The sequence below is a fragment of the Paenibacillus agaridevorans genome (genome assembly GCF_018604145.1).
GTDB classification, from domain to species: Bacteria; Bacillota; Bacilli; order Paenibacillales; family Paenibacillaceae; genus Pristimantibacillus; species Pristimantibacillus agaridevorans.
Map to the genome: position 1 here is coordinate 5,693,500 of NZ_CP075889.1, position 57,671 is coordinate 5,751,170.

At 51.3% G+C, this 57,671-nt stretch carries 29 protein-coding genes (2 of these 29 only partly in view); 6 read left to right on the forward strand and 23 right to left on the reverse strand.

From position 1 onward, the window contains the following. The 6 genes from KJW29_RS22910 to KJW29_RS22935 form a co-directional block, all read right to left on the reverse strand. Positions 1-124: the beginning of an SDR family NAD(P)-dependent oxidoreductase gene (locus KJW29_RS22910; RefSeq protein ID WP_214626347.1), read on the reverse strand. It extends 641 nt beyond the left edge of the window; the window shows 124 of its 765 coding nt (coding positions 1-124); it begins with the start codon at positions 122-124; the stop codon falls past the left edge of the window. Between the two features lie 32 nt (positions 125-156). Beyond that, positions 157-1,659, reverse strand: a complete 1,503-nt coding sequence (locus KJW29_RS22915) for a M81 family metallopeptidase (RefSeq protein WP_214626348.1) — start codon at positions 1,657-1,659, stop codon at positions 157-159. Between the two features lie 12 nt (positions 1,660-1,671). After that, positions 1,672-3,429, reverse strand: coding sequence for a dihydroxy-acid dehydratase (ilvD, locus tag KJW29_RS22920; protein ID WP_214626349.1), 1,758 nt, complete (start codon positions 3,427-3,429; stop codon positions 1,672-1,674). 119 nt (positions 3,430-3,548) lie between these two features. Next, positions 3,549-5,987 (reverse strand): S-layer homology domain-containing protein, encoded by a 2,439-nt coding sequence (locus tag KJW29_RS22925; RefSeq protein WP_214626350.1) that lies wholly within the window; start codon positions 5,985-5,987, stop codon positions 3,549-3,551. A 63-nt stretch (positions 5,988-6,050) separates the two neighbouring features. Further along, positions 6,051-6,227 (reverse strand): twin-arginine translocase TatA/TatE family subunit, encoded by a 177-nt coding sequence (locus KJW29_RS22930; protein ID WP_214626351.1) that lies wholly within the window; start codon positions 6,225-6,227, stop codon positions 6,051-6,053. A 90-nt stretch (positions 6,228-6,317) separates the two neighbouring features. Then, complete coding sequence (locus tag KJW29_RS22935) at positions 6,318-8,006, reverse strand: glycosyl hydrolase family 28-related protein (protein ID WP_214626352.1); 1,689 nt, start codon at positions 8,004-8,006, stop codon at positions 6,318-6,320. A gap of 287 nt (positions 8,007-8,293) precedes the next feature. On the opposite strand from KJW29_RS22935, the gene tatA reads away from it, so the two are divergent. From tatA to KJW29_RS22955, 4 genes are all read left to right on the forward strand, one after another. Then, on the forward strand, positions 8,294-8,530 hold the full coding sequence (gene tatA, locus KJW29_RS22940; protein ID WP_214626353.1) for a twin-arginine translocase TatA/TatE family subunit: 237 nt from the start codon (positions 8,294-8,296) through the stop codon (positions 8,528-8,530). Beyond that, complete coding sequence (gene tatC / locus KJW29_RS22945) at positions 8,527-9,312, forward strand: twin-arginine translocase subunit TatC (RefSeq protein WP_214626354.1); 786 nt, start codon at positions 8,527-8,529, stop codon at positions 9,310-9,312. The genes tatA and tatC overlap by 4 nt, the downstream gene beginning before the upstream one ends. Before the next feature lie 305 nt (positions 9,313-9,617). Next, positions 9,618-11,216: a response regulator gene (locus tag KJW29_RS22950; protein WP_246608885.1), complete on the forward strand. Its 1,599-nt coding sequence runs from the start codon at positions 9,618-9,620 to the stop codon at positions 11,214-11,216. A gap of 19 nt (positions 11,217-11,235) precedes the next feature. Then, positions 11,236-13,014 carry a cache domain-containing sensor histidine kinase gene (locus tag KJW29_RS22955; RefSeq protein WP_214626356.1) on the forward strand — a complete coding sequence of 593 codons (1,779 nt, stop codon included), beginning with the start codon at positions 11,236-11,238 and terminating at the stop codon, positions 13,012-13,014. Positions 13,015-13,070: 56 nt separating this feature from the next. Here the strand turns inward: KJW29_RS22955 and KJW29_RS22960 are convergent, their stop codons facing one another. From KJW29_RS22960 to KJW29_RS22990, 7 genes are all read right to left on the reverse strand, one after another. Further along, on the reverse strand, positions 13,071-14,690 hold the full coding sequence (locus tag KJW29_RS22960; protein ID WP_214626357.1) for a type 2 periplasmic-binding domain-containing protein: 1,620 nt from the start codon (positions 14,688-14,690) through the stop codon (positions 13,071-13,073). Positions 14,691-14,733: 43 nt separating this feature from the next. Beyond that, positions 14,734-15,624: a carbohydrate ABC transporter permease gene (locus KJW29_RS22965; RefSeq protein WP_108991174.1), complete on the reverse strand. Its 891-nt coding sequence runs from the start codon at positions 15,622-15,624 to the stop codon at positions 14,734-14,736. 18 nt (positions 15,625-15,642) lie between these two features. Continuing rightward, positions 15,643-16,590 carry an ABC transporter permease gene (locus KJW29_RS22970; protein WP_214626358.1) on the reverse strand — a complete coding sequence of 316 codons (948 nt, stop codon included), beginning with the start codon at positions 16,588-16,590 and terminating at the stop codon, positions 15,643-15,645. A 257-nt stretch (positions 16,591-16,847) separates the two neighbouring features. Beyond that, positions 16,848-21,869 carry an S-layer homology domain-containing protein gene (locus KJW29_RS22975; RefSeq protein WP_214626359.1) on the reverse strand — a complete coding sequence of 1,674 codons (5,022 nt, stop codon included), beginning with the start codon at positions 21,867-21,869 and terminating at the stop codon, positions 16,848-16,850. Between the two features lie 609 nt (positions 21,870-22,478). Then, positions 22,479-25,163, reverse strand: coding sequence for an alpha-mannosidase (locus tag KJW29_RS22980; protein WP_214626360.1), 2,685 nt, complete (start codon positions 25,161-25,163; stop codon positions 22,479-22,481). A gap of 33 nt (positions 25,164-25,196) precedes the next feature. Then, positions 25,197-27,929 (reverse strand): alpha-mannosidase, encoded by a 2,733-nt coding sequence (locus KJW29_RS22985; RefSeq protein WP_214626361.1) that lies wholly within the window; start codon positions 27,927-27,929, stop codon positions 25,197-25,199. Further along, positions 27,926-29,680 carry a GxGYxYP domain-containing protein gene (locus tag KJW29_RS22990; RefSeq protein WP_214626362.1) on the reverse strand — a complete coding sequence of 585 codons (1,755 nt, stop codon included), beginning with the start codon at positions 29,678-29,680 and terminating at the stop codon, positions 27,926-27,928. Before KJW29_RS22990 ends, KJW29_RS22985 begins: the two co-directional genes overlap by 4 nt. Positions 29,681-30,171: 491 nt before the next feature. Here KJW29_RS22990 and KJW29_RS22995 point away from each other — a divergent pair, with 491 nt between their 5' ends. Both KJW29_RS22995 and KJW29_RS23000 read left to right on the forward strand, forming a co-directional pair. Beyond that, a complete protein-coding gene (locus KJW29_RS22995) occupies positions 30,172-31,161 on the forward strand; it encodes a Gfo/Idh/MocA family protein (protein ID WP_214626363.1) in 990 nt (329 codons plus the stop codon). A 33-nt stretch (positions 31,162-31,194) separates the two neighbouring features. Next, the gene (locus KJW29_RS23000) at positions 31,195-35,019 is read left to right on the forward strand and encodes a malectin domain-containing carbohydrate-binding protein (RefSeq protein ID WP_214626364.1); all 3,825 of its coding nucleotides are present in this window, start codon (positions 31,195-31,197) and stop codon (positions 35,017-35,019) included. A 129-nt stretch (positions 35,020-35,148) separates the two neighbouring features. Here the strand turns inward: KJW29_RS23000 and KJW29_RS23005 are convergent, their stop codons facing one another. From KJW29_RS23005 to KJW29_RS23050, 10 genes are all read right to left on the reverse strand, one after another. Further along, positions 35,149-35,868 carry a sulfite exporter TauE/SafE family protein gene (locus tag KJW29_RS23005; protein WP_214626365.1) on the reverse strand — a complete coding sequence of 240 codons (720 nt, stop codon included), beginning with the start codon at positions 35,866-35,868 and terminating at the stop codon, positions 35,149-35,151. Between the two features lie 93 nt (positions 35,869-35,961). Next, positions 35,962-43,257, reverse strand: a complete 7,296-nt coding sequence (locus KJW29_RS23010) for an S-layer homology domain-containing protein (RefSeq protein ID WP_214626366.1) — start codon at positions 43,255-43,257, stop codon at positions 35,962-35,964. Between the two features lie 322 nt (positions 43,258-43,579). Continuing rightward, the gene (locus tag KJW29_RS23015) at positions 43,580-45,157 is read right to left on the reverse strand and encodes a response regulator (RefSeq protein WP_214626367.1); all 1,578 of its coding nucleotides are present in this window, start codon (positions 45,155-45,157) and stop codon (positions 43,580-43,582) included. Further along, complete coding sequence (locus tag KJW29_RS23020; protein ID WP_214626368.1) at positions 45,154-46,914, reverse strand: sensor histidine kinase; 1,761 nt, start codon at positions 46,912-46,914, stop codon at positions 45,154-45,156. The genes KJW29_RS23015 and KJW29_RS23020 overlap by 4 nt, the downstream gene beginning before the upstream one ends. A 115-nt stretch (positions 46,915-47,029) precedes the next feature. Further along, positions 47,030-48,391, reverse strand: coding sequence for an ABC transporter substrate-binding protein (locus KJW29_RS23025; RefSeq protein WP_214626369.1), 1,362 nt, complete (start codon positions 48,389-48,391; stop codon positions 47,030-47,032). Between the two features lie 108 nt (positions 48,392-48,499). Next, positions 48,500-49,330: a carbohydrate ABC transporter permease gene (locus KJW29_RS23030; RefSeq protein ID WP_087567404.1), complete on the reverse strand. Its 831-nt coding sequence runs from the start codon at positions 49,328-49,330 to the stop codon at positions 48,500-48,502. Between the two features lie 15 nt (positions 49,331-49,345). Further along, positions 49,346-50,287, reverse strand: coding sequence for a carbohydrate ABC transporter permease (locus tag KJW29_RS23035; RefSeq protein ID WP_214626370.1), 942 nt, complete (start codon positions 50,285-50,287; stop codon positions 49,346-49,348). A gap of 234 nt (positions 50,288-50,521) precedes the next feature. Continuing rightward, positions 50,522-55,000, reverse strand: a complete 4,479-nt coding sequence (locus KJW29_RS23040) for an S-layer homology domain-containing protein (RefSeq protein ID WP_214626371.1) — start codon at positions 54,998-55,000, stop codon at positions 50,522-50,524. 90 nt (positions 55,001-55,090) lie between these two features. Then, complete coding sequence (locus KJW29_RS23045) at positions 55,091-56,140, reverse strand: hypothetical protein (protein WP_214626372.1); 1,050 nt, start codon at positions 56,138-56,140, stop codon at positions 55,091-55,093. 1,346 nt (positions 56,141-57,486) lie between these two features. After that, positions 57,487-57,671 carry the 3' end of a DMT family transporter gene (locus KJW29_RS23050; RefSeq protein ID WP_214626373.1) on the reverse strand. The gene runs 718 nt beyond the window's last position, so the window shows 185 of its 903 coding nt (coding positions 719-903); the start codon falls outside the window, past its right edge; its stop codon occupies positions 57,487-57,489.

Below are 57,671 nucleotides of genomic sequence, written 5' to 3' on the forward strand. Positions count from 1 at the left end.
TTTCCGGATTGCCTATATAATTGACAACTACCTTGGCCCCCTCGCGGCCAAAAGCCAGACATACTTCTCGACCAATCCCGGTAGCGCCGCCCGTAACCAAGGCGACCTTATGCCGTAAACGCATAATCACTCCATCCTCCCCTTTGCTGCAAGCAGCTATACGATGTAATCCAGACATTCATCCAAAGGAAATAAGGGTCTTGGCGCCTTTTTGAACGCCAGCTCCAATAAATTCGCAGTGCTTGCTCCAGGCGTATCAACAATGTAAATACCGCCATTCGCGATGCGTTCATATTCGGCTCGAAACTGCGAAGCTGATTTCACCAGGACGATATCGGCTTCCAGCGGTTCCAGACCAACACTTCTATACATAGCCGGATCACCGGTAAAGGTCGGATGCTCCATCAGCAGCAAATGTATGCTGCCTATGCGAATAACTGCACAATGGCCCATAAACGCCTTCATATTGGAGACCGTACCGCTGCCAAAAGTAAATGAACCCTCCGAGGAGACGTACTCCACCGTCCCTTGAATTTCGACAGGCTGCCCGTATTCGATACTCCTGGAGTGACCGACGCTTAATGTCACGCTTTGACCTGCGCCTTTGTCAGCAGCCAGCCTGGCTGCATGGCCATCAACCATACTTAACAGGCAAGTAAATTTCAATTCATCGCCGAATTGCAGAAGCTGACGCAACACGGCATTGCTGTCTCCAGGCGACCCGGCTCCAGGACTGTCTGCAGAGTCGGAAACAATAACGGGACCCGCGGGCTTCTGCTTTCTCATTGCCTCTATGATTTGTTCTACATGCCATAACTTCACTTGAAATTGTTGACGCCTGCTCCATAATAACGCCGCCAGCCGCTTGGCTTCCTTCTCTGCTTCCGCTGCATCCCTGCCTACAACGACAACCGTACAGCCAAGCTCGGCGACATCCAGCCACGGCTGAACAATCAGAAGCGAGGTCTCTAATGAAGCTCCGCTTCGCCGGCCTCTGTCTGCCTCCAACCACAACGTCTTCATGGGATCGACACTTGTTGTATGCGCTTCTGCCGGTAAAATCAATGGAATTTTCACATGATGCATGTGCGGCTTAATCGACTTGTCCATCATTGAAAACAACATATTGGCAGCTCTGTAGCCCGTATCGGCATAATCGGCATGAGGGAATGTTCGATAAGCAACAAGCGCATCCGCTTGATCCATGATCGTCTGAGTAACGTTTGCATGCGAATCAAGCGTAATAACGATTGGAACATCCGCACCTACCTGATTGCGAATCAGGGTGACAATTTCTCCATCGGCATCATCGCTGTCTTCGGCTACCCATGAACCATGCAAAGCAAATAAAACGCCATCGCATGCAGGCAAGCCATCCAATTGCTCAATCAGCAATTGCTTCAGCTTATCCAGATCGCTCCGCTTGATAGGTCCGGAAGAACACGCTTGGGTAAATAGGGTTGGAAGTATGGCGACATCGGATCGTTCCTTGGCGGCACGGAGAAATCCGCTCAATTCATTGTCTACGTTATTGTCGAACAATTGCTCTCCCGTTCTAAAATAGTAGTTATAAAAATCAGAGATGCCGCTTTTGCATGAACTAAACGTATTGCTTTCCTGAAGCATGCCTCCAACGACGATATTCAGCTTTCTTGCCAATACCATTCTCCCCTATTCGAAATAATTTGCATGATAGCTCGAGCATGAGCCTCCCTCTAACGCCGGTCTTGCGCCGCGTGTATATTGGCCCAACACGCCTTTATGCACAATAGTCGGAGGTGTCCAGTTTTCCAGACGCTTGCTGTAAATCTGTTCGATTTCAGCCGAAGTACGTTCTACGCCTTCCGTCCCAACTACATCGATTGTCCGGTTAGGTATATCTATTAAAATAATGTCATCGTTTTGAACAACGGCAATCGGGCCTCCCGAGAGCGCTTCGGGTCCCAGATACCCTACGCAAGGTCCGCGCGTAGCGCCGGAAAATCTCCCATCCGTCACCAATGATGTCGTGTGTGAAAGCAAAGGATCAGAAGCGATTAATTCAGAAATAAAAAACATCTCCGGCATACCGACAGCCTTGGGACCTTGATAACGAACAATAATGACATCACCCGGCACAATTTCCTTATTGATAAGCGCATCGACGGCAGAGCGTTCTGTGTCATAAACTTTCGCCCTCCCCTTATGCACCTGCATGTCTGCCGAAACCGCCGAGATTTTAATCGTTGCTTCTTTCGGCGCCAAATTGCCTTTCAACACGGCAAGCGATCCGTGAGGTTTAAGCGGTTTGGATATAGGATAAATAACATTTCGGCGATTTAGCTTGTAATTGGCCAAAAACATTTCTGCAAAACGAGGCATTTCGTTGTTTCGATATTCGTTTAAGTTTTCTCGTAATGTCCTTCCGGTTACAGTCAGCGCATCCAGATGCAAAAAGGATTCAAGCTCGAGCATCACCTGCGGTACGCCTCCCGCATACCAAAACAGCTCCGTCGGATAATGGCCGGCTGTCTTCGTATCAACAAGCACCGGAATTTGACGATGGAGGCGATCAAACTGCTGCGCATCGAGCTCAATCCCGATTTCTCTGGCGATCGCAATTAAATGCATAACCGCATTTAACGAGCCGCCAATAGCAGAATGGACCATAATCGCATTCTCGAAAGCTTCCTTCGTCAATATTTTGGAAGGCGTTATCCCTTCGTCCACCAGCCGCATAATTTGTTGACCGGCAGCGCGCGCCATGCGCCCGATCTCTGCATTTGTTGCAGGAATTAACGCTGACCAAGGCAACGCTAATCCTAAAGCCTCTGCCATTACTTGCATCGTAGCCGCGGTCCCCATATATTGACAAGCACCGCAGGTAGGGCAGCAAGCACGTTGAAAAGCTAAAAACTCTTCCTTGGTCATTTTGCCTTTATCTACTTCTACGCTCATATGCCATAGCTCCTCATTGGAGCGCATGCAAGGGCCCGCCCCCATAGCTCCGCCAGGCACATGAATAGCTGGTATGTCCAACCTGGCTATCGCCATCAAATGGGCCGGAACAGCCTTATCTCCAGCAGAGGATAGAACCATTGCGTCAAATGGGGTAGCCATGGCATGAATTTCGACCATGGAAGCAATCATATCCCGGGATGGAAGGGAGTACTTCATGCCTTGATGCGCTTGCGCGACTCCATCGCAAATGTCTGTTGTTGTATAGATAGCAGGCTTTCCGTCCATTTGAAATACGCCTTTTTCGATCTCGCTTACCAGCTGATTTAAGTGATAGGAGCTGGGATGACTAGCCCCATGCGTACTTTCAACCAATACCTGCACCTTATTTAAATCCTCGACTGTCCAATCCATCGACATTCGGAGAGCATCGCCTTCGAAGCTGATTTTTCGCACTTTTTGACTTTCTAACGACTCGATTTCTCTCTTCAACCTTAACAGCCTCTTTTCGCATATATAATCATACGTTTTTGGATCGGTATCACAGAAAAGAGAGTGCCCAAAGTTATCCATAATAACCTTGGGTGCCCTCTTTCGGATAAATCAGAACATCAATTGATAAAATTAGCGGTCTGAAGAAACCGTTTGATCGAGACAGTGGCTTGCGCCCTTGTTACTGTACCCTGAGGAACAAGACGGGTCTCTGTAACCCCTTTAAAAATATGGCTATGAACGATATCCGCCATAGCTGCAACTGCCCACTGGTTAATATCGGCATGATCTTCGAAGGCTTGCAAATCGAGCCTTCCTGGAGCGCCCGCTGTTTTATTGGCAAATTTCAAAGCATTTGACAACATAACCGCCATTTGCTCCCTCGTGATCGTTGCCTTCGGCCGGAATGAGCCATCCTCAAAGCCGCTGATGACAGACGCCCTGGATGCAGCGCCAACTGCTCCGGCAAACCAATCTGCTGCCGAAATATCACTGAACTTCTGGACATACGAATCATCTTCGACAAGTCCCAGCGCCCGTACGAGCAGGCTGACAAATTCAGCGCGCGTTACAGGATTGTCCGGGGCGAAGCTCGTTTGGGAAATTCCCTTTACAATTTGTTTGGATGCGAGTAATTCGACATCGGATTTCGACCAATGTCCCTGTAAATCAGTAAACGATTTCTTAGCATGAACAACCGCATACAAACTGTTCGTGTTTCGATGCATGGTTGCTTCCGTAATCCCGTTGGTCGTGTTGAACACGGAAGGAACGAAGGAAACGTTATAGGAAACCGGATCAATCGCAACTGCCGTGCTTCGGGATGCGTCAACGTTGCCTGCCAAATAGAGACTCCTTGCTACGTATGTGCTGCCAAAGTCGGAGATCGTGTAGCTGTTTTCGCCGGTCTCCACATAAAGCGTGAATTCAACGATGTCGCCAAGCAATGTGATGTCTGTTTCCGCGAGATGATCAACGATGCGTTTCGCATCGGGATCTGTAATGGTCCTCATCGAAACATAGACAACGGCCTTGTCCGTCTGTTCTTGTCCGAGTTTTTTCAGGAGAGAAACCAGAGGCGGCAAATGAACCGGCAAACGGTAATCGGCATTGTCAGCTTTAATTCTGATAAAGACATCAGAATCTAACCTGGCTGCATCAAGTATAGCCTTGGCTGGAATTCCCACCCGTCGAACCGGCTCGGTTCCGGTTACTTCAAACGTAACCGTTCGTTCGCCTTGCTCCTTGTCCGCCAGCATGTCGAACGCCTTGATCAACGGATCCGCATGAAGTATGGCCTCATACACAGAAGTCCCATTAGCATCCGGCGCAACACGGATCACAGCCGTTGAAGGGTCAAGCTTGAGCCCGCCAGGAACAGTCGTTATGCCATCCGAATCTGTCTCCGCGCCATTAGGAGGAGTCGTATTCCCCCCGCCTTCCGGATTTTCGGGCACTATGCGATTGGCACGATGAACGGTCAGCGAATTGCCATTAATATTTGCCACATACACATGGGCAGAGACCTGATCTACAGCGAGCGCAACAGGATTCTTGCCGCTTGTAATCTGCGTCGTCTCGTGAGTTGCTCCATCAATGAGCGTGACGGTATTGCTGCTGAAATTCGCTGCATAAACCTTGTTGCCATCCTCATAGACGGCAAGCGCTGCAGGACTTGAGCCGACAGCTACGGTCGAGGTGCTGTTGTTCGTGCCGTCAATAATCGTAACGTTCCCGCTTCGTTTATTGGCAACGTAAATTTTGTTGGTCGCTTGATTGACTGCAACGGCGCTCGGCGCAAGCCCGGACGCAACCGTTGTCGTATTCCCGGTTGCACCATCAATAACGGTGACGTTATGACCGAATAAATTCGCCACGTATATGCGATTTGTAGACGAATGGACTGCTATCGCGTTAGGACCCAACCCGACGGCTATCGTTTCAGTTGCAAGCGTGGTTCCATCAATGACGGTCACGTTGTCGCTGTCGATGTTTGCGACATATACCTTATTGGTCGTTTCATTAACAGCCAGCGCGAACGGACTGTCTCCGACTGCCACATCTTGTGTGTGAAGTGTCGTTCCATCGATTACGATTACATTCCCGCTTCCGGCATTTGCCACGTAAATCTTGTTGGTCACGGAATTGACTGCAACGGCAAAAGGCCGTTCCCCCACAGCTATAGTCGACGCAGCATGGGTCGCCCCGTCTATCACTGTCATGTCATCACTGTCCGCATTGACGACGTAAACCAGGTTAGTTACAAGATTTACAGCGAGTGCATAAGGAGTCGTACCGGTCGCAACGGTAGCCTCCGGGACGATTCCTGCATCCGTTTCTTTTATAATCGTTACTGTATCACTATCCGCATTCGCCACATAAACTCGTTTGGTCTGCGGATTGATCGCTACATCATGAGGCCCTCTCCCCGTTGATAGGCTCGATAAAGAGGCTGCCGCCTCCGCTCTTTGCCCTGCTGGAAACCCGGAGGCAAACAGCGCAATGGCAAGCATAACGACCCAGGCAGATCTTTTCGAAGGTTTTATAAAAGCTTTCATTTATCCACCGATCCTTTCCATGAATGATTGCTTAGTCAAGGGATCGCCTTGCCCCGCTCCATGTCAGGAACCTTTCTTATCGTCGGTGTTCAGATCCTCGATCAACGGCTTTGTTCCGGCTTTGAATTCTTGCAACGTCCGACCGACGGCGCGACCAAGTTCAGGCAGCTTTTTCGAGCCAAACAGCAGAATCCCCGCCAACACGATCAATGCAATTCCCGTAGGGCCGATCCCCAGCATAGCTCCCACCTCCTTATAATCAGGCTTCCCTTTTCCATTTAAGACCGTTGGACATGACACTTGGAGCAGATGCATAGTAAACCCGCAGTCTTACGCCAGCGAAACTGCCTGACCGTCGGTGTCGGACGTCGGTGTGCCATTCTTGAAGCGTAGAGAACCGTCAGCAGCAACCCACAGATGAGAGGTTTGATTGGATGCTGAATTTTTGAATTTGAGATGACCTTTGTCCCCGGCACCCACAATATGGATGCTGCCGTTCGTTAAAAAGCTGTCTCTTTGATCCTGGCCCTCCGCCATCGATTTCATTTTGGCTCCTGCAATTGAAGCTTCTCCCAGGGTCGTGCAGACGATTTGCGAATCATCCAGATAATCCAAGTTCGTTGTCAACCCATTGATATATAATTTCGATCCGTCAGTAACTTCGGCGAATTTGGCAGCCGCATTGCCTACGATTGGAATGTCTCCGCCGGTAAGAGTGAGATGAGAATTATTTTTTACGCTAACTACATAGTCGCCAACTGCTGTCCGATCTCCGTAATAGTTATAGGTCATAAAACCTACGATATTGACAGAACTTGATCCTATAGCAAGAAAAGGAGAAACGGATATGAGCGTACCGTTGGCTTCTTCCGCGCCGCAGCCGGTCAGAGTTAATCCAAAGCCGCGAAGCAGGTAAATCGCTTCCGGGAGGGGCCTGGCAGGGTGGTATCCGATATAGTCTGCTCCGCAGGCATTAAAATTGGAGTAGGAAAGGTTAATTTTCCACGCCCACTTGTCGCAGGCTCCCGCCCAACAAGAGCTGACAGTATGGCTTGTCCCCCCTCCGCCCGCCGCATCGTAGTCGCCGCACACAAAACCTTTGTTTACCCACCGCGACGATACCCGCTCCAGTGTGACCATCCAGGCGTTTGCCGTATAGTACCCCGTGTCGGCATGGCGATACTCCACGTTTTTTTGCGTAAGAAAACAAATCCGCGGAGCATAGAAGCAATAAGTTGAATCTGGGTACACGACTTCCGTATTAATCGTTTCACCACGTTTAGCCATTATGCCTTCGATATGAAGATATCTCACGTAGTCGTTATTTTCGGGCAGTGCAATGATAACCGCGTCGACATTATAGTTATCTACTGCGGCCCACATGGTTCTGGTGCCTAATGTTGCAGCTGTCGTTGTCGTTTTTACAATGATCGTGACTTCGGGCCCTTCGCCGACGAGCGAATCGCCTGTTTGCACAACAAGCGGAGCTGATGTCATATATTTTCCTTTTGGCAAAAAGACCGTGCCTTGTTTGGCATCAATCGCTTTTTGTATCGCGATCGTGTCGTCGCTGCTGCCGTCGCCTTTGGCGCCAAACCATTTTACATTGACCATGCCATCAAAGTTCCTTTCAAATCTCTCTCCGTAAGCCGAAACGAGCATCGTCCCTCCATTATCTGTCGAAACCGTGTCCGTTGCATTTAGACGGAACACTCCTTCTTGCCCCGGGTCTGTTACATAATACAAATCTTTGGCAGTTTGATTGTTCATTGCGCGCAATTCTGCAATCGTCAAGTAAACAACCAGCTTTTCCGACATTAAACTTTTAACCGTGTTGCGCTGATCGCCACTGTCGGCATGAGCTGTGGAAATCGTTCCGCCAATCAATCCCGAAGAAGCAATGGCAACGCCCGCCAAACCTATCGAAGCAAGCGCTTTTCTCCTGCTGATCAGCCCGTTTTTCCCTTCCTGATCTTTATCAGGATGATGCTGACCCATTCCTTCTGTTTCGTTGTACATAGCTCGTTCCTCCTTGTTAGTGAGAGATGGACGTTGATACATCGATATCATAGCTACAGTTTATAGTTCGGCATGCGCGCACTTCCATAACCATCTCTCTACTTTTATTTACCTTTATATACAATCTCACAAATCCCGCTATTCCCGCGGTATTCTATTGGATGGACGATTAGCCGGTATAAAAATGCATATAAAAGTTTAGGAATGCCTATAGTTTTGCAACTTTCCCGGATTGTATAGTAGAAATCAGATATAAGAATCCAACATTGAGAATGGAGGTTTTATTCATGTCCGGAATCGGTCCATCAGGTATCATACTGATTGTTCTTATCGCTCTGTTGCTATTTGGTCCCAGCAAACTTCCAGAATTGGGTAAAGCGTTCGGACGTACGCTGCGTGAATTCAAGAACGGAGCTAACGATTTGATAAATGAACCTAAAGAAAGCCAAGCAAGTCATGTGGGCGTCACATATGAAGATACAGGGCAATTGAAGAAGGAGCATAGCCAGGGGCGAATGGGATGAAAAAAAAGCTGGGCTCCCTTCAAGATGATGACTGGATGCCGTTGACGGAGCACTTGGGTGAGCTGCGCAAAAGAATTATTTATTGTTTAGTTGTATTTGCAATCGGGCTGATAGGCGGTTTGTTAGGGGCACAACCTATTTTTGACTATTTGGTTGCTGCCGCACCTACTTCTAATTTACATTTGAATGCGTTCTCACCGTGGGATGCGATCGGATTGTATATGAAGTTTGCCTTCGCGATTTCGTTTATTTTGGCTATTCCACATACCATGTTCCAACTGTGGGCCTTTGTACGTCCCGCACTCAAGAAACAGGAGCAAAAGGCAACTTTGCGATATGTGCCGTGGGCATTCGTCATGTTCCTGATTGGATTAGCATTTTCATATTTCGTTGTCTTCCCCATGGCGTTCCTTTTCACAGAAAAAGTGTCGAACAATATGGGCTTGGAGCAAACCTATGGCGTCATGCAGTATTTCTCTTTTTTATTTAATATCCTTCTGCCTGTTTCCTTATTATTTGAGTTACCGCTTATTATTCTTTTTTTAAGCCGAATTGGAATTTTAACACCCCATACCCTAAAAAAAGTACGTAAGATCGCATGGTTTATTCTGATCCTGGTTGCTGTTTCGGTCACCCCGCCGGATGTCATATCAGACATATTGGTGGCAGTGCCTCTCATCTTGTTGTATGAGTTCAGCGTATTGCTGTCAAAAATGGCTTACGGCAAACGTATAAAAGCTCAAGAAAAACAAGATTTCGGTCTGGAAGGTTATAGCAATTAAACATAATTGGAAAAAGAACCTGACGGCATCCTTGAAAAAGGACGCAGTCAGGTGTTTTGTTTTAAAGCAGACCGAACGATATTTTACGGTAAAGGAACGAGCCAGGACTATCAGTACGATGGCAAAATATTGCACGATGTTATAAGTATATATTAATTTTCTACACACTCTTTCAACTATTCTACAAAATCGGCTTATATTCCGCATAATACCTATACTCGCTATGTATAGCAGGCTTTCTAGCATGTATATTAATACTAAAGATATTCATGTTAGTCAGACAGGGGGTAATAACATTGCTTAAAGTGATTATAGCGGACGATGAACGAATACAAAGAGAAGGCATTGCCAAGCATGTGGATTGGCAAGCTTATGGGATGCAGATCGTTGGTCTTGCGAAGGATGGCGTACAAGCGCTGGAACTGATTGAGAAGAACGGTATCGATCTTCTCATTACCGATATCAAGATGCCAAAAATGCATGGATTGGAGCTGGCCGAACGGGCCCAGCAATTAAACCCCCAGGTTAAAATTTTGATCATTAGCGGGTATAACGACTTTGAATACGCAAGAGCCGCCATCGAATTGAAAGCGTATGCATTTTTATTAAAGCCGATTCTGTTCGACAAGCTATTTCAAGAGCTTGATAAAATACATGCGCTAATCGTTCAAGAACAACACAAACAGCAAACTCTCGTTTCCTTGAAAGAACAAATTCAGGAAAGCAAGCCGTTGCTTGCCGAGAAACTGTTTCAGCATATCCTGCACGGATTTTTAAGGGATGAGGAATTCATTCGCAATCGTATGGACACGCTGTCTTTGCCATTACCCTCAAATGGATATGATACCTTGCTATTGCAAATTGACGCTCCCCTGGATTCTCCAGAGACGGACGCCAAGAAACAATTAACCTATTTGCAATTTCTCGATCAAATCGCACGTTTCGCTGCCATCGAGCAGCAAGGGCAGGCCTTCCAAACAAAAGAAAACGAATTCGCAATCGTGCTTTATGCCTCAGAGCTTGACGGACCTTCTCCCGTTCCCGATGTGATCCGCGAGGTCAGGGAAAACCTGCTGCTTCCGTACAACGAAATGTTGACGATCAGTATTAGCAATCGGAAGGCCAGGCTAAGTCAATTGCATGAAGCTTACAAGGAATGCGAAGCAGCATCGAGACAAAAATTTTATCTCGGCAAAGGGAAAGATATCTACTACCTTGACAGTATGACCGAGCAAACATTCTCCGCCAATTATGACGTTTTCTACGAACAGTTGATCCAAGCGGTGGAGATTGGCAATGTCAATCAGGTAGAACAGACCATTGAAGAAATATGCAAGGAATTTACCCAAATGTCTTCCGGCTATAAGCCGTTTATTAAAGCTTTTTGCTTTAGAACGATGAGCGATTTGATCCGGATTATTCATGAATCCAATGAAAAAATAGAATCCGTGTTCGGCGAAGAGCATCGTCTATGGGATCGCATCTATTCTTTCGATACGCTTCCGGAAATTCACGAGTGGCTCAAGGAAACGGCCGTCTCCGCTTGCCGGCATCTTCACGCAAAGCGCACAAGGAAAAATACGAACATCATCGAAACCATCATTCAGAATCTCGAAACCCGTTATCACGAGCCCATTACGATCGACGAACTTGCGAAGCGCATCCACCTGACTCCCAACTACATTTCCAATATCTTCAAGGAATACGTTGGGGAGAGCATTATCGACTACCTGACGAAGGTGAGAATGAAACATGCCATTCGATTGCTGACGGACGAATCCGTTCGAATCTATGAGGTCGCCGAACAAACCGGTTATAACAGCACCTCTTATTTCAGCGTTGTCTTTAAGAACATGTACGGGATCAGCCCGAAAGAATATCGGGACCAATCTCTAAAATCGTAATTAATTGGAGCGAACACAGATGAAAATGCTTAACAACATAAAGCTTCGAAACAAGCTGCTCATCTGTTATGGCAGTTTGATGATCTTTGCCGTCAGCATGGTCGGTCTGCTAACCTATCAGAAAATCCAATCCTATATTTATAACCAATCAAGCAAATCATACAGTCAGACCCTGGATCAGGTCGTCATGAATATCGATTACAAGATGAACACGCATCAAGAGCTTCTTAGTCCGTATATTACCAATCATAAATTTATCGCCGCCTTAAATACAATCTACTATTCGCCTGCGGATTATACTTATCAATATTTTGACAATTTGCGCTCTATCTTTGAGTTGGAGCGCCGTTACCCTTCTATTAAAAATATTATTATTTATAAGAAAAACGATACCATGCCCGATATCGGCACTTACCCGGACAAACCAAGCATCTCCGACGCGGAGCATACCATCATCGATATTGCCTATGCCGAGCAAAGCGCTTGGTACCAGAAGCATTTCGCCAACTTGGACGAAACAGACCTGGCCGGCCTCATCGCATTATCCAACGCCTCGATCTGGACAGTCAACGACAATCGGTCGCTCATCTCGATTATCAAGCCGATCATGTACAACAACGACAAGCTCGTCGGCATTGTCGAGATGCAACTGAGGCTCAAGGATATCTTCCAGGATGGAATGTTCAGCGAACATTCACCCGAAGAACTCTTCTACATGGTGAACGACGATGGGGAGATCCGGTTCCAGAGCAATACCGAGCTGCCTCCGATCGCCGCTCCGTCCGGAAACCCGATGCTTAACAACGAAAGCTCCGGAAGCTGGCTGGCGGAAAGCGATCGCTCCAAAAAGCTGGTGTTGTATCAAACCAACCGTCATTCCGGCTGGAAATACGTGCTCGAGGTGCCTATGGACAGCCTGATGCTCAGCGCGCAATCCATCCGGAATTTCACGGTTGCGATTCTGATCGGCAGCATTTTGATCAGCATCCTGCTTACGCTTGCGATTTCCCGCGTACTGTCCCGCCGAATATCGCTGCTGGCGAAACATATGGATAGACAGGAGGACCTGACGCTGGAAATTGGTCCATCCGTGGACGGACGGGACGAGATCGGGATGCTGATGCGAAATTACAATCGCATGATCAAACGAATACGAGAGTTGATAGAAGAGTTAAGAACGAGCCAGCAATTGCAGAAAGAATCCGAAATCAAGTCGCTGCAAGCCCAGATTAATCCCCATTTCCTTTATAACACTTTAGCGACCATTAATTGGATGGCTGCAGATAACGAAACGAAAAAGATTATGGATATGGTCAACAATCTGGCGACTTTTTATCGGTTGTCCCTGAATTCGGGCAAGGAATATTTGCGGATCAACGAAGAAGTACGGCATGTGCAAACCTATGTCGAAATTCAGAAGATCAGACTGGAGGACATGATCAACGTCACCTTTGACATCGAGGATAAAATTTTAGCCTTTCACACCCTCAAGCTGATTCTCCAGCCATTTGTGGAAAATGCCATTTTGCATGGAGCCGAGCATAAAGACGGTACGACAAACATTGTGATCAAGGGGTATCTGTCTCATGAGGAACAATGCGTAATCTTCGAGATTATCGATGACGGAATCGGCATGAATATGCCGACCCACAACCAATATGTAAATCACGGCGGCTACGGCATCCACAATGTCAATGAAAAAATCAAACTTCAGCATGGCCATCAATACGGCGTCCGATTATTCAGCGAGCCGGGAGTCGGCACCCGGGTAGTGATTCGAATTCCCGTCCTCGAATGAAAAACAAAAAAGCGGAAGCGCAGGACTTGCCCGCGCTTCCGGCTTTTTGTTGTTTGCTACTTTTTCAAATATTCGTCGATCAGACGGAGCTTCTCGGCCGTAACCTCAGGAGCGCCGATTTTTTCGAAGTGGGCAAGCATTTCTTTCGTAATCTTGCGCGCTTCCTCTTCCGTTTTGGCAAATATGGCCTTGGCCTGCCACTTGTCGATTTCGGGCCACAGATTGCCCCAATGCTTATCCCATTCCGGACCCGTTCCGGCAGGGTTAAACAGATTGTCGTCAACCGTATAACCTTCCGCCCAGATCGTTTCGCCCATCCGGAATTCCTCCGTGCCCGCCTTCACTTCCATCGTCGGAATAACAGGATATTTCAGCAGATTGTAGAATATGAGGCCTTCGCTTGCTTGGAATACGCTGTCGCCTTTGTCAAGCTCGACTTTCACTTCCGGTTTCGCCTCGTACAAACCGTCTGCATTTTTGACATAATATTCGCCATCGACGCCATGGCTCAGGAAGAATGAACCTTCGTTCGTTGCGTTCCAATCCAGGAATTCCATGAAACGCTCCAGGTTGCGCTCATTCTCCGCGAATTTTTTGGAGATAACGATGCCCTCGAACATGCTGTAGGAGGTCGAAGCGTAGATCGGAAGCGGCAGTCCTTCTACGCGGATAGCGGGGCTTGGTACATAACGGTTGTTCGGATCGGATGCCTTCAGCACTCCATTGGCCGTATCCATCGGCACATGCGTCTGGAAGGTGATGCCGACGCGACCCGAGCTGAGCTTGGCTTGATATTGATCCGGCTGCTGCGTCAGGAACTCGCGGTCGAGCAATCCGTTATTGTACAGCTTATTCATGAAGACCATATATTCCTCGATGCCCGGATGGTTGAACCACCAGTGCAACGTTTTGTTATCCTCGGACAGATCGTACCAATTTTTAGTCCACGTATACATGAAGTTTTGTCTGCCCATATGATCCAAAGTAAGCGGAATAATCGGTTTTCCGTCCACATCCGGGATTTGTTCTTTAAACGCCATCAGCACGTTAAACAATTCGTCCGTTGTCTTGGGCGCTTCCATACCCACCTGCTTGAGCCAATCTTCTTTGACGAAGAAGCCGAGCACCTTCTCTGCAACATCAGGATGGCTTGCCGAGTTGCTTGGGATAATATTCATCTTTCCGTCTTTCTTATTTGCAAATACGGCGGCGTTATATTTGGGATCGCTATATTTTAGCAGGTTCGGATACTTGGCCAGCAGCTCGTCGGTTGAAATAGAAAGCCCTGCATCGGCCCATTTGTTGGCGATCGCGTTACTCAGCTCATTGGTTGCATACCGCACGACATCCGGGATTTCCCCTCCTGCAAGCAGCATGTTCATCTGATCGGGAACCTCGCCGTTAGCCAAGGAAAACCGGATATCTATATTTTTGTTTTCCAATAGCCATTGGTGCATCGGATTATTTTCTTTCGGCAAGACCGTGTCTCCCATGAGCAAAATGTTGACGACAAGCGGATCCTCCTTTACCTCCGGAGCTGCCGTAGAGCCCGACGATGCAGTCGGCGACGGGGACTGGCTGGCCGAACCGTTGTTGCCCTTGCTGCAGGCTATTAGAGAAGCAGCCATCAAACTGAAAACAAGCACAAACGAGAGTAACTTCCATGACTTTTTCACTGTAAAACCACCTTTTCTGTAATTTATATATTATCAAGATTCCTCAGCCTTTCAAAGAACCGATAATAACGCCTTTAACGAAATACTTTTGCAAAAACGGATACACGCACATAATCGGGATAACAACCACCATCAAAGTCGCCATTTTGATCGATTGCGCCGTGACCGTTCGTTTCGTGCTGCTGACCAGATCTACCATGCCGAAGGAATTACCCGGCGTGCCCGATCGATTAAGATCGAGAATTTTCATCAGCAGCGATTGCAACGGAATCAGATCCTGCTTGGTGACAAACAGCGTGGCCGTCATGTAGTCATTCCAATGCCCGACAGCCGCGAATAAACCCATTGTGGCGAAAATCGGAAGACTAAGCGGGAATACGATTCTCGTATACACCGTCAAGTCGTTGGCCCCGTCGATATGCGCCGATTCCTCCAGCTCCTTCGGCAGCGCCCTGAAAAACGAACGGAAGATGAATACGGAAGAAGCGCCGTATAAGGTAGGAATGACGTAGACCCAGAAGCTGTTGAGCAGATGCAGCGACTTGTACAACAAGTATGTCGGGATCAGACCGCCGCCGAAGAACAGCGTAATGATAATCATGATGTTGATGATCTTCCTGCCCCTCAGCCTGTCCTTGGACAAGCCGTAAGCCATCAAAGAGACAAGAAGAATGGAAAGCGTCGCCCCGATCAGCGTCCTGCCGATGGTAATGGTGTAGGCGTCCATAATATCGCTTCTGGCGAAGATCGCCTTGTAATTATCCAGCGTAAAGGCTCTGGGCCAAAAATGTATCCCCCCCTTGGAGGCATCGTAACCCTCGCTAAAGGACAATGCGGCGATGCGCCAAAACGGGTATATGAACAGAAACGAGAGCGCGGACAGAAACAGATAGTTGATCCATTGAAACACTTTTTCCCCTCTGGAAATAATCATGCCGGTGTCCCTCCTTTTTTAGAAAATGCCTTCTTCTCCTGTCTTCTTGATCAGGAAATTTAGCGTAAACAAGGCGATCATGCCGATCACGGACTTGAACACTCCGACAGCGGTCGCCATCTCGTATTGGGCTCTGAATATCCCCATCTTCATGACGTACGTATCGATGATTTCGGCTTTATCGAGCAGCATCGGGTTTTGCATGACATAGACTTGCTCGAAGCCTGCATCGAGAATTCCCGCCATATTGAGAATAAACAGCAGAATGATCGTTGGACGGATAGCAGGGAGTGTGATATGCCAGATTTGCTTGAAACGGTTGGCGCCGTCGATAACCGCCGATTCGTACAGCTCCGTATTGACGGACATAATGGATGCGAGATAAATGATCGTTCCGAAGCCGATTCCTTTCCAAACGTCTGACGCGACAATCATCCCCCAGATCAAGTCCGGATCGCCAAACCAGAAGATAGGCTCCTTGATCAACCCCAGAAAGACCAGCAGGTTATTGACAACCCCTCCATCCGTGCTAAACAATTCGTACCAGATGCCCGCCACAACGACCCACGAGACAAAAAAGGGCAAGTAGGAAATCGTTTGCGCGATCCGCTTGAACACGATGTTGCGAACCTCGTTTAATAGGATGGCCAGCAAAATCGGCGCCGGAAATCCGAACACGAGCTTTAGCAAGCTGATGGCGATGCTGTTGGTCATTACAACCGAAAAGTTCGGGCTGTTAAAAAACTCCTTGAAGTTGTCCCATCCTACCCACTCGCTGGCAAAAACGCCCTTGATGATATCGTAGTCTTTAAAGGCGATGAGAACGCCGTACATAGGCTGGTAACAAAATACGAGAAACCATATGATACCCGGCAGGACAAACAGGTACAGATACCTGTTGCTCCATAGCTCCTTTCCCAATAGGCGGGAATTCAAGCGCTTACTTTTTATTGATGACGATTGCATCCATTAGCCTCCTTGCGTCTGTCAGTTCTGTCTTGTACCCTGCAAATAAATTATAAAATGCGGCGTTTAAAATGATAATTCAGTATTCTACACAAAGTGCTAAGTATTCTATTGGAACGCTTACATGATGGGATATTCCGCAGAAACGGACCGGGGGCGTCTGCTCCGAACGCCCCGTCATACACGCGAAAAACCCCGGATGCTCCGGCATTCGGGGGATTGGCTTGCATCAAACGAACGATTTTCCGCCTAATAGGTTAGACTGGCCGATCGTTCTCCAAATACGACAGCAGGTTGAATATCGCTTGAGCGGCCTCGGAGCGAGCCGCTTGATTCCGCGGGTAGAAATAACCGGAGGAGCCGCCTTTTAACAAGCCGAGTCCAGTCGCCGTGCGAATGGCATCCGCTGCCCAGACGGAGATTGAGGCAGCATCCTTATAATGGGCGCCGAGTGGCGCATTCGTCGTCGAATCCGACTGAAGAGATCGCATGATCATAACCGCCATTTGCTCGCGCGTGATGATGCCCTCAGGATTAAACGAGCTCGCCGATTCGCCCGTTACCCATCCGGCCTGCTTCGCGGCCGCAATATAGCCCGCGTACCAGCTGTCCTCGGATACGTCAGGGAAGCTCGCTTCTTCGATCGGCTTGATGCCCATGGCTCTGGCCAGCATCGCCGCGAACGTCGCTCGCGTAACCTCTCCGTTCAAACGGAACAGGCCTCCGCCTTCCCCTTTGACGATCTGTCTGGCGCTCAGATCGCGAATGGCAGCATACGCCCAGTGACCGGACTGAACATCGGCGTACGATTTATCGTATTCGAACACCGCGTATTGACCAGGCTCGAGCAGCTCCGCTTCGATTTTTCCGCCAATTCGCTTGCTCGGCACGTAGACCAGCTTTCCATCCGCTTGTATTTTGTACAGATACGCGGGGATGGCGCCGATCGCGGCCTGTACATCAAAGGACAAGTTTATGGGCACGGGGAAGCTATCCGCCGTCTTCTTGCCGTCTTCGCTGGCCGCGCCAATTTCGATGACGCTCGAGAGCGGCTGTACATGCGCCGATTCGGCTGCCGCTGCCTTCTCCAACATGCTTTGAACGAATTGCGACGTCAGCTCGTTTAACATCAAACGAAGACCGCCGCCGCTCCAGCCCTCCATCAGAGCCCGGATTGCAGGCCCCGATGCCGCCAGTGTCGCGCCGTTCTTCTTCAGCCTGAGCGTGGAGCTATTCGACAATGGCGTGGAATGTGCCCGTAACAAAACGCCTCTCTCGCTCGCTCCAAGCTCGATATCAATCCCTTCGCCCTCGGACAGCTTCTTCCAATCCGCTTCGCTTAAGGATTTAAACCCTGGCGTTTGCTGCGTGACCGGAAAATTCGGCTGCGCCGGCGTGTCTATCGGTTCTCCCGCTTTCTCGGCAAACGTCATATCCGCCCAATATTGCTGATTGTCGCCATCTCCCGCCCACATCATTTGGCCCCAATTATTAGGACCGTCATTATCGGTCGCAAGCACGCTCATGCCAATTTGCCGGTTCGTTGCTGGTTCGAATGGCTGTACTTGCAGCGATGACCAAGGAATAGCCACTTCCATTGTATAGCCCGTATCCGTGATAACCGCAGCAATGTCGCCATCCGTGTATGCGCTCTCCTGCGCACCGGCCGAATGTCCTTCGCGGATAAACATATGCGGCTGGCCATCCGGTCCGCTTGGCGTCATGAACAGCGCGTAATCTCCGTCCGCATATCTGCCGCCTTGCTTGTCATGATTGAGATCCAGGAACAGCATCGTCGCGTCGGACAAATACATTTGCGCTCCCGTTTCGGTAAAGTTCAGCGAGTCGTCCGTCCTTGTCTCCAATAGATACAGATGTTGTTCGTCCCAGCGAACGCGGTAACGCGAAGTAAGATCGGCTTCGTCTTCCATGGAACCCCATACCGTGCCGTAACGCTTAACGTCGGCAGAATTCGGACTGACGACGATTTCATCGGCGTCCTCCCATTCCCCGGGCTCCGCCACGCCGTCGACCGCGATAATCTCCGTGGCTTTCAAAGAATCGTATTTTTTTATTAAATCATTGGAGCCCGAGCTTCCGTCCGCTCCCGCTTCCTTAAACAATCGGAAGTAAGTATAGGGATCGACCACTTCGAAATCCAGATCCGGATAAGTCTCTCTAATATAGTCGATTGCGCCAACAATGGCGGAAGGGCGAGTCAGCACGACCTTGACATTGAGGAAGTCCCTTCTCTTCAACTCATTAACCAATTCCTCGCCGTACTGCGCCGAATCCGATACGTCATGTCCCATCGCGATAACGGGCGCAAACGGCGTTCCGTTTACGACTTTCTGTTCGAATCCCTCATGATTGCCGACGCCCATCGGCGAGAATCTGCTGTAGGTGTCCTGTACTCTCAGCGGCGTAATGCCGGAATTGCCGCTTATGAAAAAGCCGGTAATATCCAGGTCGAACTTATTGTACATCGCCGTGTTGTACTCCTCCCACACATTCAGGAAATCCGGAAGCCCCGCCGGACGATTCTCCTCCAACAGCATCATGGGATTCAAGTAACCCGAGCCGTTATTACCCGCCACGAAATAATCGTTGGGACTCATGGTCTCGTAAATATAATTGTAGAGCTGCGGAACGCGTTTGGATGTATTGGGCACCAGCGCCCAGCCCAGCGGGAGCTCTCCGCGTTTGGGATCGTCCCACATGACCGGAAACGCGCCGTTGGCCCATGAGCTTCCGTCGAAATCCCCCATGTAGAACGTGATGTATTTTTTCCCTTCCTCCAAAACAATGTCGTTGTCTCCCTTGTCGTTACTCTGCTCGTACGGACCCGACAACGGATCATGCTGGAACACCGAGGCATTGGACAAGCCGACATGGCCGAACGCGTCCGCATCCTTCTGCGCGTTGTAGGCGGAAATGATGTCCAGATACAGCCATTCCATTTCATACTCGGTTAAATTGGCTCCGACAGGATCGATTAAGCTGGTGTATTTGATATACCAAGGAACAAACCCGCCTACCGTAAAAATATTTCTGCCCGCTTTGCTGTTTTGCGCGCTCAGCAATTCAATTAATGTATGGTAATCCGTGCCGAGCGGCTGACCCTTGTCATCATTTGGGATGCTTGTCTGGTCTGGACTGAGGTCGAAGAAAAACGACTTGTTGGCGATATAATAATCGGCATTGGGCAACGAGCTGTTAAACAGGTCGGGATAAGAGAAGTCGTCTTTGTCGATAACTTCCTCCGGCGGCAGCGGCTTGCCCACCTGTATTGTTTTCTTGATGATCGGGCCAAATCGGGCCGAACCGTCCCGAATCATTTGCGCTTCGAAGGTATATTCCCCCTCCGTGGACGGAGCTTCGATCGTAAAGGTAAACGTGTAATCCTCGTTCTGTCCTGTTATTCCGTTTATAAATATGCGGGCATTATTTAAGGCCAACGCATAACCGCCGGTCAAATGGCCCCACATCAATCCATTGTTGTCCGTAGACGCGAAGCGGACCAAGGCATCCTCGGACCACGCGAAGCTATCGGTGTTCTTAAACGTCATGGACAGCTTGATGACCGATCCCGGCTCCATCCGATCCGGCAGATTTTCCGCGATCAACTGGGCGGCCAGCGTGCCTTCGCTTAAGGAGACAGGCGGCGTCTCTACCGTTGTCGCCGGCGTTCGATCGGGATCATCGAGAGGATCGATTGCACTGGGTTTCCCCACAATGATCGACTTCGTAATTGTCGGTCCAAATCGGGCTACTCCGTCCCGAATCATCTGAGCCTGGAACGTATGCGTCCCCTCGGCTGTCGGCGCCTGAATCGTAAAGCGGAAGGCATACGTACCGTCCGTTTCCGTTACGCCATCCATGAATATTCTGGCGTTGTTGGTTCCAATTGCATACCCTCCGTTTAGCGCGCCCCACTGAAAATGATTGTTGTCCGTCGGGGCAAACCGCGTCAGGAGCGACTCGGACCAGGGGTGCGTCCCCGTGTTTTCCAGCTCGATTGTCACTGGCAGGATGGCCCCGGGCTGCATAACATCCGGCAAATTTTCTTCGATCAGCCTTGCGATCAGGCTGCCCTCGTCAGTCGGAATCGGCGGGGCGTCTTCGATCGTTGCAGGCATTCGATCGCCTTCCATGTCCGCCGGATCCACGATTTCGATGCTTTGGGCGATGCCCGATCCCGACATCCACGTGACTCCGTCCCTCACCACGTTGGCATTGAACACGACCTCTCCTACGCTGGCGGGCGCTTGCAACGAGAATCGGAACTGCTTGGTTTGTCCCGGTCCGATTTGATCCGCGACATTTAGGAAAACGCGTTGGCTGCCATCGGGAGCAGAGCTCGCTCCGCCATCCGGAAACCCCGTCCATGTGATGGAATTCAAGGACTTGGAGCCTAACCGATACATGTCGTCGGCATTCCACGTGGCGGTACCCGTGTTCTTGACCGTCAACGATATCATGGCCGTTTGGCCAGCGGCAATCTTCCGAGGAATATAAGCGGAGATGACCTTCGCGCTATAAGGCGTCGAACCTTCATTGAAGTTCCATGAGATGCCGTCAAGCGCATTGACCATCAACATTGGATTTGTTTGATCGGTATCCAGATACTTGGCCTTAGCCCATAGGTAAGCATCGTTTTTGGCGCTTCCCGTACTTTCTCGGCCAATATCCGGGATCCGGCCCGTTCCGCTGAATTTGCCGTTAAGATCCACGACCACTTCCGTGTTGCGGTTAACGACGATATCCGTGTACAAGCTGTCAGGCGATAGGTCGTAACGCACGGGCAGCAGGTTTTCGACCCCCGCTACCGTTGAAGCGACGTTTGCGGTAGCCGGAACGTTCTCGTCCCACACGACGGCTCCCTCCACGGATGGGAGGAATAGATCCAGAAGCTGCGCAAAGCTCAAGGAGTCATCCAGCTCATAGCCGTCCAAAAGCCGATTCGAGGCTCTAAGCTTTGCCAGCCAGTATTTGTCCGTTTCCACATTGGCCTGCGTAGCGATCGAATTGCTCTCGTAGTAGAAATAGAGCTGCGGCTGATCGCGGTTCACGATGCCCTGCAACGCGGTTGCAAGCTTGAGATAGTCGTACGCGACCTTCTGGCTGAGCACTTCCTTTTCGGCGATAAATGATTTCAAATCGAATACGTGCACCGTTGGCGGCGATGGAGCCGCCTCCGCGGCCGGCAGTCTGATCCCCGTCAAGTTCGATACCAACAACGCAATCACTAATAATAACGTTCCGAATCTTTTTTTCATGTAAATTCTCCTTTCGTCTCTCTGTTGTGTAAGCGTTTTCTATTACTCGCATTTAAAATTACTATACCGCCTCGCAACATGCCATTCATTATTCTACAGAGTAGATTTAATTTTTAACAAAGTCGTAGAGGGAGGAGCGGAAGGGAATAGAATTTGTTTTATTGCGCCGGATGGGCAGAACAGACGAGGGCGTGGAACAACGAGGCATCTTGTTTTGCCGCCTTGCTCCTCGCGCCGGCCATTTATTTCGCCCCTATAGAGCCACTCCTGTCCGTTAGCTCAAATAAAAGGAAAAACGCCCTTTAATGGCCCCAACTCCGCCCTTGCTTGCGCTTTAGAGGGAAATCCTCCCTCTAATCAGCCCAAATCGCCGGACTAGGAGCAGTCTCAACCCGATTAAAGGGCACATTTCCCTCTAAGCCGGGCCATTAGTCTGATTCCCGCCGATTATAGGGAACTTTTCCCTCTATTTTCCTCTGCGGTATACGATTGGCCTCTCCTCGTACCGCACTTGCACTCGCGTTATCATCCGTTAAACCTGATATTTTATAAATGTTGTAATAACGATGAAAAAACCTTCCGGCTCCAGCATCCGGAAGGCTCTTTGGTCTATACCAGCTTATAAGTAACAAACTTCTTTGCGGCGATTGAACACGTAATACGATTGTCTAAAGCATCCACCGTTCCCTGCTGCTCCTCGATGATATTGGCAATCATTGCGCCATTGATCGGTACGGCAACGGACAAGGCGACATCCGACGACCGAGACTCCACATTATACAATCGAATAATAGGTTGATTGCCTTCCTCCGACCATTTTTGCGCGGATAACATGACGTCGCCCTCCACCTCGACCAGGCTGTCCTTGAGAGGCAGGCGGGACTTCGACGCGTTGGGATCCGGCAGCTTAAACAATCCGCCATGCGACGTATCCTGCACCCACGATCTTCCCTTGTTCCATTTGTCCTCATCGATCGGGAGCAGCTTCGTCCGTAAACTTTGATGATAGAGCTCCGACTCTTGATAAAGCAGGGTTGCGGATTCCTCCGCGAAAGGCCTCAGCGCAAGCTCCAGCGTATGCCGTCCGATGCACTGGGCTTTGGGCTGATAATCCTGCTCCATGTACACGCTCTCTCTCAGGTGGATCGTTTCGACGCCGCGGAGCAGCGTAACGCCGGCCGTGCGGCCCTCGTCCAGCATCTCGTAATCATGCAGGCCTTTGGCGAAAATCGCCGAACCGCCGCTGTTGTACACAGGGGCAAACCACTTCCAGAACGGCTGCGAGTTGGCATCCCGCTCCCATGCTTTCCCGCTGTCCCAGCTTCTCTTTACGACATCGAGCTGTCCGCCCGCAAGCACGTGCAGCGCCTCATCCGCAGACGGGAACAACATCCGCAGACGATGATCCTTGACTCCGTTGTCTACCTGCACTTGTATGTTCAAGCGCTCGGAAGCCGCGTCGAGCCTCAGCGTCACTTCGAAGACGTTAGCCGCCGTCTCCTCCGACATGCGCTCCTTCGAGGCATCCAGCCCGATCGGCAGCTCCCAGACGAAGCGGTAGACGGCTTCTTGATACAGCGCATTGTCGGTTCTGGATACCCACTCAACGGCTCCGTCCCAAATCCGATCGCCTTCGCCGTCTTGAACCGCTTTAAACACATACAGATCCCCGCGGTCTCCGACATTTTGAATTTGCCCTTGATTGCTCAGCCGGCGGCCCGACTTCTTGTGGAGCACATGGAACATGCCATTGTCTTGCAGCTCGACCCTGAGCCGCTCGTTCTCCATAATCGACGTCTCCGGATTCCCGGCATCCTGCAGCCTTACGCCCTCCCGATGCTGGCGCACGCGATACGCCGCATACCCCAGCGCCGGCACGCGCGGCTGCCACTCGATATCGCAGCGTTTCACGCCGATAACGCCGGGCAAATTAATGGGACTGATCACTTGCACGCGGCTAGGCGCTTCCGATACCAGGCGATAAGGAAGCGGCTGCCCGTTTTCGTCCTCGATGGAAAAGGACTCCACCTTCTCGTCATCCAGGAAATACACGGGCGTTCGGATGACCTCCGCAGCTTCCAACTGCGACGTATTGACGACGAGCAGCTTCTGGTCGTCCCGTTCATACCCGGAACTGTCAACCTGCCTCGCGATAATCCCGAGCTTTCGGCCGATGATGGTTTCCGTCAGCTCCTTTACGCGCCGGTGCCGGTCCATCATCTCATCGTGCACGGCGTCTTGGCTGCAGCCGCATATGCTGTCATGCGGATGATTCTGCATATACAATTTCCAGACATAACGGATTCCTTCCTTATCGTAGGGATCCAGGTCCAGCATGGCGCACCATGTCGACAGCGGCTCCAGCCATTTCTCGATGAGATCGTGGCCCTCCACATTCGCTTGCTTGATGTAGATGCGGCTCGATAACGTGCCGGCCAAAATATTGTATTCGGGTGCCTCCCGGAGCTCGCCTTGCAGGACGGGATAAGTCCCTGCCGGCTGCTCTTCCATTTCCCGCTGCACACTCTTTACATAATCCGGCAGCGTGCTATGCAAAACGTCGATTTCGTCGCCGTATATGCTGCGCAGCTGCTGTAAAACCTCGGGGAGATTTTCCTGCGCCTCCAGATGATCGACTCCGTTCATCATGGGATAATGCGATGTCGGATTGATGTTCTCTTCGCGTTCGCTGATCATGTCGAAGACGGCTTGCAACTGATCCGGATCGCCGGGCAAGCGCTGCGCGCTGTTATACCAATAATAAAGCTGAAGCGCCGTTACCTCCGAGCCGTCCGGGGACTGCCAGCGGAAAAACGGGCTGCCGTGCTTGCCGGCATCGTAGGCGCGGCCGAACACGCAGTTGTCGATGCCTACGTCCCTGAACAGCTGCGGCATCTGACCGGTCAGCCCGAAGTGATCCGGCAAGTAACCGATCTTCATCTCTCCGCCCAGCCTGCGCGATGCGCCGATCCCTTCCATCAGACTGCGGATGGTCGACTCCGCGCTCGTCAAATACAAATCATTTTGTTGATACCAGGGACCGATCAAAATCCGGCCTTCCCGAATCAACCTTTCCAAACGCGGCTTCTGATGCGGACGCAGCGCGTAATAATCCTCCAGCACGATCGTCTGTCCGTCGAGATGAAACGACTTGAATTCGGGATCGCGCTCGAGCAGGTCGAGCAGCTTGTCGATCAACTGGACCAAACGATACCGAAATTGTTCGAACGTCATGTACCATTCGCGGTCCCAATGCGTATGCGCGATAAAATGATACGTTTTCTTCTGTGTCATGCCTCTGTCCTCCATGGTTCGGGAACCCCCGAATTAATGAGTCGTTTCAATTGTAATGATCCCCTTGGGCCCCAAATGCAGGGTCACTCCTCTGCCGTCCGACGCAGCAATCTGAACCGGTTCCTTGCGGTTCTCCTCCAAATCCAGTACATAGACTTCTTTGACAGGCCGATCGAGCCGCAATGTCGCCGACTGCTCCGATTCCGTCGGGTTGAAGCAGCGGAGGAGCGTACCGTCGCGGCCTTCCGTCCTCTTTATCGCAGACAACACGATCGGGCTTTCCGGCTCCTCGAGGCTGGCAAAAGAGTGAACAAGCGGCATCGTTCCCGCGCTCTTGCGCATCTGAACCGCGCGTGCCGGCAGATGATGCTCGGCGGATCGCCGCCATGCCTCTCCGCTTTGCGCGCCGTCCCCCGCATGCGGGATAAGCGCCAGCCGGTACGTCAGCTCGCCCTGGCATTGCGCCTCCGGCGTCTTGAACATCGGACCTGCTCCGCCTCGGATGGTTCGCAGATCCGGAGAACCCAGATATCCGACAGAACGGACAAGCGTGACGAGAATATCGCCGCCCGGCGTCACCTCGTATTCGGGAAGGCCGTAAGGAGCAACCGCAAAGCCATACGATCCGCATGAACTCGTGACTCCCGCCAGACCTTGGTTCGGATGCACGCCGACGGCATCCTCAATCCAGCGATCATCGGAAGGCTGAGCAACCTTCGTTGACCGTCTAACCATATCGAAGGCAGAGGATGCCCATGATTGCGCGGCCCCAATGCCGGTGGCAAACTTCGCTCGCAGACGATGATCGCTGGCCTGATTGTCAAAGCGCGTCGTCACGCCTACCCAGCGGTCGTGTTTGCCAAGGCTGAGCTCTGTCGTCAAGCTGCATTCTCGTTTAACCGCCGAACGCCGCTTGCGGTCGCTCTCCAAACCGGCAGGCAGCAGCCAGCTTTGCGCGATACGGAGAACCCCCCTTGCCGGACCGTCTTCCGTTACGGAGATGGAAGCCTGCAGGCCCGCCGTAGAGAAGCGCTCGTCGAACAAAGGCGGCGAGAAGGTATAACCGTCGCCGATATCGCCTCCATCCTCGTATACGAGGACGTTATCGTAGTGTCGGCCGCTCATCTTGTCGAGAAGCCGAACGCTTCCGTCCTGGCCGACCTCTACCCGAAGCCAATCATTTTCCAGCGCGTGGCCATCTACCAACGTGTTCGTGTCCGGCGAAGCCAGGCGAACAGGCGTCGCGGTAAAGGTCGCGTAACCGAGACCCGGCAGCTCATGGGGGACAAAGCGCACGGTCGCCTTGCGAACAAACGCCAAGCCGACCAGAATGCCCTTCTCCTCCGGCGGTACGGCGGCATCCAGCAAGCCGAGATCCCGGACCTCGTCGTCGGGATGATTGCCGGCAATCAGCTCCCGCTTCATATCCACCCATTGCGAAGGCAGCACGCGGCCTTCGCTGTCGCGGATTTCGAAGAAACGAATATCCGCGTCGGCATCCGGAAGCATCAGCTCCACGGTCACCGTATCCTTGCGGCCGCGCTCCAGCGGGTTAAATACATGGAACACAATCGCCCCGTCCGGCAAGGCTGACGTATCGATTTCCGACGCGATATAACGGAGGGATTCTTCCGTCAGCTGCCCCGCGATTTCCTGGGCCCATTCGAAGCGGGTCATCATCTGCCGATGCACTTCGTCGCGACTGCATCCGCATATGGAATCGTGGGGATGGTTCTGGAGCAGGTATTTCCAGGACTGCGCGAGCAGCTTATCCGGATAAGCGCCTCCCATGCCGTGCCATATGGCCGAGAACGGCTCCGCCCATCGTTCCAGCTCAAACTGCACCTTCGCGTTGAACTGCTTGAGGGGCATTCTGGAGGATAGCACATTGGCCAACAGAAAGTTGATCGAGCCGTCCACGGAGCGATTGGTATCCCTCAGCTCGCCGACGGCCGTATACAGCCCATCTGCTATGCTTTCCGTCTCCGCCTTCGCGGAGGCCAGAAACTGCTCCATCGTGCTGTGGATCAGCTTGTATCCCGGAAAGCGCGGCGCCAGCTTGTTTACGATTTCGCTCAAATCGTCCTGCGGCTCCATATGGTCCACGCCCACCATGACAAGAACCGACGAAGCTTTTGTCGGAGGCAGCAGATGCCCCTCAAACAGCTCCCGCAACTGTCGTTCGGCCTTGTCTATATCGCCGTGAAGGCGGAATACGCTGTTATAGCCGAGCGCATTGGGGAACCGGTAAGCGAACAGCGTCGTTCCGTCCGCGCCCTGCCACTTCAGCTCCGTACCCGACTGCGTGACGACCTCTCCGAGACCGCGCCAGAACACGGCCTCCTTCATACCGAAACCGTCCAGAATTTGCGGCAATTGCGAGATATGGCCGAACATGTCCGGCAAGTAGCCGAAGCGCTGGCTGCCTCCCATTTCCTCGGCGATCCGAATGCCCAATTGAAAATTCCGAATGAGCGATTCGCCGCTGACAAGCGATTCATCCGGCTGCACATACCAAGGACCCAGCTTGATCCTGCCTTCCGTTATATAACGCTTCAACCGTTCCCGGTCTTCCGGATGAATTTCCAAATAGTCGTCCAACACGCTGCTTTGCCCGTCCAGATGAAAGCTTGCGTATTCGGGATCCCGCTCCAGAATCGCCAGCAGCTTGCCGACCAGCCGGGTAAGGCGAATGCGGAACTCCTGGTATGGCAGGTACCATTCCCGGTCCCAATGCGTATGCGGGACAATATGTACGTTTATCATCGTTGCTCCTCCGATTGATATTGTTTTTTCATGCCGAAGAACGTATAAGGATCCAGAGGCTCCAGCGAAATCTCCGGCCGTTCCGCCGCAATCGTCTCCAGCAGCTCGACCAGAAACGACGGAGACACGAGCACCGTGCGATAGACGATAAATTGCGGCTCTTCCGTGGCCGCCAGGCTACCGTAAACGACATCCACGGCTTCGCGTATCGTTCCATAAGGTCCGATGTTGTGGAAAAGCTGCTGGAACGGCGTTCCGTCCATCTCTCCCGGTCCTTGATACTCCTGCGTAACGACGCCATCCGGCGAAAATTCGGCGTAGCCCCTCTGGACTTCCGTGTTGATGGAATCGTAGCCATTAAGCAAAAAGCCCGTTATCGTGAGGTCGAATCGCTCGTAGTACCGCCGGTTATGCGCGATCCAGGCATCCATGCCCGAAGGCAGACCCGAATGAATTCTCGGCTCCAACAAGTGGGTCGGATTTATGTAACCCGCCCCGGAATCGCCGGATACAAATACATCCCGGTCCGATTTCGTCCGGTAGACGTAATCGAAAACTTGCGGAACCCGCTCCGACAGGTTGGGATTGAAGCCCCAAGCAAGCGGAAGCTCCCCTCTTCGCGGGTCGTCCCACAAGACGCCGACATGGGCGTTCAGCCATGCCGCCGAATCGTAATCCCCCATATAGAACATGACGTAAACCTTTCCCCGCTCCGGCTTTCGTGCCGCCAAGGCCGATCTTGATTGCTCATACCGTTCCCTGAGCGAATAATGGCGGTGGATCGAAGCGTTCGCCATGCCGGACAAGCCGTAAGCGTCCGCGTCCATGATCGCATTGTAGCAAGATAGGATTTCCGCATGCCTCCACTCCGTCTCGATCGCGCCGTGCTTGCCGGGCCACAGGCTGGCATCCGTATATTTCACGTACCAAGGCGTAAAGCCGCCGATTGTAAATATTTGTTTGCTCCCGCTGTTGCGGTATTGGCTCAGCAAAATGTCCTTCATCGTCCGCAGGTCGGCCCCTGGCGGCTGGTCGGGATCATCGCCGGGCGTCTCGTCGTCCCACGGACTGAGATCAAAGAAGAAGGCTTTGCGAGCGATATAATAGTCGTGATTGGAAAGCATCGTATTGTTCAAATCCGGATACCATTCCCCGTCCGGAATCCATCGATGGCCGTCCAGATAATAGGCAAGCAGCGTCGGGTCGCACAATTCGGCGTCCAGGTAGTTTTCCTTGGCCCAAAGGTAGGCGTCGCACTTGGCGCTGCCCGTGCTTGGCGACCCGCTGCCCGGAATCGTGCCGGTTCCAGAGAATAGACCGATCAGGCTGCGTTTGACGGGAAGACGTCGATCCCCGGCAATGAATTGACTGTAAAACGATCCCGGCGACGGATCGTATCGTACCGGCAGCAGCCCTTCGACGCCGCAGATGGTCGCGGCCACGTTGGAGGTGGCCGGCACCTCCTCGTCCCACAACACGACGCCCGTCAGCCAGGGCTTGAAAGCATTCAGCAATTCATCCCAGTCTTTCAGCTCGTGCCAGTCCTCTTCTGACAGAAACCCATCCGCGGATCGGTAATGCTTCAGCCAGTATTCGTCCGTCTCATCCATAAACGTCATATATAGCCTGCAGCGATCCCGGTTAACCAACCCCTGCAAGGCGGAAACAGCTTTCAACAGGTCGTATCTCAGCTTGTTGTTTTCGGGACCGGTGAAGGAATGGATATAAGCCGAGGCCTGAAAATGGTACATCGCGATCCTCCTCGTTGACTCCTTGCCGTTTGGAAACGGCCGCCCTTATGGGCACTTCTATTGTAGGATGATCATCCGCAATTAGACATTGATTATCCTACACAAACCTTTCATTATCCTACGACAACGCTTTCATTCCTTAAGGAAACGCGATTCATTGCATGCTTCGCGAACTTTGTTGCAAGCGGATACAAACTGCGTAGAATTTTTAAACGTGTCTGTAGAATACTTCATTTTTCGTCTCTCGCTCCTCTCTTATACTAGGACGTGTATACAAACCCGCTTAGGGGCATCTTACATCGCCTTTTCGCCCCCTGCTGCGTTGCTTTTCCTTGACGTACCCCCGGTACGCCTTCGAAAAAGCGTCTTGCATGGAACGAAAATTCGGCATAATCTGCTCCCTTCGAGGTTTGCTTACACGCCCTAGAGAAGCCTGTCCAGCGGCATTCTCAAAACAATCGGCAGGAAATCCAAAAGAAAGGGAGGAAATTATGGAATTAAACGTCGTAGCAATCGGTCTCCGCATTCATGGAGAGTACGCGATTCAAGAAATACTGAAAGCAGACCATGTCCGGCTGGTTGCCGTCATGGAAACGGAGGAACGCTGGCAGGTGGTTGCGGATCGGTACGGGGTGCCTTTTTACCGGGATTATTCGCTGATGCTGGACGAGGTGGACTGCAATACGGCCATCGTCTGCCTGCCCAACGATCTCAAGACCGATGCCGTCATCGAATGTCTAAAGCGCGGCAAACATGTCATCTCGGACAAACCCGTCTCGATTACCGAAGAGGAGTTGGAACTGCTGGAGCTGCAGGTCGCGGTTTCGGACGCCGAGTTCTCGGTGCTTCTGACCGAGCGGTTTAATCCGCTGTACGTGAGGGCCAAGGAATTCATCGATCAAGGAGCGATCGGCGATTTCGCGGGCTGCATCATGATGCGTCCGCATGAATCGACGGCTCAGCGCGAGGAGCCATGGATGTACGAGAATGCCCGAAACGGCGGCCTGATCGTGGATCTGATGATCCACGACATCGATCTGGCCTTGTGGATGAGCCGCGGCGAGGTCCGCGAAGTGATGGCCCGTTCGCTGCATACCCGCTTTTTTGCGGACAAGCCGGATTACATCGACTTCGCTCAGGCGCTGTTCGTCCTGGAGGGAGGCGTCACGGTCCATATCGAAGCGGATTGGCTGACGCCGCGCAATACGTCATGGGATTGCAGAATGTTCGTCGTTGGCACGGACGGCACGATCGAAGTGCTGATCAAGACCGGCGAGGTGATTTTGTGCACGCACGACCGGAATCACCGCAATGTGATGGAGGAGGTGCAAGAGCACGACAGCGTGTGTCTGGACTTCGTTCGCAGAATCCGCGGCGAGCAGCCGCAGGTTTTATCCGCCGCGGACTGCATCGCGTCGGCAAGAGCCGTCTTGCTGGCGCGCAGATCCAGTCATTCGGGTCAATTGGAATCCGTTAGATAAAGCCTTACATTCGATCGTATCGGAGGGTGCTTTATGACAATGACAATGAACCGATTGCTTAAGCTGTTCCTAATATTTGCGCTCGCTATAACCGGCTTGACAACCTACCAGTCCAAGCAGGCCGACGCCGCCGCCTATCCGGTCATCTACACGTTCGATTTGCGGCAGATCTCTGGCTCGTTCAACACGGCCGAATCTTACGATATCAAGCTTTTTGTCACCACGCTGCAAGGGATTGTCAACCAAAAGGGACCGCGGCTGTACGTCTACAATTCCTTCTACGTACAGACCCCGTCCATCACATCCGTTCAGTCGCTGCAGATCGACGAGAAGTGGCTGGAGACCTTCCGCAAGCCGGGACAGTGGCTGAGCGAATATACGGTAAGCCCGATTGCCACGCTCGAAGCGCTCGTCGATACGTTCCGTGCCGACCTGGCCGGGCTTGTCGTCTGGGATCCCAAGGTCCATGCCACGGCCAACGTGGCAACGACCATCGCCGGCATCGAGCGGACGCCGGCCGTCATGGGAGGCGGGCGCCTCCATGCCCGCTTGACCTCCGCGCCGAACAGCCTGACCGTCGCGCGTAATCTGGCGGGCCAATTCAGCGGCGCCAATGCCAAGACGGACGCCTATGTGTGGGCAAAGCAGCAATATTTGGATACGGGACTTGCGAATGCAGGCGTGCTCGGCTACATCGAAGACGCGTACGCGATGCTGCCCGCCACTCACTCGCAGGAATACGTATCCGCAAGAGACATACTCGTCATGCGCAAGGGCTTCGTATTCGACCTGAGCCCTTGGGGCGACGAACGGCCTTTCGATGCCCCCAATCAGACGCTTGGCAAGGATCTGGAAACGTTCCTCGCCATCCTTCAGTCGGCGTACGCCTTGCATGGAAACAAAACCATGATCGAGGTTTACGGATTTTTCCCATGGTGGGACAAATATTCGACTTACGGCGGCAAAGGGTCCCATACGGAGTTCGAGGGCGAATGGAAGACGGTCGAGCTGCTCTCCAAGTACAATGCGGCCATCGTCAGCATCCTCGATACGATGGGCGACTCCAATATGTCCGTTCATTGGTGGTCGCCCGTCGCGACGAATTTGAAGCCCGCGAACGAGGCCGGCAGCCGTCCTACTCTCGCCAACAAAACCTATATCCTGTGGGGAATGGGCGATCACGACTCCTCGACCGTCCATTATCAATTCCCCTACGTGTGGAATGCGGACCCTGCCAGGGGCAAGACGCCGATCGCGTGGAATATCGTGCCGGCCACCCGCAACGCCGGGGACATCATGCAATTCCTCTACGATACGGCAACGCCGGGCGACTACCTGGTTGCGGGCGCCGGCGCGGGCGGGTACGCCAATCCGGACTTCATTAAGGATGTCTCCGTCTGGAAGGGTTGGAACGAGCAAATCTACCGCTCGACGGGCTATACGATGTCCGGATTCGTCCTGAACGGCAACGCCGGAGTCGTCTCTCCGTCCTCGGAGGAGGTATACCGCTGGTTCTCGAACGACCTGTCCCTGGTCTACAATCCCAATCTCAGCTCGCCCAAGCCGGATGTACGAAGCACGAATATGGTCGTGATGGGCGACAACGTGCCGATTGCCACCAACAACGTCAATGCGCAGGCTGCCCAAATTTACAGCGCGACGGCTGCGTTGACAAGCCCGGGAACGACGCCCAACTTCCTGTACATCAAGCCCGCTTTCACCTCAACCGAATATATCAGTCAGGTCATGAAGAAGATCAAGGCCGAACATCCGGAGTATAACTACGAGGCGGTTGATCCGTACACCTATGCTTCGCTGATCAGGCAGAAGGTCAAAGGCAATGTAGCTAACGACGCTATTATGCTGGATCTCCAGCTTCCCGAGCAGATGATCGCCGGCCAGAAGTATACGGCATCCGCCACCGTCCGCAATGTCGGCAGCGCCGCATGGACGGCCGCCAACAATTTCAGATTAGCCGCAACGACGGACAATGCGCTGTTATGGAGCGACTTCCCTGACGGCGGTTATTCCTTGGCGGCCGACAATCAGCGTGTCTTTCTGGCGTCGTCGGACAACGTCGCGCCGCAGCAGACCAAGACGTTCACCTTCCAGGTGCAGGCGCCGACAACGCCCGGCAGTTACCTGTTCGGCACTTCGATGATTCGGGATGGCGTGGCCGCGTTCGGCGACAACCGCAAGAAGACGGTTCAGGTCGTCCCGGTTCCGGCCAATGCGGCGCGCATTACGGCCGTCACTGTTCCATCCGTCATGAACGAGGAACAGGTATCCACCGTTTCCGTCACGGTAAAAAACATCGGCACCAGCACGTGGACGGCCGCCAACAACTTCAGACTTGCGGCCATTCCAGACAGCAACCAGGTGCTGTGGAGCGCGTTCGGCAGCGGCGGCGGATACAGCAGCGGCGTCAATAATCAGCGCGTTTACCTGAGCGCCGCGGACAGCATCGCCCCCGGCGGGAGCAAGACGTTCAGCTTCTCCATCGCCGCGCCGCGAACGAGAGGCGTCTACAGCTTCGCGGTCCAGATGATCAAGGACGGCACCGCTCTCTTCGGCGATACGGGGGTATACGACATCCGTGTCACGCCGGGCGGCGCGTCCGCCAACGATGCGGTTAGCTTCCACGACAATATCCCCGAATACGTGGCGCCAGGCGACGTCGTCCCCGTCTCCGTCAGCTTCAGGAACACGGGAACGAACGACTGGACCCGAGCGGGCAACTACACGCTTAAGAGCGCCAGTACCAATCAATTGACCTGGAGCCGCTTCCCTTACGGCGGCACGAGCGTCAGCGCAAGCAATCAGAGCGTATACATGAGCGCGTCGGAGCGTATTAAGACCGAACAGGCGAAGACCTTCTCCTTCTTCGTGACCGCGCCGAGCACGCCGGGCAACTATACGCTTTCGATGCAGTTAAACAACGGCAGCGCAGGCTTCGGCACCGCGAAGACCTTCACCATCCGCGTCGCCGACCCAAGGGATGCGAAGTACGCGGGGTGGGAAGTGCCGACCGTTATGGCGGCCGGCAGCAAGGCCGGCGTGAGCATCGATGTTCAGAATGCCGGGGCGAACGAATGGACGGAAGCGAATATGTACAGGCTTTATGCCGGTCCGACCAATCAATTCGGCTGGAGCGACTTTGTCAGCGGCGGATACAGCCTGAGCGCGACCAATCAGCGCGCCTTCCTGCCCGGCTCGGAGACGATCGCAACCAGCCAGCGCAAGAGCTTTACATTCAGCATCCAGGCACCGGCAACGCCGGGTACCTACACCTTCAGCGCAGGCATGATTCAGGACGGAGTCGCGACCTTCGGCACCGTCAAGACCTGGACCATCAACGTGGTCGACGCTTACGAGCAACGAGTGAACGTAGGGTCCTCCACATCCTACAGTGATGCGAGCGGGCTCCTTTGGGCAGCGGATCAGCCATACGCGGGCGCCAATACATGGGGGTATACGACGTCCACGACATCCGTCACCGCAACGACGGATACGATATCGGGAACGAGCGACCAGGCGCTGTACCGCACTCAGCGTTTCGGCAGCGGAGGCAACGCGTTCGCTTACAAGTTCAACGTTCCGAACGGCACTTATAAAGTAACGCTCGACTTCGCGGAGATCTACTACAATGCCGCCGGTATAAGGATATTCAACGTCGACATCGAAGGGGCGAACATGCTGTCGGGCTACGACAACTATACGGGAGCGCTCGGACATGACAAGGCGCGCAGGTACACCTTCGGCAACATTGCCGTAACGGACGGCGTGCTGGACATCGACTTCAGCGCTCTAGCCGATGCGGCAGCCGTCAACGCCATCGAAGTGGCGCGTACACGTTAAGCGCCCATTGCCGCCGAGTTCTGGAATAGCGCGCAAACGTTCTGAAGCCCGTCAGGAATTGTCCTGACGGGCTTGTCGAGTTCTATGGGCGTTCGGACGCCAGAGGGTGGGCCTTTCCGATTCAAGACTCTATGGTCTCCAGCTGTCAATTAACAAATAAACGCCTGTAAACAACAAAATGACATAGGTGAATATCCGAAAAAACCTCTGATTAACCTTGTTAAATAAAAGTTGCCCCAGGTACAGACCCACCCCTACAAGAGGTAGAGCCAGACCGCTTGACAGCCAGACGGTTTTACTTGTTCCGGCAAAAATGATTTGGATACATAAACTCAATAAGTAGATAAACAAATAAAAGGCCAGCGTCGTGCCTCTTAACTTTGCTTTTGAAGTATCTGTTCCCGAAAAATACAGCAAAACAGGCGGTCCGGGCATGCCTATGCTTGCCGTAAGGGAACCTGATAGTCCTCCGACGAACAGATCCTTGCCCTTATTTTGACTGATACGAAACTTAAGTATTAATAACATGGTTAATAACAAGATAATGATGCTTATACCCATTTTCAATTTATTAATGTCTAAAAACAGAAAGGTAACGATTCCCAATGGTAAACCAATAACACTCCCCGCTATTAACCTCTTTAAAATGCCAAAATCTATATCCTTTTTGATTTTAGTTATTAGGGCCAACGATATAATGAGCGATAAAATCAAATTGATTTGAATAGCTTCCATTGGTTCGAACAAAAGAAGAAGAAACGGAGTAGCTAGAATAGAAAATCCAAACCCCGTGCTGGTTTGCAATATGGAAGCCATCAAAATAATGATAATAAATAGAAGGATCGACATCTATTTATTGTAACAGTTTGCAATTCCGATTAAAAGAATCGCACAAAAAGCGAGGCTGCCCCGTAGATGGACAGCCTCGCCGATCATGACCGTTTATTTGGAATCTTTGTACTGTTCTCCGCTTTCGCCTTCAAGCTTCGTATAAAAATGATTGCGGGAAGCTTCCTCAATCGCGCCATATGCCCAATGTTCGTGATCGACATCCTTCCAGGAAGGAGCAGGAACGCGGGTCAGCGGTCCGCGATCAAGAACCCGATTAATGATCGTTACGGCCTCCGCCCTGGTCAAATAACGATTCGGCTTGAAGTCGCCCTCTTTGTAACCGATCATGTATCCCGCACTCGACACGGCTGAGATTGCTTGATTTGCCCAATGTCCCGCGCCTACGTCATCGAAGCCGGATTGCGGTTCCGACGGCAATTCGAGCTCCAGCCATCTGGCAAGAATCATGGCCATCTCCGCTCTCGTAATGCCGGACTCCGGACGGAAATTCCCTAACGTATCGCCAATCATCCACCCGAGCCCATTGAGCCGTTCAATGTTGGGCGACGCCCAGTGGCCTTCATTTACATCCGGATAGAGCTGCTTAAACGAAGCCTCCGCTTCAAGCTCATTCACTCTAAACAGGATAGATGCCATCTCCGAGCGCTTAACGGATGCATTCGGCCTGAAAGTGCCGTCCGTATATCCCTTCATATAGGCGGAATGATGAGCGGACTCCGGTGTTTCCTCTTCAGCCTCTTCTTCCTCGTCAACTGGATTGACAGGGAAAATAATGACCGGAGCGCTCTTTAACTGAATAATCGTAAATGTACTGAACTTGTTGATTTCGATTTCCAGTCCGACCGGCACGCCATCCTTGTAGACGACAGTGCCTTGCTGAACAACCTTTTCCCCATCGCTGTGTTCAATGTAAATCCGCAGCGAATCAAGGAAGCTTGCTGCATTGCCTGTCGGCACTACAATACCGTTCTTGGCGAAAGGAATAAACAGCTTTGTATTGTAATTGCTGTAGTTAGTCTCGATCTCCAGCGAGGAGCCGAGCACCTCAACTTGACGACCGCCTGCCGCGGTCCGAACGACAGATTCATTCGGAATTGCATCGTTGATTGCTTTCTGTTTGTCTGCATTTTTAACCGGTACAATACGGAAGAACAGATCCAGGAAGCTTTTATTCATTTGCGCCAGCATATCGTTACCCATGCTCAGACGCGCAAAGTCGGTTTGAATTTCAAGCGAATTCCCGTGATCCGCCAACAAGGACATAGACTGCTGCGGAATTTCGATTGCGTATTCATCAGCCGGATCTGTATCTTCATTGACATATATAATCGCCGGGTTGTCTGCGGTCAATGGATTTCCGGCAAACGTACCCGCACTGGCTGCATCGAATATCGCCTTATCGATCTTGGAGCCGTCGGACATTGTAATACGGTTAACGTCGACTTGCTGCTCTTGCTCTTGTTGTTCTCCGCCCTTGATATCGACTTGGCGTCCAACGGACTCGCTTATTTTGTCCAAGCTTTCGGATTTGACGATCAGCAGGAAGGTTCTGCTCTTCGTCATGCCGTTCTTGGAAATTTCGGCGGTCAGAATGACACTGACATCGTTAGCCTGACGGGCAACCGTCGCTTCAATCCGGTTGTTCAACGGCGAGTTGATCGCTATAACGCCCGATTTGGCGGATTGCCATTGTACCTGCGTATCATGCGCTCCTACCGTTAGAACGAATACGTTGTTCGTCACGCTTTCCCAAGTATCCTGACCCTGGTACTCTACGGAGAGGCGGCGCAAGGCATTGTTGATCTGCTCCTCGGTCGTCAACTGCAAATCCACGATCAGCTTATCGCTTTCCAGCTTGCCTGACTCAATGATCGTAATTTGCAGCTCGTTCGTCTTAATCGGTCCCTTGACCGTAACCTCTCCGGTCGAACCCGAAGTGTTCGTCGCGTTGCCGACTTCTTTGCCTTCGGCATCGTAAACGACAACCGTCGCGCCGTTCGGAACATCCTTGACGACGATCGTATCCTGTTGAACGCTGATGCTTTCAATCTGATCATTCGTTGGTCTGGAGGATTGATCGCGAGCAGTAAAGCTCTTTTTCTCGCTTTCCAGCTTATTCGGCTCCGAGACGCTGATCAAATATTGTACTCCCGCATCAAAGCCCGGATTCATTGCAATAACCAGATTTGTGCTTCCGGATGTAGTGTTCTTCCTGGAAATAAGCAGCTTGCCCGTCGAGTCGTACACTCTGACGGTTGCTCCAGGGGCAACATGTTTGACAGTTATAACATCCTTAGTGGCGTTAACAATTGCCTGCTCCTCGCCAAGCGCAGCTGTCTGCTCCAATCCGGCAATGACCGATACAGTGCTGCTCTCCAGTTTGCCCTTCTCCTTAACGGACACCTTCACCGTATCTCCGCCAGCTATGCCAGGGGCCGGGATCGCTATCGTCAAGTCTGCGGTTTCGAGGCCATTGTTGGTTATCGTGCCGATCAATTGATTGCCGGCATTATAAATATAAATCGTTGCGCCTGCGGGCACCGAAGCAACTTGGACCGTATCCTTCGTCGCATTGGTCGTAATACGTTCAACCGTCAACGGGTCGGACATCACCAGAATGTCCACCTGAACAGCCAGACTTTCGAGCTTGTTCGGCTCCGTGATCTTTACATCGACCTTTTCCAATGCGCCAAATCCGTCGATAATCGTGACGGTTACCGTTCCCGCCGTTTCGCCGTTGTTTGTCGCCGTGCCGATTTCGTCGCCCTTGTCATCGTACACCGTCACCGTCGCGCCCGCAGGCACGCCCTCCACCGTCACTGTATCCGTCGAGGCATTGGCAACGACAGTGACCGGCTTGGCGCTCTGCGTATACACAGCGATGACCTCAATCGGCTCGCTTGCCGCTTTATTGCTGTCCTTCTTCGATACGAATACACTGTCTCCATCCGCAAGATCGATAGAAAGCTCGACAATAACCGTGCCAGAGGCATTGCCTGTATTTGTCGCAGTTCCAATTACTTTGAGTTGATCGTCGTCGTCGTAGACGATAATCGTCCTGCCCGGAGCCACATCCGTTACCTCAACCGTATTGTTGGTCGCGTTCGCAGACACCTGACCCGCCGTTAGCGGTTCGCTCTGCTCATAAGTTACCGACTGCGGCGCTTTATCGCTCTCCAGATACCCGTCGATGACGATGCTGACTTGAATCTTATCGGCAAGGCCTTCCAGGTTCTCCAGCTTCAACGGTCCCGCTGTTTCGCCTTGCGTAAGACGGCCCAATTCCTTGCCGTCCTTATCGTATACGATGATCGTCGCGCCAGACGGCACCTTCGTCACCGTTACCGTGCCTTCCGTGCCATCCGCCTCGATGCTGGATTCGCTTGGCCATACCGCCTCGATTTGCATCTCCGCTTTGACCTTCTCGCTCTCCAGCTTATTCGGTTCCGTAATTGTTACATAGACGGAGTCCGACTCGTCATACTCTCCAGTAATTGTGACGATTACCGGTCCAGCTGTGTTACCGTTATTAGTAGCAGTGCCGATTTCGCCTTCTTCATCGTACACTGTCACTGTCGCTCCTGGCGGAACATTCGTTACCGTCACCGTATTATCCGTCGCATTCGCCGTAATGGACGATTCCAACAGCGGCGGATAGCTTTGATCAGTGGTTGCCGTTGCGCCTGTTTTTTCGCTTTCCGTCTTGTTCGGCTCCGTAATTGTGACATCAACCGCTTGCCCATCCGTCAAACCACCGGCTGACGTAATGGTTACAACGACCGAACCCGCTTCATCCTCTTCGTTCGCTGCCGTGCCGATCAACTCGCCATCCTCATCGTATACCTTGATTACAGCGCCTGCCGGTACGTTCGTCACCGTCACGGTGTCGTTCGTCGCATTGACGGATATCGCCGATTCATCAAGCGCAGCGCTTTGCGTGTAGACCACGTTCGCTTGCTTCGGCGCGCTCTCCAACTGCCCTTCGATTACAATGCCGACTTGAATCTGATCGCCCATGCCTTGCAAGTTTTCCAGCGTCAACTGCCCCGCTGTTTCGCCTTGCTTAAGACGGCCTAGCTCCTTGCCATCCTTATCGTATACAATAATCGTCGCTCCTGCCGGAACATGCTCTACCGTCACCTTACCTTTTGTACCGTCCGCCTCTATGCTGGAATCGTTTGGCCATACAGACTTCGTTTGCGTCGCCGCTTCGGTTTTCTTGCTCTCGGACTTATTCGGCTCCGTAATGGTTACTTTTACGAAAGTCTCTTCGTTAAGGCCGCCACCGATCGTGACGATTACCGTTCCCGCTGTTTCGCCGTTGTTTGTCGCTTTTCCGATTTCATCGCCCTTGTCATCGTACACCGTCACCGTTGCACCTGGCGGAACGTTCGTCACCGTCACTGTATCCGTCGATGCATTGGCAACGACAGTGACCGGCTCGGCGCTCTGCGTATACGCAGCGAATACCTCAATCGGCACGCTTGCCGATTTGTTGCTGTCCTTCTTCGATACGAATACACTGTCTCCATCCGCAAGATCGATAGAAAGCTCGACAATAACCGTGCCAAAGGCATTGCCTGTATTTGTCGCAGTTCCAATTACTTTGGGTTGATCGTCATAGACGATAATCGTCGTGCCCGGAGCCACATCCGTTACCTCAACCGTATTGTTGGTCGCGTTCGCAGACACCTGACCCGCCGTTAGTGGTTCGCTCTGTTCATAAGTTACCAATTGCGGCGCTTTATCGCTCTCCAACTGCCCGTCGATCAAGATGCTGACATAAATCTCCTCGCCCATGCCTTGCAAGTTTTCCAGCGTCAGCGAATCCGCTGTTTCGCCTTGCTTAAGGCGGCCCAACTCCTTGCCGTCCTTATCGTATACAATGATCGTCGCCTCAGCCGGAACATCGCTCACCGTTACCGTGCCTTCGGTGCCGTTTGCTACGATGCTGGAATCATTTGGCCATTCCGATTGGGCCAGAACCGCTACTGTAGTCGGCTCGCTTTCGGACTTGTTCGGCTCCGTGATCGTTACTTTTACGTTAGTCTTATCGTTAAGGCCGTTTTCGATCTCTACGATAACCGTTCCCGCCGCAGCGCCGTTGTTTGTCCCCGTGCCGATGACCTCGTCATCTTCATCATACACCGTCACCGTCGCGCCTGCCGGAACGTTCGTCACCGTTACGGTGTCATCCGTCGCATTCGCCGCAACGTAGATTGGCGCAGCGCTTTGATCGAAATGCGCAATAACGCTCGTCTTCGCGCTTTCGAGCTCGCCCGCTGCTTGCTGCGTAACGAACAATAGCTGGTCGTCTGCAACATCTTCGGCAATATCCACAACAACATCGCCTGCCGTGCTGCCTTCGTTAACCGCTTGACCTAGCACAACGCCATTAGCATCGTAGACGCGAACGATCGTTCCTGGAGCAATGTCCGCCGCCGTGACGGTATCCGTCGTCGCATTGGCGGCAAGCTGATCCGCCGCTAACGATTGGCTCGGCACTTTGCCGTCGACGCCGACTTTATCGCTCTCGTATTTTTTCACTTCAATAATAGAAACCTCATAATGATCGCCGAGTTCGATTCCCGGAGGGAACATGTCGAAGACCATGTCGCGCGTATTGGCTGTCCGGTTATAAATCGAGGCGATCTCATCGCCATCCTTGTCATACACGATGACCTTTGCGCCGCTCGGCACATCCTCGACCGTAATGATGTTTGTCGCGCTATTCGCCGTAACATGGACCGGCTGGTCGCTTGTTTCCAAACGGGTCGTCGCCGAAGTTCGATGGCTCTCGATTTCGTTATGGTTCTGAATCGTCGCTTCTACTTGCTGCAAGTCCAGCAGTCCGTCCGCAATCGTGAGGGCCAGAGGGTTCGGGTCGGCAGCCGCAGCGGCTTCGCCGATTAACTCGCCGGAAACAGGATCATAGATACGAACCGTTGCTCCTGCTGGCACATCCGCTACATAGACCGTGTCCTTCGTACCGTTGGATACAATCTGCCCAACTGCGAGCGCTCCGCTGCGCACCTTCGGCCTTATCGCCGTTTTGTCGCTCTCAAGCCGGATTCCGGTTTGATACGTAATGTAGATATTTTCTTCGCTGCTTAAGGAGAATGACAGATCCTTCGCTGTGAGCTCCACGGTTCCGCCGGTCTCCGACGTGATCTGCAGCGGCTCGCTGTCGCTCTCGCTCCGGTAGATCGAAATTACCGCTCCTGCAGGCACCTTGTTCAGCGTTAACTGCTGATCCGTCGCATTGGCGATAATATCTTGCGCCAAAGGCGCAGTAGACTTGCCCACCAGTGTTACATCAGCAGTTGTAAATATGCCGCTCGGGCCTTCCGCCTTCACCGTAGAGGGACCCGACGTCCCGGAAGACGAGATGTATACCACGGCTTTGCCGTTGGCATCCGTCACAACCGACGACGGTTCGACGATTGCATCGTTCGTGGCCGTTACCGTAATCGGAATGTCACTCTGCCTCGTGCCGCCAACTGCTGTAATATCCAGCTTCCACCTGCCGTCCTCTTGCTCCGTCTTTGCGATCGTGTATCTTGTCGGCGCTTGCACATACGTATTATTGCGGACATCGATCGGGGCAAAATCGTTGGTGAAATACCATTTGGTAATATCGTGATTCTGATAAGCTCCGCCCGTTGCGGCCGTAAAACCTACATAGACGTCGCTGGAACTCAGTATTGAAGTCAAATTCACATTATTCTGAGCAAGTGTCGCCTCTGTTGGCCTTGTATCGGAATCTTTGTTGACCCGAATTTCAATCTTCTTATTGATACCGTCATAATCAACCCAGGCATGAATCGTGCCTGACTTCATATTTAATGTCGAAGTGGACAGTTCCTTTACAGGAATGGCTCCTCCCAGAACGCCATTGAAATTGATTCCAATGTGATTGCTGTTTGTATCCCCGCCTGTTCCGTTGTTCCACGTATCGAATTCGATGCCTACGCTTTGCTGAATGCCCTGGTAGCCCATTCCCCCGCCAGCCGCTCCCGCGGCGTTCGAGAAGGTTTGCACCGTAAACACGATACCGTCGGCCCAGCCGACATCATATCCGCCGCCGTTCGTAATTTGGAACGTGAAGTACGAACTGAAGGAACGATCATTCTTCAATGACACGCGCTCCATATTAAAGGCTGTTCCCCATTTTTGTTCAGCTGCGGGCGTCAATCTTAATCGGCCATTGTAGTAGCTCGTAACGCCGTTCGTTTTCAATCTGCCGTCATCGCTGAAAGAATCGTACTTAAACGTAATAAAATTGTCAGCCGCCGCATAGACGCTGCTTCCTACTCCCGGAATTGCCACCTGAATGATTAATAGCAACGCCAACAACGATAATTGAAACCTTTTCAAGCTTAGCATGCATACCTTCCTCCCTGGCATCTAGTTAAACTGCCAATCCATAAACATATAAGTTTTTTCCAAACATTCGCTAATCGAGTATCTTTCGACACGGGTAAAATAGACTATGTATATGTTATATCGACATAGTGCCTCCCTCTCGTAGGTAACATCTAATAGGATTTCATGCTCAACAGACAGCGAATTTCGACAACATCTACTAAAATAGTACCATCGCCCTCTGAACAAACGCTGAACAAGTTCTGCTTGGACGCTGCGGTACGGCAAACGAAAAAAGGAACCCCCTTCCACTTTAAAGTGAAAATCGGGTTCCTTGTCGCGTCTATTTATTTGATTTGTAGTCCAGCGGGCTAATTCCGTTATATTTCTTGAACACCTTGGAAAAGTATGTCCGATCCGAATAACCCAGCTTAATGGCGACCATCTCCACCGACTCGCCTTGCTCGAACAATTGCTTGGCAATATCCATCTTGTACCTATGCACATATTCGGTAAAGTTAATGCCTGCAATCTTCTTGAAATAACGCGAAAAGTAGCTCGGATTCAAATATAGATGGTTGGCCAAGGAAACCGAAGACACGTTCTCGGTCAAATGGGTGCCGATATATTCATTGATTTCGTGCAGCCTGGGCTCCTTCATGGCCCCCCCGCGATCTTGCATGCGGCCCAATTTGCCTACATGCTGCTTCGCCAGCAGGAGCGCCTCCCGAGAAGAAATAATATGCGGCAACAGCGCATGCAGATGTTCCTTGTCGTGTTGAATATTCCATTCGTAGTCCAACGACCGCAGCATCTGGGAGAGATGATATACATATAATTGCGGCTTCAGCATGACCGTCCGGGCATAGTGCTCCATTCGCTCCAATACCGCTTCCAACGCGTTCAGATCCTGCTTTTCATTGGCCAGCAGCAGCTCATCCTTATACCTTTTGAACTCCTGATCGTTGACTGTCCATATAGAAGGAGCATCATCGGACAGATGAGATATGGCCCATTCTTTATAATAAAGCGCCTGTTGGGCTTCCATTACTTGTTCATGGGACGTCTTGATTGCGCCGAGTCCATTGAGCTCGCCGCTAATGATGCCTCTCATCTCGATCTTCAGGTAACTTTTGATCTTCTCTCGCAGCCTCTCCAAATAAGTTTCAAATTCCTTACGGATGTTAACGGCCAGGTTTGGCTTATAGTTCAGAATGAATACGAACTTGCCCGCTTGCTCCTGCGGAATAATGAGGACCGGCGCCCAATCGCCAGCCGTTTCTTCCGCAATGTTGTAGAAGGCATAGTGGATCAGGTCCAGATCCTCATAATGATAATGCTCCAGCAGGGAGGCGTAATCGATCGTTCCCGCAGCCAGCATAAAACGCGTCAGTTCCCATCGCATGCCAATCTTCTGCAATAATTGCGACACCTTCTGTTCGTCGAGCTTGCCGCTGAGCTGGCGCCACAATTGTTTTTTGATTTGGTCCTTATGGCGCTCCAGTTCTTCCCTGAAGGATAATTGATCGATACGCTCCCGCGATTCGTCGGCCAATTTGGACGCTTTCCGCAAGCTGCCCATCAATTTCTCCGTCGTTAATTCATATTTGATCAAATAATCATCCGCTTGCAGGTGCATGGCGCTTCTGGCATAACCAAAATCCTCATGGCAGGTGACAAAGATAAGCCGTACGGCGGGGTTGATCTCCCGGACGCGAGCGGCCAGCTCGATTCCGTCTATTTGCGGCATCCCGATATCCGTAATGACTATATCGGGTTCCTTCTCGCGAAATAGTTCAAGCGCCTTGACGCTGGAGAACGCGGTTGCCACAACCTGCAAATGCAAGGACTCCCATTCGATCATCCGTTCCAAATAACGAAGCATCGGCACATCGTCGTCTATAATCATCACTTTTCTCATTCGAATCCCCCCTCTTTGCCATCTTGCAGCGGAATACGCATGGAAACCGTCAAACCTTTATCCGCATTTTCATAGACCCGAATGGAAGAAGATTCGCCGAATGTCAGTTGCAGCCTTCGCAACACATTAGGCAATCCGATACGTTGGTTGGAGGCGGTCGGCTCCTTGACTTTTTCCAGCATGGATTGCAAGCTTGCCAGCGCGGACGCAGGCATCCCTTTGCCATTATCCGCAACATCGATTACAAGGGCATCTCCCGAAACATGGACCTCCACCCGGATCGTCGGATCGGCCGGGAAATCGGGAAGCTTCGAGAATCCGTGAATAATAGCGTTTTCCACCATGGGCTGCAGCATCAGCCTTGGCACCATGAACCCTTTCCATTCTTCGGGAATGTCGATGTGAAATTGAAAGTCCATTTCGGTACGCATCTTCATGATCTGGGTGTAATCGACCAGCAGCCTGCATTCGTCTTCCAGCGCGCTCATTTCATTGACTCGCATATAAGCGCCCAGCAAGTTCATTAATGAGCCAATCTGCCCGCTATGAATCCGATCCCCGCCCAACATAAGGTTGCACTTGACCGAATTCAAGGTATTAAGCAGGAAATGCGGATGAATCTGAGCGAACAAGGCTTGCAGTTCAATGACCCTTTTTTCTTCCTGCTCCTGCTCGATGTTCAAGAGCAGACGATTGATTCTGTCCAGCATATTATTGAAAGCGATCCCGAGAACGGACAGCTCGTCCCTGCCTTTTACCGGGAAACGGACGATGCGATCGCCCTCGCCGAAGTTCTCGGCCACCCGGCGAAGCTTGTCCAGCGGGCGATAGAGCTGCCTCCCGATAAAGATGGAGATGAATATAAATAAAATCAAGCAAATGATGATTAACAGAATATGAATACGAAATACGTAAGTCAGTTCCTTGGTAATTTCTTTGAAAGAGAACCGATAAACCAGCTCCCAGCCCGTTATAGGCACTGTAGACCGAAGCTCTACCTGATTGTTTTGCGCAATCGCGGCCGTTCCCTCCATAACATGGGAGAAAACCTTTACCCCGTTCTCATTGACCAGTTCGATTTGCCCAAAATTGACGGTCGACATCACTTCCTGGAAATAATGATTCGGAATGCCGATAAACAGGGTTCCCAGCCGCTCGCCCGTATATAAATGATTGACGGGACGCATGGCCATATAAAAGGAATCCGATTTCCGCCAGTTGCTTACCTTAAGATCGTCGGCCATCATCCATTGCAAACGGTTGGGGTTCGCGTTGGCAATCCAGTCGGAAACCTCTTTCTCGGCCACCCATGTTTTGAGCGAGCGAAAATCAAGCTCATTATTGTTTCCATATACAATATAACCCTGCTGATTCAGATAAAAAATAGAGGCGTTCATCCCCGTCGTTTTGGAAAATACCAGATCGATATATTCCGAAATCGCCATCAAACTTTCGTAATCCTTTAAGGATTGCAAAACCGATACATCCTTGAAGTTTTTCAGAGATTCAAGAAAGGCCGAGCTTTTGTTAAAGCTGACCAGATTGTTGGAGTAAATAACATCCTCTACCGATTTGGACAAATCGTGGGCAATCATATTGATCACATTATGCTGGGAGGCCTTTACCTTATCCAACGTAATATCTTTGATAACGATGTAGGCAAGCAAGCTCGCGCTGAAAAGGGGGAGCAGGATGAATAAAAGGAAGGATAACTGGATGCGCAAATAAAACGAATATTTATGAAACCACTTCATCATGCCCTGCTCCTCCAAATCGCGCTCATTATAATGTGACGACATGATACCCTTAAAATACATAATAAGGCAACCTTCAAAGGTTACCTTATTATACATTTTCTATAAGAATTCTTTATTACTTGGATTGTTTGATAATTTTGTTGGCTTCCTCTACCATCCATGCTTGCGCGTCCGCAGCCGATGTTTTATCCAGCAAGAACATGCTCAGGCCGTCCTCCAGCACTTTCTTTAATTGGCTGGAATACGCCGTGGAGAAAGTCGGATCGTAAGGGATGTGGACACGGCTGTCGTATACCGTATTTTTGAGGGATTCCACATCGATCAGGTCCTCAAAGCCGCCTGCCATGCTGGAGATGACGAGTTCAGCATCTACGCTTTTGGAACCTGGGAAGTCGGTAATAACGTCCGTCTGTTGCGCCAGGAATTTGATGAAGTCATACGATTCTTTCTTGTGCTTGGAGTTGGCACCGATCGCATTGTAATGGCCGCCTACATAGGAAGAACCGATTTCTACGCTTTCCGAGGAACGCGGCAGCGGCGCAAAGACTGTTTGGAAATCATGCGGATATTTTTCCTTGTCCTTGATCATGCCAACCAGGAAGGAGCCCGCCGGAACCATGGCAGCCTCGCCGTTCAGGTACTCGGATGCATAATGTAGCTTGGATGCAACGACATCGGAGAATGGCTTAACCGATTTGCTGTCTTCCAGCGCACGGCGCATATCGAAGAAGTCTGCAAACACTTTTTCGTCAAATACCGGCGTTTCGTCTTCTTTCAGGTAAGGATGCGGCAATTCGTTATAAGCCGGGAAGTTTGCATATTCGCCCCATGTGTGGAAATAGGTGCCGTATTGCGCGTCCTTGGTCATCTTTTGCGCATACTCGCTGAAGTCATCCCATGTCCAGCCCCAAGTCGGAGCTTCGAGCCCGGCCGCATCCAGAGCTTGTTTGTTAATCGCTACAAGCCACGGCTGCGCCAAATCCTGAATGCCGTATACCTTGCCGTCATAGATCGGATTGATAAAGAACTCGTTCTCCGGTTTAATGCCGTCGGCGCCCAAATATTCGTCGATCGGAGCCAAAATGCCGCGAGCCGCGCGTTCAATCAAGAAATCGACATGCGAGAAAGCGACAACGTCGATGGCATCTCCCGTACCAGCCATAATGTCAAGCTTTTGGTAAAAATCCGTGCTGCTTGCATTCGTAACCAGCTTTACGTATTCCACTTTGACGTTAGGATTCGCTTTCTCGAAGTTGGCGATTTTTTTCATCGTATTTTCTTCGGCCGTTCCATCTTCCCAGCTATAATACTTGATCGTAACGTCTTCCTTCTTTTCGGTTTCCTTGCCACCCTGTTCGTTCGAAGCCGTTTGCTTAGGCGTCTCCGTAGCTGGGCTTCCGTTATTGTTTGGCGAGCTGCATCCTGCTACCAGCGCCAGGCTGAGCATTGCGGTTGCCAACACTTTTACCGTTTTCATTTTTATTTCCTCCCTTTTTGTATGCCAGTCGTTCTTCATTAGTATCTTACAATGCCGTTTACCCGGACACCGTGTACATTCTTTGCATTTACGTGCACTTATTTGACCTTATCCCTTTACTCCGCCTACCGCAATTCCTTTAATGACTTGTTTCTGCAAAATGATAAAGACCAGCAGCAATGGCAAAATAGCCGAGACGGCGGCCATCATGATCGCCGCGTAGCTGGTGCTGTACATTCCCTGGAACGATTGAATGCCTAACGGGACCGTGTACAGCTTGCTGTCTACCAGGAAGATCAGCGGGTTCTGATAGTCGTTCCAGGACCACATAAACTTCAGAATGCCGGCGGTGGCCAAAATCGGCTTTGCCATAGGCAGGACAATCTGCCAGTAAATCCGGAACAGGCCCGCTCCGTCTATTTTGCCTGCTTCGATAAATTCCTGGTTGATGCCTAACATGAATTGCCTCATCAGGAAGGTCAACGGGATCGAAAATGCGGTCATGACAATAAGAGCCGCATGCGTATTGTATAACCCCAGCCATTTAATCAGCACGTAACGAGGCACCAATGTCGATTCCGCGGGAATCATAAAAAAGGTCAGCAGCATAAAAAACACGACGTTTTTGTAACGGAACTTCATTTTGGCGAACGAGAAACCGGCCATCGACGAGAAGACCAGCGTAAGAGCGGTTGTAATCAAAGCGATCTTAATGGAATTCATGTAATAATGTCCAAACGGAACTTTTCCGTACCATACGGTTTGAAAGTTATTGATCAGGTTCCAGTCCGTAGGTATCCATTGGACGGGAAACTTCATAACATCCTTTTCGATTTTGGAGGCTGCCGACAGCATCCAGAGCAGCGGAGAAAGGAACACCAAGGAGAGGAGCCCCATCAACAATGTAACGATAATTTTTGATATTTTTAACTGCGCCATGGACAACACCTTTCCTTAATATTGATTGCGCTGCATTCTGACGGTCAACAAGGTTATAATGCCAATCACGATAAACAGCACCCAGGATAACGTAGCCGCGTATCCCATGCGAAACTTCTGGAACCCTTCTTCATAGAGATAATAGACCAATACATTCGTCGCATTTCGCGGTCCGCCGCCAGTCAGGAAGGCAACCAGGTCAAACACTTTAAATGAATTGATAACCGAGGTGATCGTCAGGAAAAACGTCGTCGTTCCCAGCATCGGGACGGTAATGCGGGTAAACTGCTTCCATTTGTTGGCCCCGTCGATTTCCGCGGCCTCGTACAAATCATCCGGAATAGCGGTCAGGCCCGCCAAGTAAATCACGACATTGTAGCCAATGACCTGCCATACCGCAATAATGATAATGCTCCACAACGCGAAATCCGTGCTTCCCAGCCATTTGGGCGGGTCCATAATCCCGAAAGACATCAGCAGGTTGTTGATAACGCCTTGGGACGGGTGGAACAGGACGGAGAATACGGCGGCTACCGCAACTGTCGTCGCGATATAAGGGATAAAAAATACCACTTTAAAGTATCCTTTGAAGTAAAGAACCGAATGAATGACGACCGCAATAACCATGGCGATTATAATACTGAGAGGCACGGTCGCTGCCGTATACAATAAATTGTTTTTCAGCGTGATATAAAATTTCGATTCCTGAAACAATTGAATATAGTTGTCAAAGCCGACATAGGTAATGCCTTTAAGCCCTGAAACCAGATCCCAGTCGGTGAAGCTTAAATACAGCGAAAAAAACAAAGGAAAAGCTCCCAGTACAACAATACCGATCGTCTCGGGAGCAATAAATAGCCATCCTAGCAACGTTTCTTTCCGAGAACCTGTCCAATATTTTTTTTTCAATGAATCCGATTTGGGCAGCGAGATTCGGGATTGAGAATTCCCTTGCATATTGTTCTCCCCTCATTCTGTTGATGTATGATTATGACCCCATTATAGTACGCCTATGGCAGCCAAAATGCTGACGATTTATACTACAATGTGCACTTTTTTGACCTCAACGTACCTGCAAAACGCCGCCCCTGTCTTCCGTACTCTCGTGCCGGCGTATCGCCGACAAACCAAAAACAAAGGCACAATAGGGAGCTGATGCCCTCCTATTGTGCCTTTTTACAAAAATCGATTTTATTGTTTTTCCAATATACGCAAGAGCACCACTACCGCTTCCGCCCTTGTTGCTTGGGCGTTTGGCGCAAACGTGTTGTTGCCCCGGCCTGTTAGCAGACCCGATTTGCGCAACTCTTCAATAGCAGACTTAGCCCATTGCGGGATGCTGTCATCGTCTGCAAAGCTGCTGCTATCGACATTTGTCGTATTCAAACCAAGCGCTCTAGCGAACATGACGGCCATCTCGGCCCGCGTAATTTGCTGATTCGGACGGAAGGTGCCGTCGGTGTATCCTTGAATAATTCCTCTCTCAATGCCTTGCGCAACCGCTCCTGCGGCCCACGAGCCGATCTGGCCGCTGTCCGCGAATGCAGGCAACGAATCCGCAGCCCCCCACTTGAACAGGTTGGCCAACATCGTGATAAATTCCGCGCGGGTAGTTGCGGCATCGGGCTTAAATACTTGGTCCGGATGCCCCTTTACAATGGCCAGTTCCGCTGCGCGTTTGATAACAGCTTCCGCCCAGTGGCCCGCCACATCCTTGAATTCTACCTTAGGCGTCTCTTCGCCCGGTTCTTCCTGTTCTTCTTCCTCGCCAGGTTGCTCCGGCTCTTCAACAGGTTTCTCCGGTTCTTCGACAGGTGTAGTCGGCTTCTCCGGAATGATGATCGGATCGCTGCCGTTCGTGGTTGCCCTAACGCTCGGGCCATTGGCGCTCCGGTTGCCGGCCTCGTCCACTGCCTCCACCTTAAACGTATAGCTTGTGCCTGCCGACAATCCGGTGACTTGGACGCTTCTGGCATCGCCAGCGGCTTCCTTGCTTCCGCCTGCCCACGATACGACATATTTCGTAACGCCTACGTTGTCTTCTGCCGCTGTCCAGGACACAGTCAGACTAGTTTGCGCAATACCCGACACGGTTGCCGCGCTGTCGTTCGGCCAAGTTGGAGCCAACTCATCGACTGCAGGTGCAGGAATTTCGGAATCCTTGAATGATGCAATAGCTGCCGTCAGGTCATCCGTTGCTTCATCCACCGCTGTTTGCGTCGCGGATGCATTGCCCGCTGTCTCATTTGCGGCAAGGAGCGCAGCGTCCAGTGCTTCAATTGCGGCTTGCAAGTATTTGCCTGGCGTTGCAGCCGCATCGGCAAGGAGTTCTTCCGCCGTCTCGATCGCATGATTTAGATCCGTTTTGTCCACTGGACCGAGTTCATGGGCGCCGATGTCAGGCGCGTTTCCGTAATAAAGCGGCGTACCGTATAGATCCCGCTCGCCCGGATTTGCAATAGGCGTTCCTGCATCAATGGCCGGAGAGCCTGGCTGCAGCTTGAACTTGGCAATGTTGCGATCCCAAATTTTCTGATCCCATGTATCCATAACCTCATCCCTCGCCGCTGGGTTCGTCAGCATCGGATTGCCCGTAACGAGGCTTGCATAGGCTTTCGGACTGCCCGGCAAGCTGGCAGTTGAGGCGGGATAGAACAGATTATGAGACACGTTAGGCGCATCATACCCCGCAGTGAGCGGCGAATATTTTTCCAGCATGCCGTCCACCTGCACGATATTATTTTTAAAGATCATGTTGCTGACGCGTCCCTGATTGCCTTCATTGACCAAATATTTGACCGTATAACCTTCGCCAATATAGATGGTATTGTTATAAATGGCGGTATTCGGTTGCATACAGAAAAAGATTTCCGTGCCTTGACCATCATTTTTACTAATATTGTAGCGGAAAATATTGCCCGCTCCCGCGCTTGTCATCGTCAGCAAAAATCCGCCGCGATTGTGATGGCTGTAGTTGTACTGATAAATATTGTTGGTTACGTTAATGTCGAAATCAAATGCTTCGCCGTCATTGTAGCCGTGAACGCCATCATACACTTCGTTGTATTGGATGACTACCGCGTTCGTCTCATACAACCATAGGCCCGCATAGTTGGTCGAAGACGGATTTTTGCTATGTTTTCTGACGATATTTTTTTCGATCAGACCGCCGGACGATACCTCGGCCATCACGATTCCGTCACCGTACACCTCTTCGATCAAGTTGTTTCTAAACACGATGTCCGTACCTTTTATATTCGTGGTATCCTGGCCGTTGCGATGAATTTTGGTCCGCAGACCTTCGATTGCTACGTCCTTTACATGCGAATTTTCTACCAGAATACGATTAAAGCCGGACGGGATATTCGTCACCTTGCCTTTTTCGTCCACCGTGTCGCCCTTAAACAAAATGCCGCCCGAGAACTTCGCTGCGCCCGTGCCGGAATTGACGTCATGGACGTACACATTGCTGATCGTAATATCATTGACATCGCCCGCTCCGCCTGCGACAACCATAATGCCGGCGCGCAGGGCGTTATTGATTGCTGGCCCCATATTCGTCACTTCCAGATTGCGCAGCTCCCAGCCGGACAGGTTGTACAAATGTACGGCGCCTTCCGCAATCATGTTCCCGGTATCCAGATGAGAGATGCCGTTGCCGTTAATGATCGGTTTGCCGGCCGAAGCTTCGCCGTAAGCATCTACTACGATCGGCGCTTCCGCCGTACCCGAGCCATGCGGTCTGAACTGGCCGTTCCAGATCGAGCCGCGTTTGAACAAAATCGTGCTGCCAACCTTAAATTCAGCCGCATTTAATTTCTCCAGCGACTTCCACGGCGTGGCTTCGCTTATGCCGTCGTTATTGTCATTACCGGCTGCGCTGTCTACATAATAAGTGCCGACCGGCGTATCAACAAGCCTGGTGAACGTATATTCCGCTCTTGTTTCATTTCTTTCGGAATCCGTAGCTACGATCGTCATTTTATTTGTGCCTGTGCGCAGCGGAATGTCGTACAGATCGTTGCCCGTCGAGGTTACGTTTTGCCCATTGACCGATACCGCCAACGTTACATCGACGCTTTCGCTTACCGACTCCGCCTTAATTTCTACATGGGACAAAACATCGGTAAAATAAATTTTTTGGTTCTCGATTCCGTTTACAGTCAAAACCGGCGCCGGCACGCCCTCGGTAATCAATAGTTTGGCCGCATTTGCAAGATCATTTTCTTTGCTGACCATAAAAATGCCCTTCTGGTCATGACCGTTGTCCATCTGCAGTACAAGGTTTATAGTTCCCAGTTGCTGCCCGGGAGCCAATGCAGCCAGCTTGCGATTGATGTATTGCGAAATATCCAAATAGATCGGCTGGTTGTGACCCTTTCTTTCGTAAGTCGCATCGGCGGCCTTATCGCCATTTGCCGGGGCGTTGCCGGAAGTCAAGGTCTGTTCGTTAAACGCCGGCACTTCGTAAATGCCAATGACGTCGCTTGTCCGGTCCGTACCCATCAATTCCTTTGCAAAAAGCTGAATGACCGCTTTTTTGGCATAAGGCTTGGTATTGGCGGACAAGTCGAAAGATAGATACACTTTACGGGTAGTAGGAGTCCCCGATGCCGCCGTTTTTAAGTGTAATCCGCCTTTTTCCGTGGAGCTATTATAGTTCGTATTCGGATACCTGATATCCGTATATACGTCGGCAACGACCGGATAGGCGGTCACTCTCTCGTATTCCACCACAAACACTTGCGAAGCGGATCGATTGCCGGCGGCGTCTACTGCGCTGACCTCGATCACATTGCGTCCTGCAAGCAAAGAAACCGTATTGACGCCCGGAAGGGCAGGAATCGGATCTCCTCCGTTAACGATCAACGAAATTGCCGGATTCGCGTCCACATTGTCAATCGCGTTAACATTAAATGTAAGTTGCTCGCTCGTCACCTGCTGACCGTTCGTCAAGCCGGTCACGGTTACGTTCGGCGGAAGCTTGTCCTCATATTGTTCGTAGATCATCAGATGCGGCGTATATTTCGCATTCTCGCGGTGCTGAGACGCAAAGACCATCCCGGCCTGATCGTCCACAGCCCCGGAATACAGAGCAAGAAACAGCTCCGAAGCGGCGTTTCCGTCGATAAATCGATCTTTTACATTCGTAATATCGATTTCGACCCAAGTGCCGTTAAGCGAGCCGCCAAAGCTCTGCCCGCCCAACAAAACCTTGTTGTCGCCCATTAAAGGATCCGTGTTATTCCATGTCCAGTTTTCTTCGCTGATGCCTGGATTATCGGTACTGAATACGTTGATCGTGTCCTGATTGCGGGTTCCGAAACGATCCGCCACATACAGAACGAGCATAACCTTCTCCACATCGGCCCAATTTACGGCGTCCGGCCCCGGCATATTAAATTGCAGATGGCTTCTGCGGCTGGCGCTGGCGTTGGCGGACCATTTCACTTCCAGCCTTTCTTTGCTGCTCGCTCCTCCGCTAACCGTTAAGTCTGCATAGTCGCCACCGCGCACCGCTGCGCCATACGCGGAATCAACGCGAATTGGCTCGCTCACGGCAGCCTCGCCTTCCGGCAGCTCATCGGCATAAACCTGCGGAGCCTGCACGAAAGAAAAAATCTGGAGAACGAGCATTGCGATTAACGCAAGGAGTAATGGTTTTCGCATCTTCTTCAACCCTATCATCCCTTCATCATCATCATTATTTTTATCTCTTGCATCCTTGCATCACTTGCATCCTTGCATCTGCGTTTGGACCTACTTCATTTGCAACTCATTCCACTTCGCTTCATTTTTGACGATGGCCGCTTGGCTCACCGCCTGGTCGATCTGCTGCTCGAATCGTTCCTCCTTGACCGCATCCTCGATCAACAGCTTGACTTCATCGAGCGTCCCGCCTTCTCCCCGGCTCCTTTCTGTACAAAGTACAACAAAGTGCTGGTTGCCGTATGACATCACTTCACTTGTTTGATTGGGGCTTAATTGATACGCTTGATCCTTCAGCATCATCCCCAAATCCGATGAATTCTCATCTTTTCCTTCCTGTTTGCCATACTGTTTTTCCTGGATCCGCAAGGAATGTAAGCGTTTGTATTTTGACAAAAGCTGATCGGCCGGAATGCCGTTTCGAATGTCCTCTGCCAGCTCGTAAGCCGCATCCTGTTCCTCTTCCGTATTGTCGCCCGTCCAGCTCACCTGCCATGCCGTTAATTCGTCGGGCGCTTGAAACAGCTGTCTGTTGGCCTCATAACGCTCCAGCAATACTTCTTCTGGAACCGCCTTCAATTTTGCTTTATATTGATTTTTGGCCTCCAGCACCAGCTTGCCGTGAAACAGCATGTATTCCTGAAGCGGGCTCAGACTCTCCGCTCCGTATATACTCTTTTCCGTTTTGCGCATCGCCTGCTGCACATCCTGGAATTCGGCGCTTTTGATCAGACGATACCCGGCGGCCACTTGCTGCTCCGCCTTGATCCGTACAAGCTTGTCCAGCGCATTGCTGCGGGCAACTTCAATCGGCACCTCGTCGCCGTAAGCCGTTCCCCAAAAGTCGCCGCCATACTCCGCACCGTACTGTCTGGCAAAATAGCTCGCCGTCGCCGCCTTTTCATCCTGAAGGAACAGCTCGAACTCCTCTTGATCTACGGGAATGCCATCAACCGACAGCAGTGCCGGTCCAGGAGCTTCGTCCTTTCCGTTTGCCATCTTGGCAATGCCAAAAATCAATAATATCGTTCCGATCATAACAATGGATAGTCCGACTTTCAGATAAGGGTGCCTGTTAAGCTTCACCCTGCGTATCCCCACTTACAATCCCCCCTCCCTTGTTGAAAATAACCAAAGTCTCCGGACCGGACACTGCCTGGAGAATCCCTATGATTCCAATCATATCCCTTGCAATCGGGCTTTATTGTGCGTTATTTTGATTTGCTTGTGCAGTTTTTTTACACGTTCTCGAAACTATGCGCAGAAAACTCGGGAACGACCAAGGCGAAACGGCGGCGCCATCCTTTGGAGGCGTCGAGCGTTTCGTTCCGAGCACTCCCTGCCTATCGGACATAAATGACGTTATTCCTCGATTTTTACGTTTTCGAAAATCTAATGGACATACACGACATTATTGGCATCATCCGCGCGCCCAATGGCTTCATTACGACACAATAGTGTTTTTCTGAGGCCGTCGATTCATTGTGGACGGCAGCGCAGTTAAGTAAAGGCTGATCGTAAACGGACACCACAGTTGCTATTTCGCAAAAATGGGGCCAGTTCAAATTGTAACGGACACTGACGACCTTACTTCCGTCAAAACCACATAGAATGGGCGGAAATGCACCAATTAGCGTCATCTGAGTCCGTTAGATTTTCAATATCGTGAAAATGCTACAAATAGAGTCTCTGAGGTCCGTTAGCGAAAGCAGAACGTTTCAGCTCAGTTACTCACAATGATTCGACAGCCCCATAGATGACGCTATTGGCATCATCATCGCGCAAATTGGCACAATTACGACTCAATAGTGTTTTTCTGAGGCCATCGATTCATTGTGTGTAACTGGAAAAGAAGCTGCATCCAATCATCGCTAACGTGTTAACGGAAGTGAGGGCCCTTATATGGATCGTTTGGCGTGATATTAAAATCTAACGGAACTCCGCGACGTTATTCGTGAGAAATCCAGGCAAAACGAGGACTTTTGCCCATCATAAGGGCTGTCAGTTCCATTAGATTTGCGAAGTGCCGCTTTTTGCTGCAATAACGCCTTTCATTTCCGTTACAGTTGATCCCGTTCATTTCTTGCCGGACACTTGCCCGCAATTTCACCTTTGCACAATGAATAGACAGCTTCTTTCTGTCTGTTAGATATTGTTTGAGGTTACAATCGGACAAATAGCATCTTCTGGTGTCTGTTAGATTTTTCAACAACCTTTTGTTCTCAAGTCTTGGCGTCGCATCATTTCCTTTGCAAAACAAATAGGCCCATGCGCGATTGCATGGGCCTTCTTATTTCCTTTATTCCAGCTGTATCGTCATAAATGACGATGAGCTGCTATTTAAAGCAGGCAGGAGCCTTGAGGCGGCGTAATATCTCGGTGTTTTGCCTTGGTGTTTTGCCTCGGTGTTATGTCTTGGTGTTATGCCTTGGTGTTATGCCTTGGTATTAGATCCCAGGCTTCTGCTGACGCTCCATGCCGATCCACACCAGGCCGAGCGCGATGCAAATGCCGCCGCCGAGTTGCAGCATCGTCACCTGCTCATTAAACATAATATAGCCGACAACGACGGCGGATGCAGGGACGATGTATCGGAAGAAGTTCGCGCGAGCGGCGCCGATCTTGAACATGC

Bases quoted from the DNA above. Each gene is read 5' to 3' on its own strand.
- tatC (WP_214626354.1), top strand. From the start codon at position 8,527: ATGAAAAAAAAGCTGGGCTCCCTTCAAGATGATGACTGGATGCCGTTG.
- KJW29_RS22925 (WP_214626350.1), bottom strand. From the start codon at position 5,987: ATGAAAGCTTTTATAAAACCTTCGAAAAGATCTGCCTGGGTCGTTATG.
- KJW29_RS22975 (WP_214626359.1), bottom strand. From the start codon at position 21,869: ATGAAAAAAAGATTCGGAACGTTATTATTAGTGATTGCGTTGTTGGTA.
- KJW29_RS22990 (WP_214626362.1), bottom strand. From the start codon at position 29,680: ATGTACCATTTTCAGGCCTCGGCTTATATCCATTCCTTCACCGGTCCC.
- KJW29_RS23040 (WP_214626371.1), bottom strand. From the start codon at position 55,000: ATGCGAAAACCATTACTCCTTGCGTTAATCGCAATGCTCGTTCTCCAG.
- KJW29_RS23010 (WP_214626366.1), bottom strand. From the start codon at position 43,257: ATGCTAAGCTTGAAAAGGTTTCAATTATCGTTGTTGGCGTTGCTATTA.
- KJW29_RS22935 (WP_214626352.1), bottom strand. From the start codon at position 8,006: ATGTACAACGAAACAGAAGGAATGGGTCAGCATCATCCTGATAAAGAT.
- KJW29_RS23005 (WP_214626365.1), bottom strand. From the start codon at position 35,868: ATGTCGATCCTTCTATTTATTATCATTATTTTGATGGCTTCCATATTG.
- KJW29_RS22970 (WP_214626358.1), bottom strand. From the start codon at position 16,590: ATGCAATCGTCATCAATAAAAAGTAAGCGCTTGAATTCCCGCCTATTG.
- KJW29_RS23020 (WP_214626368.1), bottom strand. From the start codon at position 46,914: ATGATGAAGTGGTTTCATAAATATTCGTTTTATTTGCGCATCCAGTTA.
- KJW29_RS23015 (WP_214626367.1), bottom strand. From the start codon at position 45,157: ATGAGAAAAGTGATGATTATAGACGACGATGTGCCGATGCTTCGTTAT.
- KJW29_RS22980 (WP_214626360.1), bottom strand. From the start codon at position 25,163: ATGACACAGAAGAAAACGTATCATTTTATCGCGCATACGCATTGGGAC.
- KJW29_RS22995 (WP_214626363.1), top strand. From the start codon at position 30,172: ATGGAATTAAACGTCGTAGCAATCGGTCTCCGCATTCATGGAGAGTAC.
- KJW29_RS23035 (WP_214626370.1), bottom strand. From the start codon at position 50,287: ATGCAAGGGAATTCTCAATCCCGAATCTCGCTGCCCAAATCGGATTCA.
- KJW29_RS22955 (WP_214626356.1), top strand. From the start codon at position 11,236: ATGAAAATGCTTAACAACATAAAGCTTCGAAACAAGCTGCTCATCTGT.
- KJW29_RS23025 (WP_214626369.1), bottom strand. From the start codon at position 48,391: ATGAAAACGGTAAAAGTGTTGGCAACCGCAATGCTCAGCCTGGCGCTG.
- KJW29_RS22985 (WP_214626361.1), bottom strand. From the start codon at position 27,929: ATGATAAACGTACATATTGTCCCGCATACGCATTGGGACCGGGAATGG.
- KJW29_RS22965 (WP_108991174.1), bottom strand. From the start codon at position 15,624: ATGATTATTTCCAGAGGGGAAAAAGTGTTTCAATGGATCAACTATCTG.
- KJW29_RS23030 (WP_087567404.1), bottom strand. From the start codon at position 49,330: ATGGCGCAGTTAAAAATATCAAAAATTATCGTTACATTGTTGATGGGG.
- KJW29_RS23000 (WP_214626364.1), top strand. From the start codon at position 31,195: ATGACAATGACAATGAACCGATTGCTTAAGCTGTTCCTAATATTTGCG.
- tatA (WP_214626353.1), top strand. From the start codon at position 8,294: ATGTCCGGAATCGGTCCATCAGGTATCATACTGATTGTTCTTATCGCT.
- KJW29_RS22930 (WP_214626351.1), bottom strand. From the start codon at position 6,227: ATGCTGGGGATCGGCCCTACGGGAATTGCATTGATCGTGTTGGCGGGG.